We start from the raw sequence: 57,671 nt of genomic DNA on the forward strand, positions 1-57,671 counted from the left end.
TATTGCTGGCGCTGCCACTGCGTCGGCGCATAGGCGGCGTCGAGCGTGTCGAGAGCCAGAAGCTGCGCGGCGTTGCGCATGCGGACGCGATAGCGGTCGGCCGCTGGAACCGGATCGCTCATGCCGAAATCCAGGTCGGACCCCGCGCTGCGATAATAATACTCGCAGTAGCCGATCAACGCGGCATCGGGCAGCGCGTCGCGGGCGAACAGCAGCCCGCCCCACCCGATATGTCCGAGGACGATATCGGGTGGGTCGGTGCTCTTCAGCCGCTCCATGAGCTGGGCCACCGCCTCGCCCGTCCGCAGGTGATATTCGGTGGCGGCGAGCGCGGGGTGCCGCGTCGACGTCTCCTCCACCGAATACACCAGCTGACTGACGCCGGGTTGCTCCTGCTCAGGGCGCTCCGTGATCAGCGACACCTCGACGCCCTCGGCGACGAGGCTCGCGATCAGAGCAGCGAACTGACCAGATCCTGCGCGATGAACGAATAGGACATGCATGATGCGAGTAGCACCCCGCCGTAGCGGAGCGCGTCATTCCACCATTGTTCGAGATGGCGCAGGGTTTCGTGGGTGGTGCGCAGGTCGGTGTCGCGGTTGCTTTCGAGCCGCTGGCCGAACTGGCTGGCCTCGTCGAGAAGCCGCAGACGCTCGCACAGCATCTGCCCCTTCAACGAGAGCGAGATCCGTGCCTGCCGGCGATCGCGCGGCGAGGCCCCGCGGTCGAGATAGCCACTCTCCACCAGTTGCTTGAGATTGTAGGACGCGTTGGACCCTCCGTAATGTCCACGGTCCAGGAGATCGCGAACCGCGATCTCGCCCTGCCCGATCGTCATCAGCACCATCACCTGCGATGGCGAGATGTCGTCGATGCCCAGCTTGCTCAGCTCCTGGCGCAGGTAGTCCAGAAAGCGCCGGCTGACTCGTTCGATAACGCGAGCCAGATCGAACGGAGAAATTCCGCGATCGGGTTCGTCTTCGAGATCATCGGACCCATCCGCCCGATGATCGCCATTCAAGGATCTGCCCAGGAATTGCCCGCCGCTATGCAATTTATAGTGCATCCCTTACTCCGCCTGATCGAAAATTGAACAATCCACCCCGTTTGTCCCCTTTCTCTACTAACAGCCTATAGGCAAAGCACATGCCATATTCAGTGGCTAATAATTAAGATTGCATCAATCCGGATATGGCTGGAAACTAGTTCGAAATTCAAAGTTTTGCATGATTTTGCCTCATTTGCTTTCCGTCGAATCGATGGACTACATTTCTAATCTGTCATAATCTTGACACTCCCTCCGTATCACGTTTGCCTTGCTGATGGCGGGCACGTGTCTGGCGGTCTTGCCGCCACACCCCGCACCCCAATCACGATCCCGGAGTCATGCATGAAGGCTGCGATGCTGGCACCTGACGCCCTGATCCGAACTCTCCAACGATCCTTCGTCGGCGGCCTCGGCTATGCGGCGTTCCTCAGCCTTTGCGTGAATCTGCTGCTGCTGACCGTTCCGCTGTTCATGATGCAGGTGCAGGACCGCGTCATCGTCAGCCATAGCTACGACACGCTCACGATGCTCCTCGTCATCGCGATCGGAGCCCTGACGCTGTACGGCACGGTCGAGTTCATCCGCTCCCTGACATTCCAGACCATGGCCAGCATTTTTGCGCGCCGGCTCAATCTGCCGGCGCTGCAGGCGGCCGTGAGCTCCTCTCTGGAGCAGGGCTCGGGACAGGCGACCCAGGCGATTCGAGACCTGAACGACATCCGCTTCTTCATCGCCAGCTCGGCCATCGCCACCCCGCTGGAGGCGGCCTGGTCGCCGATCTTCCTCGCCGTCCTCTTCGCATTGCATCCGATCTACGGGCTGGTCGCCCTGGCCTCGCTGATCATCCTGCTGCTGCTCGGCGTGCTGTCAGACATGCTCACACGCCGGACCCTCAAGGAGGCGAACGAGGCGGGCGTCGCCAGCATCAACGAGGTCGGCGCAAGCCTGCGCCATGCCGAAACGATCGAGGCCATGGGCATGCTGCCCGCGCTTTCCAGGCGCTGGCGCGGCCAGCAGCTCGCAATGATCGAGCAGCTCGACATGGGCACCCGGCGCGCCAAGTTCATCGCTGCCGTGACGCGCTCCGCCCGCATGACCATGCAGCTTGCCGTCTATGCAACCGGCGCAACCCTCATCATCCGCAACGAGGTCACCGCCGGAACGCTGATGGCCGCGAGCATCCTGAGCGGCCGGCTGCTGGCGCCGTTTGATTCGATGATCACCGATTGGCGGCAATGGGTCTTGGCCGCCGCCGCCTGGAAACGCGTGCGCGACCTTGTACTGGCGCGCAGCTCGCAGCGGCAGACGGTGCCGACCCCGCCCTGCCAGGGCGACCTCGTGGTCGACCGCGTCGTCTTCGCGCCGCCGGGCTCGGAGCAGACCGTGATCAAGAGCGTCTCCTTCACGCTCGAACCGGGCGAGGTGCTCGGCGTGGTCGGCCCTTCCGGGGCCGGCAAGTCGACGCTGGCGCGGCTTCTGGTCGGCGTGCTCAAGCCCAATGTCGGCGGCGTCTATCTCGATGGACACAGCACATTCCTGTGGGAACGCGGCTCCTTCGGCGCGATGGTCGGCTATCTCCCGCAATCGGTTTCGCTGCTGAACGGCACGATCGCCGAAAACATCGCCCGCATGCGCGAGCCCGATCCCCACGCCATCCTGGAAGCCGCGCGCATCGCCGGGGTTCACGAGCTGATCGGCCGCCTGCCGCTCGGCTACGACACCAATGTCGCCGATACCGGCTTCACGCTCTCGGGCGGCCAGCGCCAGCGCATCGGCCTGGCGCGGGCGCTCTACGGCTCGCCGCGGCTGATCGTGCTCGACGAGCCCAACGCCAATCTCGACGCAGAAGGCGAGCAGAGCCTGATCCGCGCGATCGCCGCGGCGCGCGAAGGCGGCGCCATCGTCGTGCTCATCGCCCATCGCCCCTCGGTGATGCAGGTCGTCGACAAGCTCCTCGTGCTGCGCGAGGGCCGCGTGCAGCAATTCGGCCCGCGCGCCGCCATCGCCGGCATGATCACGCCAAGCGGCCGCATCGAAATGGAGCCAGCCGCCAACGCACCCGCCCCACCGACCCCGATCCGTGAGGTGAAGGCATGACAGGACGTTCCTTGATCAAGCGCCCTGAACAGTCCCTGGCCGTGCAGATCGATGCGGATCCGCAGGACGAGCGTGTCCCGAGTCTGCGCAGCCTGGTCCTCGCCGGCGTGGCCGCGATCGGCGTCGGCTTCGGCGGTTTCGGCGCCTGGGCCGTCACCGCCCGGCTCGACAATGCCGCCGTCGCGAGTGGCGTCGTCGCGGTCGACAGCAAGCGCAAGACCGTCAGCCATCTCGAGGGCGGCATCCTGAAGACCCTGCTGAAGGCGGAAGGTGAGCGGGTCGCCAAGGATGAACCCCTGCTGCGGCTCGAAGACGCCCGGGCCCGCGCCGAACTGCAGCAATTGCAGGCCAAGCGCATCGGACTGGAAGCAAAGCTCGCCCGCCTGCGCGCTGAACAGACGAACGCAACCGGCATCGCTTTCCCTGCCGATATCGCGCGCATGGAAACGCCGATCGCACGCGAGGTGCTGCGGGCCGAGCAGACCTTCTTCAAGTCACGCAGCCAGGTTCAGGATGGCAAGATCCAAATCCAGCAGCGCGTCATCGAACAGCATCAGGCCGAGGCCGATGCGCTGAAGGCCCAGATCGATGCCACCATTCAGCAGCGCTCGCTCATCGACGAAGAGGTCCGGATCATGGCCGACCTCTATGAAAAGCGCTACGCCAAGCGCAGTCAGCTCGTCGAACTGCAGACCAAGCAGAGCGAACTCGTCGGCCGGGCGGGCGAGTTCGCCGCGCGCAAGGCCAAGGCGGAGCAGGCGGTGGCCGGGGCCAATCTGGAAATCCTCTCGATCAGCCTCGAACGGCAGAACGACATCGCAAGGGAGATCCAGGAATCCCAGCTCATGCTCTCCGAGGTCACCGAACGCATCGTGCAGGCCGAGGATGTGCTGCGCCGCCTGATCGTGACCTCCCCGCAGGAAGGCATCGTCGCCAACATCCGCATGCGTACCGCCGGCAGCGTGATCGCCGCCGGCGAGGCGATCCTCGACATCGTGCCGGAGCGTGAACCGCTGATCGTGGAAGCGAAGGTCGATCCGCGCGACATCGATGCGGTCCGCGTCGGCGCCAATACCCGCGTGCGCCTGACCGCCTTCAATTCCCGTCTGCTGCCGCCGATACAAGCGAAGGTGACCTATGTCGCGCCGGATCAGCTCGTCGATGACAAGACCGGCGCGGCCTACTTCGTCGTGCGCGCCGAAATCGATCAGGAAAGCCTGCGCGACTATAAGGTTACGCTGCACGCCGGCATGAATGCGGAGGTCATGATCGTCAATGGTGCACGCCGGGCGATCGACTATCTGGTCTCGCCGTTCACCGACAGCTTCAACCGCGCCTTTCGCGAGGACTGACCGGCGTGGCCTGCCGCCGGCATGCAGCAGATCGGCGCGTATTTCGAATTTGGAAGTATATTTACGGTATCTTCGAAAGAATTATCTCCGTAAATTAAAGACTAAACTGTGACGCATCGCAAAATCGTCACAACAAAATCCTTGCTGCAACGCACTCATTGAGTAATTCTTAGGTCGTCGAGCGACAGCATAACCTATGCGGAGCTGTCGGAACCGTTCCTGGACTTTTAGTTCCGCGGCGTCCCCGCCGAACGACCGGGATCATCAGATCGCTATGGAGGTGCCGTATGGCGACGATCGAAGGAAGTGCATTCGACGATTTTTTGATTGGGAGTCGGTTCAACGACGTCATCCTCGCCGGAGCCGGCCATGACATCGTTCATGGCGGCGACGGCGTGGACTCGCTCTTCGGCGAGGAAGGCAACGACCTGCTTTATGGCGATGGCGGCAATGATGCCCTGTTCGGCGGCGAGGGTAACGACATCCTCTTCGGCGGGCTCGGCGACGACATTCTCTCCGGCGATGCGGGCAACGACGCCCTGTTCGGCGGCGAGGGTAACGATACGCTGCTTGGCGGCGCCGGCGACGACATCCTGCGCGGCAATGCCGGCGACGATGTGCTGATCGGCGGCGAGGGCAACGACCTGCTGCAAGGCGGGCCGGGCAACGACATCCTGCAGGGTGGCGACGGCAACGACGTCCTGCAGGGCGGCGATGGCGCCGACATCCTCTATGGTGGCGACGGCAACGACGTCCTGCAAGGCGGCGCTGGTGACGACATGCTCTTCGGCGGCGCCGGCAACGACGTCCTGCAGGGCGGCGCTGGTGACGACATGCTGTTCGGCGGCGCCGGCAACGACGTTCTGCACGGCGGCGCCGGCAGCGACGTGTTCGTCTTCGCCGGCGGTGGCGGCAACGATGTCGTCCTCGATTTCGAGGCCGGGTCGGACATGCTGCAGATCGCGCACGACATCAATGGCACCGGCGTGGCTTCGGCCGAGGACGTGGCGGCGCGCGCGACCACGGTCGGCGGCAACACCGTCATCGATCTCGGCAATGGCGACACCCTGACCCTCGTCGGCGTGCACGCCGAGGACGTGCAGGCCGATCCGCACTCCTACTTCTCGGTCGCCTGATCCTGACGCATCGACCCGCCCAGCCATGTGCGGGCGGGTCGACACAGCCCAACACCGTCCTGGAGCGCCCTTCACGGGGCACTCCAGGCTCCCCAGTGCCGCAGGAACGCCTTCATGCTTTCACTTGCGCCCGCCCCTGTTGCGGTGACACCCCCGGCCCAGCTCGAACTCCATCGCCTCGGCGGATCGGTATTCCTGCTCTGCTGGACACTCGAGGCTTCCCCCTTCGGCAAGCCGTCGATCGCCCTGACGGGAGGAGGCAGACGCCTCGCGGCCGCATCGATTTCGCTCGGCCTGCGTGACGGGCGCGAACGGCTTGCCATCGCCTTCCGCGCCTCCGGCCATGACAGCATCGTCGCGACGCTTTGCGATCAGGGTCCGCAGGGCGATGTGACTGCCTCTTTCGACCCTGCACTCGTCCACGGCCTCGCCGATCCCGCAGAGATTCTGAAGGATCTCACGCCGCAAGCCCGGGTGACGCTGGCCAATGCGCTGGTGCGTGCCTGGCCGCCGCTGTTCGGCCTGTCCGCGATTCCCAACTACCTGTCCTTTCTGCGCCAGCTTCTGCTGACCTTGTTCGCCAAGCCGGCCGCGATGCAGCCCACGGCGGCGCTGGTCGCGGGCCAATGGCTGTTCGAGACCTTCGTGCCCGCAGATTTCGGCGCGTTGCGCACGGCGTCTCGCCTCGACGGTGCCGGCCTCACCCGCCTGGATGTGAAGTCGCGCATCGGCGCCGCCGATCGCAGCGGTAAGCGCGAGCTGCACCTTGTGCTGGAAGAGCCGCCCGTTCGTGGCGGCGGATTGCTGATCCTGCAGAGCGAGCGCTCCCTGATCGTCCGCGCGCTGCCGGGCCGTCAGGCGGCGCCCTCGCTCGGCCGCTGGTGGGCGGGCAAGGCCGCGAGCCGCGACGGCCTGCGCAACTGGGTCGTCGAACAGCTGGCAGCCCTGTCCGAGCAGGGGCGGCTGCTGGCCGTCGAAATGCAGCGGCGCGTTCCGCTCGCGGTGCAGCATGTCCGCCGTAACGACGACCTGCCCGCGGCCGAGCTCGACCTCGCGGTCTGCAACCGTGCCGGCCTGCTGATCGGCGGCTGGCTGCGCGATCCCGACGATCTCCTGCAGGAGGTGCTGCTGCATCGCGGCGCCGGCGAGCCGATCGCCATGCTCTCCCGCCTCCAGCGCTTCCCCGTGAGACTACCGACGGGTGCGGAAGGCGAAACGCGCACGGCAACGGGCTTCGCCGCCTTCGCCTCCGACTACGCCGCGGGAGCGCCGGTGCTGCAGCCCCGCTGCGAGATCAAGCTGAAGTCCGGGACGACGCTGACGCTGCGCCCGGCGGTCCAGCCGGCCGACGCGGCCACGATCCGCGCCCGGGCCCTCGCGGCGATCCCGCCGCAATATCTGACGGCCACGATGCTGGAAGAGACGCTCGCGCCGATCCTCGCTGCCTGCCAGGACGAATTGAGCGAAAGCCGTCCGGAACCGACGATCAAGGAATTCGGACAGCCCTGGGGTCGGCCGAAGGCTTCCGTGGTGATCCCGCTTTATCGCGTCTACGATTTCCTGCGCGTGCAGGTCGCAGCCTTCGCCGGCGATCCCTGGTTCGTCGAGAATGCCGAGCTGATCTATGTGCTCGACTCGCCCGAGCACGAGGCCGAGGTCGCGCATCTGCTCGGCGGGCTCTACCTCGCCTATGGCCTGCCGATGCGGCTTGTCGCGATGCGGCGCAATGGCGGCTTCTCCGCCGCCTGCAACGCCGGCGCACGCCACGCGCGCGGCGAGGCTCTCGCGCTCGTCAATTCCGACGTGATCCCCAGCAGAAGCGGCTGGCTGGCGGCACTGATCGCCAAACTCGACCGCCGCCGCCGCGTCGGAGCAGTCGGGCCGAAGCTGCTCTACGATGACGGCTCGCTGCAGCACGCCGGGCTTTACTTCAAGCGCGACAGCAAAGGCACCTGGCTCAACCATCATTACTTCAAGGGTATGCCGAGCAGCTATGCGCCGGCCAATATCGAGCGCCCGGTTCCGGGCGTCACCGGCGCCTGCATCGTCATCGCGCGCGAACTCTTCGACGAGCTCGGCGGCTTCGACGAAAGCTATGTCATCGGCGATTACGAGGACAGCGACCTCTGCCTCAAGATTCGCCGCGCCGGCTTCGGCATCCTCTACGCGCCGGATACGGCGCTCTATCACCTCGAGCGCCAGTCGATCTCCAAAAGCGTCGACTACACGCGCGGCGCCGCCTCCCAGCACAATGCCTGGCTCCAGACCCGGCGCTGGGACGCGCAGATCGACGCGCTGATGCAAGCCTTCGAGACCTCTGCGGCGGAACCTGCACTGCGCGAGCCAGCGCCGAGCGAACCCAACCTTGTTCCCCGCTTCAGCTTCAGGAGAGCGACCGCGGCATGACGGCTATCACGGCCCTGAGACCGATCGCGCCCGAACCGGCGCCCGAGAACAACCCCATCGGACCACAGCTCGATTGGCTGATGGCTTCGCTGCAAACCAACCGGTTCATGCCCCACCCGCCGCCCGACTCGATCTTCGTCGGCGATGGCGACTATCGCGCGATCGGCGCCGAGTTCCTCGGGCACTTCATCCGGATCGGCGGCCTGAAGCCGCATGAGCGCGTCTTCGACATCGGCTGCGGCATCGGCCGCATGGCCATCCCGCTGACGCAGTATCTGGACGACGAACGCGGCAGCTATGACGGCGTCGACCCGGTGATGGAGGGCATCCTCTGGTGCGCCCAGACGATCACCCCGGCCTATCCGCGCTTCCGCTTCCAGCGGCTCGACATCGCCCACCCGCTTTACAATCCGCAGGGTTCGCTGCCCGGCGCCGAGGTCCGCTTCGGCTTCGCCAATGGCAGCTTCGATTTTGTGACGATGATCTCCGTCGCCACGCATCTGCCGCCGGACGAGCTCGTCGTCTATCTGCAGGAGGCCTCGCGGCTTCTGGCGCCGGGCGGCCGTCTCTTCCTGACGGCCTTTGCGATCGACGGCGCCGCCACGGGCCAGGAGCGCCTGTCGTTCAAGCGCTGGCAGGACGGTCCGGGCTGGTACGCCATCGACGAAGCGCCGCTCGCCGCCGCTGGCATCGATCAGGGCTTCCTCTTGGAGCAGGCCGCACAGGCTGGTCTTGCAGTCGAGCCACTGCGCCCGGGCCATTGGCGCGGCATCAGCGCAGCGCATTATCAGGACGTGCTGATCGCGACGAAGCCGGGTAACCGCCGATGACCCGTCGCATCCTCGTCGTCGCGCACAATCATCCCGCTCTGCATCCGGGCGGCACCGAGATCTTCGCGCATGATCTTGCTGGCGCCTATCGCGAGCAGGGTTGCGAGGTGCTGTTCCTCGGCGCGACCAACGCGATCCATCGCCAGCCGCATCCCGGCACGGCGCTGCAATCCGTCGGCGACGACGTGGTCCTCTGGAGCGCTCATTACGACCGCTTCCACATGAGCCAGATCGACCATTACGGCACGCTGCAGGATCTCGGGACCCTGCTCGGCGAGTTCCGGCCGGATGTGATCCATGTCCACCATCTCGTGCTGATCGGTGCGGAGTTCCTGACGCTGGCACGCCGGCTCCTGCCGGAAGCCGCGATCGTGATGACGCTGCATGACTACTACCCGATCTGCCACCATGATGGCCTGATGGTCCGGCCCAGCGACCGGCAACGCTGCTCGGGCGCCTCCCCCACCGCCTGCCATGGCTGCTTCCCGGAGATCGGCTCCGACCGCTTCCTGCTGCGCGAGCGCTTCATCAAGACGCATCTCGCCGCCGTCGACCGCTTCGTCGCGCCGAGCCGCTTCCTGCGCCAGCGCTATGTCGACTGGGGGCTGCCGGCCGAGAAGATCGAGGTCATCGCCAACGCCCGCCCAAGCCAGGAGCCGGCCCCGCACAGGCAAGGCGACGGGCGCCGCGCGAGCTTCGGCTATTTCGGCAATCTCAATCCCTGGAAAGGTGTTCTCCCATTGCTCCAGGCGGCGCAGCTGCTGCGCACGGCCGGAGAACGGGAGTTCTCGCTGCGCATCCATGGCGGCGCCCCGTTCCAGAGCGAGGCTTTCACCACCGCCCTCGATGCTGCCCTCGCCGGCACCGCGGGTGTCGTCACCCATTGCGGCGCCTACGCCCGCGAGGAGGTGCCGGCACTTATGGCCGAGGTCGACTGGGTCGTGATGCCCTCTATCTGGTGGGAGAATGCGCCCCTCGTCATCCAGGAGGCGTTCCAGCATCGCCGGCCGCTGATCGTCAGCAATATCGGCGGCATGGCCGAGATGGTCCGCGACGATGTCGATGGGCTCCATGTCCGGCCGGGCGACCCGGCCGCGCTCGCCCGCTCGATGCGCCGGGCGATGGACGAGTATGGGCTCTGGCAGCGCCTCGTCGACGGCATTGCCGAGCAGCCATCGCTCGCCGAATGCGCCGGCCGTCACCTCACCCTCTTCGATAGCCTCAAGCTTGCGGAGGCCGCATGACGACAGCTCCCCGACAGGACAACGAAGTCCGCCTGCCGAACGTCAATCCGGCGAAGCTGAACGGGCGGATCGACGCCCTCGACGGCAGCCGCCTGCATGGCTGGATCTGGGACGAGGCCCGTCCCGACGAGGCCATCACGGTAAAGCTCTATTGCGACGGCCAACTCGCCAGCGAGATCAAGGCCGATCAGAGCCGCATCGACCTGCGCCGCAACGGCATCGGCGACGGCAAGCATGCCTTCTCGATGGAGCTCGACGAGGCGCTGGTCGCGGCCCGCAACCGTCTCACCGTCGTTGGTGTTTCGCCGGCAACTGGCGCCGAGCTGGAGCTGCGCCTGCCGGCCGCGGACGAGCTCGCGGCGGAAGCCGCAATCGCCGTGCCGCTCGCCCGCTTCTTCGACAAGGTCGAATTGCTGATCGCGCTCAACCGGCGCGGCCAGCTTGCCCAGAAGGAGCTGAACGAAAAGCTCGACCGCATCGCCGCGCGCCTGGAAGAGAACCACGCGCTCGCCGAAGCCACCAAGGCCGAGACCGAAAGCCAGAGCGAGATCGTCCGCCGCCTTGGCGAGCTCGACGTCTTCCAGCTGCGCTTCGATGGCACCCTGCGCGGCTTCGACGAGCGGCTTGATGCGATCCGCAAGGAGGCGCGCGCCCCGCTGCGGCAGGTCACGGTCATCCTCGGCTTCCTCTCGTTGCTCGCTGCCGTGATGTCCTTCGTCACCCTCGCCGTGACGCTCTGGGGAGGCTGAGGCGATGAGCGAGGTCATCGTTCCCGAGAGGACGGCGGTCGCCCCGGCGCCGACCGTCGCCTGGACGCCGCTCGGCGAGAACGCCATCCTCGTCCGCAGCACCTGCGACGCCATTCCGGCCAAGGTCCCGGTCGCAGTCGACGGCAATCCGCGCAACCGCGCGCAGACCATGGTGCTGAGCTGGCGCCGGCCCGGGGCCGAGCCTTCGGTGGCCACCGGCTTTCTTTGCCTGGCGCCAGCGCCCAACGTCGACAACAGCGGCACCGGCGCGCTCTTGATCGGCCGCCCCGGCCGGCCGCTGCGTCTGATCCTGGCACCGAAGCCGCAGCCGCTTCAGGTTTTCCTGTCCGAACTCGCCGACGACGCCGGACAGGCCTTTCCGAGCGTTGTCGACGGGCTGCTCGAAGTCCTGTTGACCGGCGCCCCCAATCCGCGCCGCCTGCGCGCGGTCGCGATGCTCCTGCAGACCGTCGCTCGGCCCGGCGGCTTCGTTGAGGTGATGGGTTCGCTCGATGGCGACGGCATCTTCCTGCAGGGCTGGACCTCCCATTTCGCAGCCGGGCGGATCAAGCTGCTGATCGCCCATGGCGGCCTCTCCCCCGCCAATCTCGAAGCTGGAACCTTGGAGCGGGATGATCTCGGCGAAGGCGCCCGCGGCTTCTTCGGCCTGCTCGAGGATTGCCAGGCCCAGCAACCCGGCGAGATCGAGCGGCTCTATTTCCGCGGAAGCGACGGCTGGCGCGCGCTCGAAGTGTACGAGCGCTATGTCCTGCTCGAACCGATCACCGTTCCCGGCCATCTGCGCGACGGGCTCCAGCGCGGCACCGCTCCGCAGGCCACCACCGACAAGCTGCGGCGCGCCTCCCAACGTTTCGACGGCCGCGACACAGTCTGTCTGCTTGAAGAACCGGTGCGCGCTGGCATCGATGCCGTGACCATCGTCGAGGATACCGGCGTGCTGATCATCGGCTGGCTGTTCGATCCGGAGCGCCGGGTCGATGCGGTCACACTGCGCAGCGGCAGCCAGTCCTGCGCCGTCGACCGGATCTGGACGCGCGTGCAGCGCCCGGACGTCACCACCGCCTTCATGGAAGATCCGCGCTTCGGACCAGCTCTGGCTTCGCGGCGCAACAGCCACGGCTTCATCGTCTTCGCGCCGAAGCTCGTTCCGGAGCCGGGCCAGCCGCTGCATCTCGCCTTCGAGGTGCAGGGCACTGGCCCGGCCTTCCTGCCGCTCGAACCCAGCCGCGCCCAGGCGCGCCGCGCATTGGAGCGCATCCTCGGGCTGCTCGACCCGCGCTCCTCGACCGCGAACGCCGTCGTCGAGCGCCAGATCGCGCCGGCGCTGCAAGCAGCCGAAATCGCCCCGCCCCGCGCCGTCGAAACGCTCGATGTCGGCCCCTTCGACCCCGAGGCGCCGCTCGGCCTCGTCATCGGCTTCGACCACCGCCACCGCGAGATTTCGGCATTGTTTGCGCTGATGGCGATGGACCCCGAGGTCAGGCCGCTGCCGATCGTGCTTGCCGCTCCGTCCGAGAGCTTCGACCGCGTTGGCGCCGAGGCGCGGCGGCTCGGGCGCTTCTATGGTCTCTCGGTGCGCCTCGTCGCCGTCGAGGGCGTCGAAGATACCTGTGACGCACTGGAGGCGGGCGTTCGCGCCTGCCGCTTCCAGACGGTCGCGCTGCTCTCGGGCGCAGCGCAGATCCGCATGCCTGGCTGGCTCGGTCGTCTCGAACGGGCCTACCGCGCCCGCGGCGGCCAATGCGTCGCGAGCCCGACCCTGCTGTTCGAGGACGATTCGATCCGCTGGGCTGGCGCCTGGCTGGAGGGCGAAGGAACGAGCCGGCGCATCGCCAACCGCTTCGTCGGCTATCCGCTGGAGGCGGTCGGCAATCTCGGCCCGATGGAGGTCGCAGCCGGTGCGAGCGAATGCTGTGTGCTCTCGCGCGCTGCCTTCATCGAGGTCGGCGGCTTCGCGCGCAACTATTTCACGACGGCGGAGAAGGGTCTCGATCTCTGCCTCAAGCTCAGGATGGCGGGTTCGCCCTCGCTCTGGGTTCCCGACGTCGAGGTCTATGCGGTCGATGACGGCGAGATGGCGGCGCCGCATGCCGGCGCGCTCGCGCAACTCGCCGACCGGACCAGCTTCGACCGGCGCTGGGCGCTCGCCATCTCCAACATGAAAGGCTGAGGATGCGGGTTCTCGTCATATCGCACGGCCACCCTTCGCTGTCCCTGGGCGGGGCGGAGATGGCGTCCTACAACCTGCATAAGGGGTTGCAGACCGGCGAGGGTGTCGATTCCCATTACCTCGCCCGCGTCGGTGCACCGACCCCGCGCCATGCCGGCACGGCGCTGATGAGCCTGCGCCAGCGCGGCGGCGAGCTGCTCTACTATGCCGAGGATTACGACCACTTCCTCATCTCCAACCGTGCGACGGAAGAGATCGAGCGCGACTTCGTGCGCGTTCTTCATGACCTGAAGCCGGACGTGGTGCATTTCCACCACTTCATCGGGCTCGGGCTGGAATGCCTGTTCGCGGTGCGCGACGCTCTGCCGGATGCGCTGATCGTCGTGACCTTCCACGAATATCTCAGCATCTGCCACCATCACGGCCAGATGGTGAAGACCGGCGCCTTCAAGCTTTGTTACCGGGCCTCGCCAACGGATTGCAACGCCTGCTTCCCGGACATCTCGCCGGCGCGCTTCCTGGCGCGCGAGACCTTCATCAAGGGCATGCTGGGCCTGGCCGACCATTTCGTCTCGCCGAGCCGCTTCCTCGCCGACCGCTATGTCGACTGGGGGCTCAGCGAGGAGCGCTTCTCGGTGATTGAGAACGGTATCGACGTCGCCAGCGTGGCGCCGCCGCGCCCACTGCCCGAGGGCAAGACGCGGCGCTCCCGTTTCGCCTATTTCGGCCAGCTCACGCCCTATAAGGGCGCCGATGTGCTGATCGATGCGGTGACGCGCATCCCGGATTCCATCTGGGACGACGACGCGATCCTGCTTGTCTATGGCGGCAATCTCGAGCGCCAGCCGAAAGCCTATCAGGACAAGTTCGCCAAGCTGGTCGAAAGCGCGGGGCGCCGTGTGCGCTTCTGCGGCGCCTTCCAGAATCACGAGATGCCGAACCTGATGCGCTCGGTCGACTGGGTGGTGATGCCCTCGGTCTGGTGGGAGAACTCACCCATCGTCATCCAGGAGGCGTTCTTCCACGGTCGCCCGATCCTGGCGAGCCAACTCGGCGGCATGGCCGAGAAGATCACCGACGAGGTCGACGGCCTGCATTTTCGCGCCGGCAGCCCGGAAGACCTCGTCGACTGCATGACGCGCGCCCTGACCGAGCCCCAGCTCTGGGACCGGCTGCGCGGCGGCATCAAGCGGCCGATGAGCCATCGCGAATGCGCCCAGACGCATCTCGATCTCTATCGCCGCCTCCTGGCCGAACGCAGCCGGCCTGCGCCCGCGCGGCAAGACCCCGCCGCGATGATCGCCTGAAACCATAACGAGATAACAGGGGAGACCTGACATGGCCCGCATCCTCGTCATCAGCCCGTCGGGAGAGGTCTACGACCACGACAACGTGCGCTGGTATCGCTATGCCGACCTGCAGAACCACATCAATCACTACCATAATATCGGCGACGCCTTCGTCTTCGATTCCTCGCTGAAGCTGCTCAACTTCGACAAGCTCGATGAGCTGCCGATCGCGCATGTCGATCCGGCCAGGATCGACCGGCTCAATGCCGAGTACGATTACGTCTTCCTGCGCGGCTCGAATTACATCCATGCGCAGATGAACTGGTCCAAGGCGGCGGAGGTGCTGCGCCGACTCAAATTGCCGGTCATCGCCTTCGGCATCGGCGCACAGGCGCCGGTCAGCGGCAAGCTGGAACTGAGCGAGGACACCAAGACCGTCCTGAAGCTCATTTCCGATTCCACCACCTCGCTCGGTGTGCGCGGCGCTTACTCGGCCGAGGTGCTGAACGATCTCGGCATCCGCAATGTCCGCATCATCGGCTGCCCGACCGCGTTCCGGAACAATGATCCCGATCTCGCCATCCGCTTGCCGCCGCTGGAGCAGGTCAAGACTGTGGGCATCACGCTGCGCCGCGAGGTCTCCAAGACCTATGCGCAGGACATCAAGCGCTATCTCACCTTCCACCGCGATCTGGTGAAGGCGATGGCTGATCGTTTCGAGGTCACGCTGATGGCGCAGGGCGAGGTCGAGGAGAAGAAGCTCGCGCTCGGCACACCCGAGCAGAAGGAAGCGGCCATGGCCGCGTTGCGACAGAATGAATGGGCGCGCGAGTGGTATCTCGATGAGCAGGTCGAGGGGCTCTACCAGAGCCGCATGTTCTATTCCGACGTGGTCGCGGAATATGAGCGGCTAGTGCGCGGGCTCGATCTCGTGCTCGGCTACCGGCTGCACGGCAATCTGATGGCACTCGCCAACGGCACACCCTCGATCTACTTCACCTATGACAGCCGCACGGTCGAATTCGCCGACACCTTCAAGATCCCGAGCGTCGATGTCTTCGGCGGAAAGGATTTCAAGCTGGAGGAGTACTGGGATCAGGCGCGCTTCGACCGCTTCAACGCAGCCTATGCCCGGGTCTACAGGGAGATGCGCGACTTCCTCGTCGAGAACCGCGTCGACAACAAGATGGTGGACCGCGTGGCTGCGGAGCCGCAGCGGAAGGTGGCGTGAGGAGCGCCCGCAGCTTCCGGCACACCGCGCCGCTGCTTGCGGCGCTGTTGGCCGCCTCGTTCGCCGCAGCGGCGGAAAGCCCGCGCTACCGGCTGGAACTTGCGCCCGGGGCGCAGGAGGAGACCGTCTTCGACTGGTCGAAGGAGCGCTGCCAGGAGTGGCACATCCCGGACGCGCCCTTGCGGGCCTTCCGCGACGACAAGGGAGAGGTCGTCGCCTTTGCCAGCCACCATCGCAACCGTGCGCTGATCGGCGATCGCCTCGACCAGATCAAGACTACCTGTGCGATCTCGTTCGAGGCCAAGAACAGCGCCGATCCCAGCCAATACAGCGACATGAGCTGGATCGCCGCGACCTGGACCAGGAATGGCCGCGACGTCTACGCGCTGATGCATGACGAGTACCATGCCGACCAGCACCCCGGCGCCTGCCGGTTCAAGGCCGGCATGGCCTGCTGGTACAATGTCGTCACGGCCGCGCGCTCGCAGGACGGCGGCGCAAGCTTCAAGGTCGATGATCCGCCGACGGTCGTGGCCGCGCCGACCTTCAAGCAGGAGGTCGATCAAGGTCGTCATCGCGGCTTCTTCAACCCCTCCAACATCGTCGAGAAGGATGGCGCCTGGTATGCGCTGATCGCGACGACCGGCGGCGGTGGCCAGAAGGGCGGCACCTGCCTCTATCGCTCCACGGACATCACCGATCCCAAGGCGTGGCGCGCCTTCGACGGGCAGGATTTCACCGTGCGTGCCGTCGATCCCTATCGCGAGGACACGTCGCAGGCACACCCCTGCCAGCCGCTCAAGGTGCTGCCCACGGTCGTCGGCTCGGTCACCCGCCACGAGGCGAGCGGGCTTTGGCTCGCGATCTTCCATCTCGGCCCCGACCCCAAGCAGGGCATCGCCGGCGGCCGCGTCGCCTATAGTTGGTCGAAGGACCTGATGAAGTGGTCTCCGCTGCAGACGCTCCTCACCCATCCGACGATGTGGAGCAAGGATTGCGGCGACAGCGTCCGCTATTCCTACGGCGCCATCGCCGACCCCGCCTCGCCCTCGCGCAATTTCGAGACGACGGGCGATGAGCCCTACCTGTTCATGACCAAGATGCACGTCGCCAACTGCAAGATGGGGCCGCAGCGCGACCTCGTCCGCATCAAGGTCCGCATCGTGAAGGAAACCCCATGAACGCGAATGCGCCCGCGCAGCAATTTGCCGTGAGCCAGGCCGTGCCGACCATGAAGATCCTGCGCGCCACCACGCAGGAGGTCGTCGTCCTCGTCGTCCGCGAGCCCGGCGGCGGCTGGCCCTCGCTGCGCCTCATCCTCGACGGCCAGGACTACGCCACGATCAACCCCGACGCGCTCGTCACCGGCGATGCGACGGTGGCGGAGCTCGCCATTCCGCTGCCGGCTTTGCCCGAAACACGGCTGCGCGCGATCGCGGTGGCCGATGCGAGGACGGGCGCGCTCGCGCCCGGTTCGCAACTGCGCCCCATCGCCAGGACGAGGCCATTGCGGGCGCTGGTGATCTATCCGGCGGGCGAGGTCTACGGCCACGACAAGGTGCGCTGGTATCGCGCGCCGCTGGAAAAGCTGCTCTCTGACTACTTCAATATCGGCGACATGATCGTCTACGACTCGACGCTGAAGCTGCTCGACTACGTCCATCTCGAGCCGATGAAAATCATCAACCCGACCGATGCCGATATCGAGCGCTACGCCAGCGAATTCGACTTCGTCTTCGTGCGTGGCTCGAACTTCATCCATGAGAAGATGGAGTGGTTCCGCGCCGTCGAGGTGCTCGAGAAGGTCAAGCTGCCGGTCTATGCCATCGGCGTCGGCGCGCAGGCCAGCCAGAACCGCGCGATCGAGCTGCCGGAAAGTTCGAAGCGTTTCTGGCAGATCGTCGCGGACCGCTGCGCTGCCATYGGCGTGCGCGGCGCCTTCAGCGCCGAGACGCTGCGYCRYAACGGCATYSGCAATGTCGARRTSGTCGGCTGCCCCTCGATCTTCCGCACTTGCAACCGCGATCTCCAGATCCGCGTGCCCGATCAGCGCGCCATCCGCAAGGTCGCCTTCAGCCTGCGCCGCGAGGCCGACAAGAGCTACACGATCGATCCCGAAGCCTATCTGCGCAACCAGCGCGCCGCCCTGCTCAAGGTCGATGCCCAGAGCGAGATGGTGATGTCCTCCCACGGCGAGCAGGAGGAGAAGGCGTTTTTCCTGCGCGACGAAGCGGCCAAGGAGAAGGCCATCGCCGAATTCGCCAGGACCGGCTGGTGGGACGGCCCAAACGATACGCGAATGCGCGAGATCTACGAGCGCAAGCTCTTCAGCTTCTTCGACGTCGAGGACTATGATCGCTTTTCACATAGCGTCGACCTCGCCGTCGGCTATCGCGTGCATGGCGTCTTGCCGGCGGTCGCCCACGGCGTACCGGGCGTGCTCGTCGCTTACGACACGCGCAGCCAGGAACTGGCCGAGACGCTGAAGATCCCGGTCGTGCCCGAAGAGGCGCTGGCGGAAGGCGGCTGGCGCGCGGTCTATCGCGAGGCGGCGCTCAACGGGCTCGCTAAATCCTATGCCGCCTCCTACGACCGTATGCGCGCTTTTCTCGACCGCAACGGCGTCCCGCACCGGATGTGACCGGAGGATATGGGGGATGAACAAGGTCGCCGTGGTGACGATGCAGTACAACGAGGCGTTCTACGTCTCGCGCTGGATCGACTACTATTCCGGTCTTATCGGGCGCGAGAACCTCTATGTCATCGACCATGACAGCGACGCGGCAATACGCGAGACCCTGCAGGGCGTCAGCGTCGTCCGTTATCCGCGCTCGGCGCTCGACGATCAGGAGCGCGCGCGCTTCGTCTCGAAACTCGTCAGCGCGCTGCTCGAGCTCTACGAGACCGTGATCTACTGCGATTGCGACGAGTTCATCAGCCATGATCCGCGGCGCTTCGAGAGCTTCGGCGCTTGGCTCGACGCCACTGATTTCGAGCACGCGACCTGCATCGGCCTCAACGTGACGCCGATGTTGCAGGAGGAGAATGCGGCGCTGCTCGACGGGCCGATCCTGCGCCAGCGCGGCCATGTTCGCTTCGTTTCGCCGATGTGCAAGACGCTGATCGTGCGCAAGCCCGTCCGCTGGGGCGGCGGCTTCCACCACGCCAATCAGCCGCCGCATTTTCGCGGCGCCTATCTGTTCCACCTCAAATACGCCGATCTCGGCGAGCGCCTGCACCGGCAATCGCTGACGCGCGGGCTCGACTTTGCCCAGGTCGACCAGGGCCATCACCAGCGCCGCAGCGATCTCGACCTGCTCAACCTCTATCGCAGCTTCGACCGGCTCGAACGCCGGGACTGGGACGACGATGCGATCGAGCGCTGCTGCCAAAGCTTCATTGCAGGCATCAGGCCCTCGGAGCGCGGCGACGAGGTCGGCACGATGTATGTGGCGCCGCTCAATATCGCCGGCACGGAAGCCTGGCGTCTGCCCGACAGCTTCCGCGGACTGTTTTAAACAGTTCGGCGCAGCCGGACCTCCCCGGGGCCCCCTTTCAGGCTGGGAGAGCGATCGGGCGCTGCGTCTGAGGATGGAAGATGACGCTCATCTCGACGCCGTAGATACGGGCCAGCTGCTGCGTCGTCATGACGTCCTCAGGTGTTCCCCTGACGATCATCTTGCCGGAATGCAGCGCAATGATCTCGTCGCAGTACCGTGCCGCCATATTGACGTCGTGCAGCACGACCATGACACCGAGTCCCCGGTCGGAAGACAGCCGGTGCACCAGCGAGAGCACCTCGATCTGGTGGGCGATGTCGAGCGACGAGGTTGGCTCGTCGAGGAGCAGACACTCGGCATCCTGCGCGACGAGCATCGCAAGCCAGACGCGCTGGCGCTCGCCGCCCGAGAGCGTGTCGACCAGCCGATCGGCAAAACACGCGACATCGGTCAGCGCCATGGCCTCGGCCACCATCTCGCGATCCTTCGCGCCGAAGCGACCAAGCGCGCCATGCCAGGGATAGCGGCCAAGCGCGACCAGTTCCTTGACGAGCAGACCTGAAGAGGGCGGCGTCTGCTGCGGCAGATAGGCGACCTTGCGCGCGAAGGCCCGGCCATTCCAGGCATCGAGCGCCTTGCCTTCGAACCGGATCACCCCGGTCGACGGCACCTGCTGGCGAGCGAGCAGCTTCAGCAGTGTCGATTTGCCCGAGCCGTTATGGCCGATCAGCCCGATCACGCGCCGCTTCGGCAGCGACAATGTCAGCGGCTCCAGCAGCACCCGGCCGGGGACGCTGAAGGTGACACCGTCGAGTTCGAAAAGGTCACCCTGACCTTCAGCAAGCGGGCCGGGCCCGGTCATCGCAAGCGCCTTCGCCGCCAGAAATCCATCACCGGACGGGAATGCGGAAGCCTTGCTCGCCATGATCGAACTCGCCTTCGGGATCATCGGTCTCAGCCGCTGCTTCCTCGGCCTACACCGCCGCGGCCCATCGCGAAAGCAGAGTTGTTCCGTCTCCGAAAGCCACCGGACTCGTGCCTGCGCGAGCCGCGGCCGATCGATCGCCTCAATCCATCGACTCGCGGCCCTGCCCCGTCACCGCCGCGGCAAACGACCGCTGGCAAGAAGTTCCCTCGTCAGGGCTGTGCTAGACCCGCGCGCATGATCGGCATCCCGTCATCCCCGACACGACGCGGCGCATTGGCGCTTCTCGCCGCCACCGGCCTCCCGCTGCTGGCCGTGGCAGCGGGACTGCGCGTTGCGACCGTCGACTGGTCGGTGCTGGAGACCTTGCTTGCGCTGGGAGTGCCGCCGATCGCGGCACCGGAACTGCGCCAGTTCCGCGAAGTCGCGGTAGAGCCCGCCGTTCCTACGAGCGTTACCGATCTCGGCTTGCGCGGCACGATCAATTTCGAGCTGCTCTTGCTGTCACGGCCGGAGCTGATCTTCTCATCAAGCTTCTACGCCGCCTCCGAGCTGCTACTGCGCCGGATCGCTCCGGTCGAAAGCTTCTCGATCTACGCGCCGCACCGCCCGCCCTATGAGCCGGTGGTCGCGATGACCCGCAGCGTCGGCGGGCGCCTCGGCATCGCCACGAAGGCCGAGCGCTACATCGCCGAAACCGAGGCGGAATTCGCGGGCCTGCGCGAAAGGCTGAAGCCTCTGGGCGCGCGTCCGGTGATCCCGGTCAATCTCGGCGATGCCCGGCATTTCCGTGTTTTCGGCGATGACAGCATGTTCGGCGAGGTGCTGAAGCGGCTCGGCCTCGCCAATGCCTGGACCGAGCAGACGAATTATTCGGCCATGGCCCCGATCGGGCTTGAAGCGCTCGTTCGTGTTCCGGAAGCCTACATCGCTCTGATCCCGCCGGTGCCGCCCGGCGCCATGCAGACCCTCGCGGCCAGCGCCTTCTGGAATGCCTTGCCGAACCTGCGCGAAGGCCGCCTCCTGCAGCTAGGCTCGATCAATCCCTATGGCGGTCTGCCGGCGGCGCGGCGTTTCGCGCGATTGCTGACCAACGCCTTGCTCGCGGCGGAGACGGCCCGTGGCTGAAGCGGTCCGTCACATGCGCCTTCAACCCGATCGACACCTCGGCGCCTGGCTTCTGGCGGCGCTGACGGCCGCAGCCCTTTTCCTGGCGGTGGTCGTGACGCGCCCGTCGTTGCCGGCATCGCCTGAGCTCGCCCGGACCCTCGAATCGATCCTGCTTTGGCATAGCCTCGTGCCGCGCGCCGCAACCGCCCTGATCTGCGGCGCGGCGCTCGGGCTCTCCGGCATGCTGCTGCAGCGTGTGCTGCGCAATCCGATCGCCGACGCCTCGACACTCGGCATCGCCTCCGGCGCACAGCTCGCATTGACCGTCGCCACGGCCTATGCGCCCACCCTGATGGCCTTTTCGCGCGAAGGCGTCGCGCTTGCCGGCGCCATCGCCGCGGTTGCTCTCGTCCTCGGCCTGAGCTGGCGGCGGCGACTCGATCCGATGACGGTCGTCCTGTCCGGCATGGTCGTCTCGCTCGTCGCGGCGGCAGCGAGTGCGACCGTCATCCTCGCCAAGGGCGAATACGTGCTGTCGCTGTTCATCTGGGGCGCGGGCTCGCTCAACCAGCAGAGCTGGGACGCAGCCATCGCGCTCGGCCCACATCTGGTGCTGAGCGTCCTCGCCGCCGCACTGCTGCTGCGGCCTCTCGCCCTTTTGGGTCTCGACGAGGACATGGCCCGCAGCCTCGGCCTCGCCCTTCACGCGACACGCTTCGCGATTCTCGGCATCGCCGTCTGGCTGGCAGCAAGCGTCACCGCCGAGGTCGGTGTGATCGGCTTTGTCGGCCTCGCCGCGCCGGCTCTGGCGCGCGAACTCGGCGCCCGCACGCCGCGCCAGATGCTGCTGGCGGCACCAGCGCTCGGGGCCTTGCTGCTCTCGGTCACCGACAGCACGGTGCAATTGCTCGGCTCCGGCTTCAACGATCTCGCGCCGACCGGTGCCGCCACCGCCCTGTTCGGCGGGCCGTTGCTGTTGTGGCTGATGCGCAGGGTCCCACCCACCTTGCCGCCGCAGGCAACCGATCCCGTTTGGCGCCTGGACCGGACGGCACGCTCGCTCCGGGCGCTCGTTCCGCTCGCCGCGATCATGGCACTCGTCGCGGCGCTCGGTCTCATGCTTGGGCGCGGACCACAGGGATGGGAGTTGGCGACGGGTTCTCTGTTCTGGGATCTGCTGCCGTTCCGCGGTCCGCGCCTTGCCGCGGCCGGATCGGCTGGCGTTCTGCTCGGCGCTGCCGGCTGCCTGATGCAACGCCTCACCGCCAACCCTCTCGCCGGCCCCGAGGTGCTGGGTGTCAGCGCCGCCGGCGGCGTCGGATTGCTGCTCGCGCTCGCATTCCTGCCGGCAAGCCCTTTCGCGATGCTGGCAGGCATCGCGGGCGGCTCGCTCGCGGCGCTCCTCGTCATGCTACTGCTCGCCTCCCGCCCGGGCATCGGGCCGCAGCGCCTGCTGCTTGCCGGCATCGCCATGGGCGCGCTCTGCATGGCGGTGGTTTCGACCGCTCTCGCCCAGGGCGATCTGCGCGCCTACATGCTGCTGCTGTGGCTTTCAGGCTCGACCAACCGCGCTGGCGAGATCGAGGCCTGGATCGGTCTCATCGCATGCGTCCTGCTGATCGCCCCTGTGATGCTCGCGATGCGCTGGCTCGATCTGCTGCCGCTCGGGGATGCCACCAGCCGCAGCCTCGGCCTCGCCGTGGAGCGCAGCCGCCTCTGCCTCGCAGCGCTGGCAGCGCTGATGACGGCCGTGGCCTCGCTTTTGGTCGGTCCCTTGAGCCTGATCGGGCTGATCGCCCCGCATCTCGCCCGCCTCGCCGGCTTCGCACGCAGCCGCGACCAGCTTCTCGCCTCGGCCCTGATCGGCTGCGGCGTGATGATCGTCGCGGATTGGCTCGCGCGTCTCGTCGCTTTTCCCTATCAGGTGCCCGTCGGGCTGTTCGCCGCGCTGATCGGCGGCCCCTACCTGATCTGGCTGCTGAACCGCGGAGGAAGCCGAAATGGCTGACACCGCCAATCCGCAGGCGAATCGAATGTAAGAAGGCGGCCGTCAGGCCGCCTTCTTACCCGAGTCGAATGGGATTTCGATATCGACGGCCAGCGTCGAGACCTTGGCGCCCCGTTCCATGCGGACGCTGACCTTCTCGTCGTCGACCTGCATGTGCTTCGAGATCGCGCGGAGGATTTCGTCCCGGAGCTTCGTGACGAGATCGGAGTCGCCGACGGCGGCCCGCTCATGGGCGAGCAGGACCTGCAGCCGCTCGCGCGCCGCGGGAGCCGACTGGGAGCGGGAGAAAAGACGAAGCAGGTTCATGCCGCCTTCCTTCCGAAGATCTTGCCGAAGAAGCTGCGCTTCTCGCCGGGAATGGTGATCGGCAGGGTCTCGCCCTTGAGCCGGCGCGCGGCATCGAAATAGGCGACCGCCGGCGCGCTGCGCTCGTCCGCCAGCGTGACCGGCGAGCCGACATTGGAGGCGCGCAGCACGTCCATGCTCTCGGGGACGATGCCGAGGAGCGGGATCGACAGGATTTCGAGGACGTCGTCCACCTTGAGCATGTCGCCGCGCTCGGCCCGGGCCGGATCGTAGCGGGTGAGAAGGAGGTGCTTCTCCATGCGCTCGCCGCTCTCGGCCTTCAGCGTCTTGGAATCGAGCAGGCCGATGATGCGGTCGGAATCGCGGACCGAGGAGACTTCCGGGTTGGTCACGACGATCGCGATGTCGGCATGGCGCATCGCCAGCGTCGCGCCGCGCTCAATCCCGGCCGGGCTGTCGCAGATTACCCAGTCGAACGACGTTTTCAGTGCGCCGATGACCGCCTCGACCCCCTGAGCCGTCAGGTTGTCCTTGTCGCGCGTCTGCGAGGCCGGCAGCAGATAGAGCGACTCGAGCCGCTTGTCGCGGATCAGCGCCTGCGTGAGCTTGGCTTCGCCCTGAATGACGTTGACGATGTCGTAGACGACCCGCCTTTCGGCTCCCATGACGAGATCGAGATTGCGCAGGCCGACGTCGAAATCGACCACCACGACCTTCTCGCCGTTGCGTGCGAGGGCCGCACCCAGTGCGGCCGAGGAGGTCGTCTTGCCGACGCCGCCCTTGCCCGATGTGACCACGATGACCTTGCCCATAGACCTCTCCTGTTTGTGTGGACGCGCCCTCAGCTCAGGCGAGTGATCCGACCTTGAAACTGTCGCCTTCCAGCCAGAACTGGACGGCCTTCCCGCGCAGCTCCGGCTCCAGGTCCTCGGCCGTCTTGTAGTAGCCGTCGATGGCGACGAGCTCGGCCTCGAGCTTCCGGCAGAAGATGCGCGCCGCCGCATTGCCGATCGTCCCGGCCATGGCCCGGCCGCGCAGCGTGCCATAGACATGGATCGAGCCGCCGGCGATGACCTCCGCCCCGGAGGCGACCGAGCCGACGATCGTCACGTCGCCTTCGGCGAAGATCACCGACTGCCCCGAACGGACGGGTTGGGTGACGACCAGGGACGGCGACGCCTGCGGCACGGCCACGGCCGGCGGGGCCACGTTCTCGGGCACCTGCGGTTTGCCGCCCTCTTCGACCACCGGCGCTTCGATATCCGAGGTCGGGCGGCCATCCGTCATCGCCGGTGGCAGATCCGTTCCGAGCAGCGAGGGACGCGCGCCCTCGATGCCCATGATCCGCACATTGCGGGCGCCGAGCCTGTCGATCAGATCGCGCAGCTGGGGCCGGTCGATGTCGAGCCCGCTGATATCGAGAACCACGGGCCGGCGCATGAAGAAACCGGTCGAGCGCGAGGCCAGATCATCGAGCCGGACAAGCCAATCCTCGAAGGGAAGCTCGGGTGTCAGGGCCAGCGCGAGGAAGCTGCGGCCCTTGAGACGAATGGGTCGGGATTGGGTTAACACGCCGGTCATCTTGGTAAATTTTCGGTTGCTTCGGTGTATCGAGCGCATGGTTAACAAGCGGTAAACCGGCGCCGCTTATCCACGTCAAGAAGCCGGCCTCGCTCGCCGGACGGACCGATCTGGCAGGGTGTGCCGAGCGCCTGCGCCGGGTTTCGCGGCATGCGAAAAACCCGGCCAAATCGGCAATGGCAAGCGCGCGGGAGAACGCGGGCTATTCAGCCGGAGCGGCCTTTTCCGACGCGGGGCCTTGAGCGAGGAAATAAAACGCCAGCGAAGCGAGCCAGACGATCAGGCCGAACACCGCTGCTCCGCCCAGGACCAGCCCGAAGCCGCCCCCCGCATACAGAACCGCCAGCATGGGCACCACGAAGCCGCTCACGGTGAAGCCGAGAAAATAGCGCACGCTGAATGCCTTGGCGCGGTGCTGCGCCGGCACGTAGCGGGCGACCATCGCATCGTTCACGACGACCTGCCCGTAGATCGCGGCCATCGTCAGGACGAGGCCGAGCAGCAGCGGCACGCCCTGGGCCGTTGCCGCCAGCGCGAGGCCGAGCGGCTGCAGAAGGGCGAGGCCGACGAACAGGGCCGGCAGCGTATAGCGGTCGACGAGCCGGCCCATCAGCCACTGCGCCCCTGCCCCGAACACGAAGACCAGCGTCGCCAGCGAGCCTGTCAGTGCCAGCGGCAGGTCCAGCCCGAGCCGCTCGTCCAGAACCTTCGGCAAGGAGATGGTCGTGATGTTGAAGGTCATGCCGCCGGCGATGATCGCGATGGCGAAGACAGTGAGAAGCGCCATGGGACGGCCGACCGGAATGAGCTCCGCCTTGCCGGAGCGACTCGCATGCGGCGCCCCGTCGCCGGGAACGAGCGCGAGGAACGCCGCTCCGAGCACGAGACAGACGAGGCCGGGCAGCACGAAAGCCGTGCGCCAGCCGAGCGTTGCGGCCAGCAGCGCGGTGACGCCGGCCGCCGACGCCGCGCCGAGATTGCCCCAGACGGCGTTGACCCCGAGGTCGCGCCCGAGCTGGCGGGCATGATTGACCAGCATGGTCGAGCCGACCGGGTGATAGATCGCTGAGGCCACGCCGAGAACGAGGAGCCAGGCAGCAAAAGCCGTCGGCCCGTTCGCGCTGGCAACGCCGAGGCAGGACAGCCCATAGCCCAGGAAGAAGACGGCGAGCATATTGCGCCGGCCGAAGCGGTCCGAGAGCCACCCCATCGGCAGCGAGCACAGGCCGAAGGCGACGAAGGCGCCCGTCGCCAGACCGATGAGTTCGGCATAGCTCAGGCCGGTCTGCGCCGCGATGGCGATCACCGCCGTGGGATAGATCAGCAACACGAAGTGATCGAGCGCATGAGCTGCGTTGACGAAGAAAAGCGTGCGCTTGGACAGGGTTTCGGGGCTCATGGCGATGCTCACGACAAGGACGGCGTTCGTTGTAGCTTGACCCGCGGCGCCATGCGGGCCGTAATTCTGCATAATCGGGCCAACTGGAGAGCACGATGCGCGGCGACAGCGACGCCTATCAGACCGTTCCCCGCGCCATCGGCGTCATGCCGAAGACCTATGAGGCAGGTGCGACCACCGGCTGGCACAGCCATCCGCGCGCCCAGCTTCTCTACGCTACCGCCGGGCTGACCCTGGTGACGGCAGAGGACGGCACCTGGATTCTGCCCGCACAGCATGCGCTCTGGATTCCGCCGCAGCTTTTCCATGAAGTGAGAATGCATGGAAAGGTCTCGATGTGCTCGGCCTATGTCGCGCCTGAGGCCGTGGGCGTCCTGCCGAAGGGTTGCCGCGTTCTGCAGGTGACGCCGTTGCTGGCTTCGTCGCTGGCGGCGCTGGCGGCCGAGCCTCTCCTCTACGACGAGAGCGGGCGCGGCGGGCATCTCGCCGCGCTGATCCTGGATGAAATCGCGCGCGCCCCCGAAACGCCTTTGACCCTGCCCCTGCCGCGCGATCCACGGTTGCGGCGCGTCTGCGAGGCGTTGCTGCAGGACCCCGCCTCGCCCCTCGACCTCGACGGCTGGGCGCAGCGCGCCGGGGCAAGCCGGCGCACGCTGACGCGCGGGTTCCGGACCGAGACAGGCATGAGCTTTGGCGATTGGAGAGCACGCTTGCGGGTGGTCCGGGCATTGGCCATGGCGACGGATGGCTGCCCCCCGCATCAGATCGTCCGTGCCGTCGGCTACGCCGATCTGCGGGCGCTCAAGGCAGCGGCCGAACGCATCCTTGGCGGCGCAGCCTTGTCATGGCGGTGAGTGACGAAGACGACCCCGACGCGTCCAAGCTCAGCGGCGTCAGCCTTGTCCCGATGCACAAGCATCGATGCGCCATGATGCAAGGATCCGACGACGACACGTCAAGCGCCGGGTCCGAGCGATTCGCCGGCAAATGCCCTCGAAGCGGTGCGGTCAAACGGACCTAAATCGACAAAAAGGGGCGCCCTTGTCGGGCGCCCCTTCCTCCATGCTTGCGATGCTCGCTTAGACGAAGCGGAAATCGTCGTGAGCGAGGCTTGCGAGTTGCACGCCCTTGAGGGTCAGGGTGGTGTCGCCATCGATCGAGATGACGGTGTCGGCGCCGATCTGCGCGGCGGCGTCCATGGCGGTATCGAAATCGGCGAAGACCCCGATCGAGAATTCCAGCACGTCGGCGCTGGAGCCGGACGTCCGGAAGTCGGTGATCGTGTCCTTGCCGAAGCCGGCCGCGAAGACGAAGGCGTCGTGCCCGGAGCCGCCGGTCAGGATGTCGTCACCCGCGCCGCCCACGACACGGTCGTCGCCGGAGCCCGCGTCGATCACATCGTTGCCGGCGCCGCCGAGAACGAGGTCGTTGCCGGAGCCTGCATCGATCAGATCGTTGCCTTCCCCGCCATCGACATTGTCGTTGCCGGAGCCCGCCGTGATCGTATCGTTGCCGATGCCGCCGAAGACCTGATCGTCGCCCGAGCCGCCGTCGAGAAGGTCGTCGCCCGCGCCGCCCCAGAGCTTGTCGTTGCCGGCACCGCCCTTGAGGTTGTCATTGCCGGCACCGCCGTCGAAGGCGTCGTCGCCATTGCCGCCGGTGACATTGTCGTTGCCCGCGCCGAAGAGCAGCTTCTCGATGTTGCTGAAGCTGTCATTGCCGATGCCGGCGCCCGAGATCTTGCCCGCAGCGAAATTGACCGTGACCGGGCCCGTCGCCGCCGAGAGATCGAGCGTATCGAAGCCTTCGCCACCGTCGATGACGTCGTCGCCGAGACCGGCGAGGATGATGTCGTCGCCCGCGCCGCCCTGGAGCACGTCATGGCCGGCGCCGCCGTCGAGCAGGTCGTTGCCGGCGCCGCCCTTCAGTACGTCGTCGCCGAAGCCGCCGAGCAGGTGGTTGTCCGCAGCGTCGCCGATCAGGATGTCGTTGCCGGAACCGCCGATGACGGTCTCGATCGAGACGAGCTCGTCCTCGCCGGTCGCATCGCCCGAGGCCATGCCACTTGCGAGATCGACCACGACGCCAGCAGCGTCGCCGGAGAAGTCGGCCGTGTCGATACCAGCGCCGCCGTCGAGAAGGTCGTCGCCCGCCCCGCCGCTCAGCACGTCGTTGCCGACACCGCCGAACAATGCGTCGTCGCCGGCGCCGCCCTTGAGGAGGTCGTCGCCCTCGTCGCCGGACAGCGTATCGTCGCCTTCGCCGCCATCGATGGCGTCATTGCCGCCGCGGCCCGACACCTCGTCGTCCCCGAGGCCGGCAAGGATGACCTCGCCCCACGACATGCCGACGAGCAAGTCGTCGCCGTCGGTGCCGACCGGCAGCTCCGCGGCATCGACCAGCACCGTGTCCTGGCGGACATTCAGGTTCTGGATGCGCTGGTCGAGCTCCATCGGCGTGTCGGCGACGTCGTAGGCCGTCTCCTTGGTGGCGTGGAATTCCTGCATGTATTCGGCGAAGGCCTGCTGCTCGCCGAGCAGGGTCGAGCCGGCGGGCGTGTTGGCCGCCACGACGGCAGCGGCGGTGAAGTCGAGCGCCTCGTCGACCGGGCCGGAGAGGCCGCCATCCGCCAGCAGATAGCGGAAGTTCTCGCCATTGGCCTTCATCGGGTAGCTGTCGCCGCCATTGGCGAGGAAGCTCAGCGTCACCATCGTGATCTTGGCGGGCGCGCCCGGCTGCAGCACGCCGTCATCGTAAAGGGCGATCGTGGTGCCGTCCTCCGCGATCAACGCGATATCGGAGACGCGGCTGCCGGCCGGCAGGTCCGGGTCGTAGGAGAAGGCGATGCCGCCGATCTGCGGGAAGCGCCCCTGGTTGCCGAGGAGCCCGACGCCGTGCTCGAGAATGACCTTGAGGCCCTGGGCAGTGGTGTCGAAGGCCATCAGCTTGTTGTCGAAGCGCAGCGAGTTCTCGATGTCGAGCTGCGAGACGCCGCCCTCGGCCTTGCCGGTCGCGGCATTGGCCGGCGGCGCCAGCTTGTCGACCTGGCCGGTGACCGGATCCGGGGCCGAGAAGGTGCCGATCTGCGAGCGCACGCCGCCGCCGTTCTTGACCGACACGACGAAGGCCGGGCTCTCCGCACCGAGCGCATCGCGCAGCGCGTCGGCATTGGCATCGGCCGAGAGGCTGCCGAGGTTGGTCTCCTGGTTGCGGATGAGCGCGCGCTCGCCCTCCAGATAGACGTCGGTGTAGCCGTGGACGGTGCCGTCCTTGACGTTGATGACGGACTGGACCGCATCGGTCACATCCCGCACCTTGTCGCCCTTGGTGCCTTCCGCGAAGGCGGTGTTCTCGAGATTGCCGACGGTGGTGCCCCAGGCTTCGGCGACATTCGCATCGGTCGACGCATAGGCGCCGTTGATCGCGGTCTTCCCCGCGAGATTGTCGACGATGATGTTGCCCTGGGCGTCGAAATCGACCACAAGCCGGCCGAGATAGGAGTATTCGCCGTCGGTGTTGACGATCAGCGTCGGCTTGCCGTCGGCACCGGCGGTGACGATCGGATACGGCCCGTCGAATTCGGCGCTGTGGCCCGGGAAGTTCTCGGCCACGTCGTCGGCATCGCCCAGCCGGGTATGGGAGCCAGCCGCCAGGATGATGTCGACGCCGCGCAGCTTGGTCGCGAGCAGCTGCTCGTACTCAAGCTGCTGCAGATGCGACTGCACGATGATCTTGTTGATGCCTTCAGCGATCATCTCGTCGATGATCGGCTGCAGCTGGCTCGCCAGCAGGTCCATGTCGTCGACCTCGGCGCCATCGCCGGGGAAGCCCTTGACCTCGGTGCCGGTCGGCGAGGAGATGCGCTCGAGGATCTGGGTGGTCGCGCCGATCAGGCCGATCTTCTCGCCGCCCTTGGTGATGATGGCGGCCGGCGCGATGCGCCCGTTCAGCGTGTCGACGTCCGGCGTCGGCGTCGCGCCGTTGCCGACCGTGTTGGTGTAGCGCGGGTTGAGGTCGGCATCGGCCGAGAAGTCGAGGTTCGACGACAGATAGGCGAAGTCAGCGCCCTTCCAGCCGGCGACCGAGCCTGCGGTGATCGCGTCGCGCAGCACCTTCGAGCCGAGGTCGAAGTCATGGTTGCCGATCGTCGAGGCGTCGATGCCGATCGCGTTCATGATGGCGATGTCGGCCGCGGCGATCGGCTGGTTGACGCCGGCGGCGATGGTCGATCCGGTAGCCGCGTTGATCGCCGCGCGCACGGACGGATCGGTCCCGGCGGCGATGAACGGACCCGGCAGGAAGTTGTCGCCGCCCGAGAGCGTCAGCGTATTGGCGAAATCGTCGTCGAAAGCATCGACCAGAGCGGCGAGGTTCTTGGCGGTCTGGCCGGCGAGAAGGCCGGCTTCACCGTCGGAGAAATGCAGGAGCTGGAGCGTGAAGGCGGTCGTAGACACGGGGTTCTCCGTCAGATCAAGCCCGACGATGATCGGGTCGTGATCGGATACGCGGGCGATCACCTCGGAATTGAAGATCGAGGGATCGCGCTCATTGGTGATGAGATCGGCATTGAAATTGAGCTGGTAGTCGACCGCATCGGCCTCGTCGGCGTTGATGTGCCAGTCGGCGACGCCGGTGACCTGGGCCGAGAGGCTGCCATTGGTCAGGACATGGTCGAGCGAGCCGGTCTGGCCGTCGAAGACGTAGCTGTAGCCGTCGGCGCCGTGATCGGTGAAGCCGGCGTTCAGCAGCACGTCGATCGGGTCTTCCTTCGCGTAGGCGTTGAGGTCGCCGAGGACGAGTACGTCCTGGTCGTGCGAGCCGGTCGGATCGGTGCCGAGCCATTCGACCAGCGCCTTGGCGGCAAGCTCGCGCTGGCTGTTCCAGCCACCGTTGCCGTCCTTGATGTCAGCATCCTCACCGGTGCCGGAGCCGCCCTTCGACTTGAAGTGGTTGACCACCGCGGTGAATTCACCGCCGCTGGCGAGTTCCTCGAAGGTCACGGCCACCGCCGCGCGGCTGGTGTTCTCGCCGTTGAAGATGCGGCCGAGCGTGCTCTGGCCCAGAAGCTCGGACGAAACGTCGCTGTCGTCGAGGATCGCGACGTGGGTGTCGATGGAGACGCGCACCGAAGTGACGTCGTAGATGAAGCCGACCGCAATGGCGTCGCCGCCGACGAAGTTCTGGCCCGGACGCACCCAGTCGAACTTGAAGGAGCCGGAGACGCTGTTGAGCTGGTCGACGAGATGGTCGATGGCGTTGCCGCTCGCCCCCTCGATAAAGTTGTTCTCCAACTCCATCAGGCCGAGCACGTCGGCATCGAGCGACAGGATCGTGTTGACCAGCTTGGCGGTCTGCCGGTCGAACTCTGCTTGCGTCTCGGCGCCGCGCGGCTCGAAGCCGTTCGTTGTGAGCTGGCCGTTGTCGAGCGTGGTGAAGTAGTTGAGCACGTTGAAGCTCGCGACCTTCAGCGTGCCGCCGACATCCGGATAGCTCGTCGGCCGCGGATTGGCCGAGACCACGTCGTTGATGCCCGGCCCGTTCTGGACCGCGTGCACGCGGAACTGGTTGAAGTCGTAGTCGAGCACGCCGGTGAGACCGGTGATGGTGTCGCCCATGCGCGGCGCGGTGGTGGCGTTGTAGTCGCCATCGACCACGGTGTTGTCGAGATTGGGGTTCGAGACGCTGCGGCCGTCGTCGAAGATGACCGAGCGCGAGGCGATGTCGCGCAGATGCGCGTCGTAGCCGGAAACGCTGGCATCGTGATCGACGGTGTAGGAGTTCGGGCGCTCACCCTGGGTCAGGCGGATTTCGCCGAACTGGTCGAGATTGAACTGCTCGGTGATGGCGAGCGTCTCGGTGAAGCGGACAAGCATGCCCTCGTAGCGCTCGAGATCGGCGACATAAGTGCCGTTCGAGGCGGTCTGCACGCCGACGCTCGGCAGGTCGATCTCGACCGCCATGCTGTTCACGTCGGCCACCGCGCCGGCCTGGACGATCGCGACGGTGGAGGCGTTGAGCTCGGTATTGCCGAAATTCTCGGCGACCACGCCGGTGACGCTGACCTTGTCACCGATCTTCACATCGACGCCGAGGCTGGCATAGGACACGAAGATGCCTTCGGAGGTCAGGGCGTTGCCGTCGGAGTCGCCAGCCTCCTCCTGCAGCCAGAAGCCGCCGAGATTGCGGGCGCCGTCGGCGTCGCTGTTCTGGAAGTCGCCGACGACGATGGCCTCGACCGTGACGGTCTTGCCCACCATCGTGCTGCCGAGGCCGGTGCCTTGCACGGCACTGATCAGGGTGATCGGGGTGCCGTCGTTGTTGACGATCGTCGCGCTCGCCGATTGGGAGGAGGTACCCAGCGTCGCGGTGATCGAGAAGCTCTCGTCGGGCTCCGCCACGGCGTCGTCGATCGTCGCTACGCTGAAGCTTGCAGTGGTCTGGCCGGCAAGGACCGTGACCGCGGCAGGAACGCTGCCGATGTCGCCGGTCGCGCCCGACACGGCGAGGTTGACGACGGTATCGGTGGCCGCGGCCTGGCTCAGCGTGACCGTGAAGAGGAAGCTCTGGCCCTCAGGCTTGGAGGCCGCGTCGACCGTGACCGAGGAGACCGAGACCGCGCCGCCGCCCGCCACGGTGAAGGACTGCGCCGAGAACGGCACGTCCGGGGCGGTGCCATCGTTGCTCTGGTCGCCGGTAGCGTCCTGGCTGACCCAGTTCGAGGCCGTGTTGATCGCCGCGCGATAGGAATCGAAGGAGGCGCCACCGCTGCGCGCGCCGTTGAAGGCGGCGATGTCGGTGTCGTCATCGAGCGTGCTCAGGTCGAGCGCATCCGCGCCCGCGGTCAGGCCGGTATTGGTCAGCACGCCGTTGGCGCTGTTGAAGCCGCCATTGGCGATAGCCGTGATGAAGTTCGGCGCCGAGGCCGAGCCCTGATAGGCGTAGATCGTCTCGTCCGCCGCGCCGATGCCACGGTTGGTGCCGCGTCCGGCCACGGATGCGGCCGCGGTGCCGGTGCTCGCCGAGATCGTCCCGGCGCCGATATTGTCGATGCGCACGATCGTGCCGGCTGCGACGCCCGCGGAGGTCCAGCTGAACGCTCCCTCATTGGTGTCCGCGAAGGCCGAGCCGTTCCACTCGTTATCCTCGAAGATGATGGTCTCGCCGGCCGGAATTTCCGTGAGCGCCACGAATGCGATGTTGTCATTGCCGTCGGCATTGAAACCGACGAACGCAATCGAACCTTTACTGAGCGCCATGGCTGAAATCCCTGTTCCCGATCCGGGGTTTGACGTGGAGGCGAAGGGCGGCGTCGGGCACAATCCGCCCCGCCGCGCTCGGCATTGATCGTTACGGATTGCCCGTGCTCCCGCAGGAGCCCGGGCGATTGCGGGCGATGTTCAGACGAAGTCGATCGAACCGGAGCACGTCACGGGCAGATCCTTTTTAGCCAGCACATCGAAACCCCGGCCGCCGCCAACCGGGTGGCCGGCCCGCATAAGGCGAGCCGGATGCGGGCTTTTGACCCGCCCAAGATGACGGTTGTTTAACGCTTCATTAACGAAACAAATTAATTCGAGAATTGAATCGAAATTCAATGCGCCATGTCGACGTCATTTCAAGAAATGAACGATTGAATGGACATTTGTTCCCGGAAAATTGCATCGAGAAAGGACGTGAAATTTATTCAAAGCCACAGATATAGCGAGATACGCGCGGCAACAGCGAAATATTACTTATCTAAACTTAAATTCAACGCGGAAGACACCAAGGTCAAACGCCATAGTCCCGGCAACGCCGCAATGCCGGTCATCCGGTATCGACGCCAAGCTATGACAGGCTCGCGGCACACACGAATCCATTCTGGCAACGGGGGGCATGGGCATTTTCGATGGGTCAGGCTCCGATGGCTTCACCGGCCTCCAACGCGAAGCTGCGGCAACGGAGCTGCCAAAAACCGGCTTCGAATGATCCCGCAAGCGGGCGCTTAGGTCATCTCGGTCGGCACCCAATGGCAAGCATAGGCAATATCTATTTGCCCGCACGGCCGTATCGCTGAATCCTTGTGCCGTTGCCGGCGGCCGTCAGATCCGGATGCCACGGCGCTTCATCCCGTTGTTCGCCTCCGCCGTCGCGGCGGGCGAGGAGATCGCCATGCCCGGCACCGACAAGCTTCGCATCGATATCGAGCGCTTCTGGAGCACGATCGAACGCTCCGCCGAGATCGGCCCCGGCCGCCCCGGCGGCCTGTCGCGCCTCGCCCTCGGCGATGCGGACAAGCAGATGCGCGACCAGTTCGTCGCCTGGTGCCGCGAGGCGGGTCTCGCGATTCGCGTCGATGGCATGGGCAATATTTTCGCGCGCCGCGCCGGAACCGACGACACCCTCCCGCCCGTCGTAATGGGCAGCCATCTCGACACGCAGATCAATGGTGGCCGCTTCGACGGCATCGCCGGTGTTCTCGGCGGGCTGGAGGTCTGCCGGACGCTGGATGCGCTCGGCCACCGCACGCGCAGGCCGATGGAGATCGTCAACTGGACGAATGAGGAAGGCGCCCGCTTCTCGCCGCCGATGGTCGGCTCCGGCTGCTTCGTGGGCGCTTACGCATTGGACTGGGCGCAGGGGCGCCGCGACGATGACGGCAAGTCGATCGGCGAAGAGTTGGAGCGGATCGGCTATCGCGGCGAGATGGAGGCCCAGCCGCAGGCCTTCGATGCCTATTTCGAGTTCCATATCGAGCAAGGCTACTATCTCGACCGCGACGGCATGCAGGTCGGCGTCGTGACCGGCGGCTTCCCGAGCACCGGCATGCTGGTGGAATTCAAGGGCGAGACCGCCCATACCGGCCCCTGGCCGATGGAGCGGCGGCGCAATGCGCTTCTCGCCGGCGCACGCCTTCTGGTCGAGACGGACGAGATCGGCTGGGCCTATGCCGGCGGCGGCGGCAAGGCCACTGCGGCAAGGCTCGTCGCCTGGCCGAACAAGCCGGGCATCCTCTCCGACTGGGCGCAGGCCGTCTGCGACGTCCGCCATCCCGATCCGGAAACCTCCGAGGTCATGGCCGAGCGCGTCCGCCGCGCCGTCGGCGAGTCCGCCGCCCGCGCCGGCTGCACGGCCGAAATCCTCGATATCTGGAAATGGGGCGGCAGGATCTTCGCACAGGAGCTGATCGACAGCGTCCGCGAGACCTCTCTGGCGCTGGGCTACCGCACGCAGGACATCCTCAGCCAGGCTGGGCACGACGCCTATTTCGTCGCGCGCCATGCTCCGACGACGATGATCTTCGCGCCCTGCAAGGGTGGCATCACCCACAACAATGCCGAGCTCTGCACGCGCGAGGACCTCGAACCCGGCCTCAACGTGCTGCTCAATGCTGTGGTAGCGCGGGCGGATCGCTGAACGCGACCTCGGCCGTCTCCGCCGCCAGCTCCTCGTCCATCGCGGCGAGCTGCTGCTCGAACAGGCGCAGGAACGCTGCTTCCGCGGCACTGAGCTGCATGGCGGGGTTGGAAACGAAATAGAGATCGGCGCCCAGAAGATCCTCGGCTCTCGCGAGATTCCACAAAACGCGGTTCGCCAGAGCCTCCTCCACCGAGGCCAGCGGCAGAATGCCGATGCCCATGCCGGCGGCGATCATACGGGTGACCTCCTCGAGATTGGGGCTTGAGCCGACGACGCGGCTCCCGAGGCCGGCCCCCTCCCGCACGGAGACCATAGGCTCCAGCGCTCCGTCCTGCCCGCAGGCGAGCGCGACGAAGGGCTCATCGCGCAATTCCGCCAGCGTTACGTCGGAAAGCCCGAACAGCGGGTGGCCCCGGCCGCAGAGGATGCCGAATTCCTCGCGCAGCAGCGGGCGGCAATCGAGCCCGGCCAGCGGCTTGGCAAGCAGGCAGAAGCCGAAGGGGCTGAGCTTTTGCGACACGGCGCGAATGATGTCCTGGCTGTTGGCCACGTCGATGCGCAGGCTGACGCCCGGGTGCTTGCGGTTGAGCTGCGTCAGCGTCCGGTCGAGCGGCGACAGCACGACATGGGTCACGACCAGCAGCCGCACCAGCCCGGTCAGGTCGTCATGGTCTTCGGACAGCCGGTCGCCGATGCGCGCGACGCTGCGATAGATGTCGACACATTCCTTGTAGAGCAGTTCGCCACGCTTGGTCAGCACGAAGCGCCGGCTGTCGCGCTGGATCAGCTGTCCGCCGAGCGTCTCCTCCAGCCTCTGCAGGGCGGCGGAGACCGTCGGCTGGCGCACGAGCAGCCGGTCGGCGGCGCGCGTGAGGCTCCGTTCCTCGACGATCACGAGGAAGCTGTGCAGCAGATTCCAGTTCAGATGATGCAGTTTTGGCTTCTTGCCGCTCAAGCGCCTGTCTCCCTGGTCGCTCTCGGCATAGTGCAACTCTCTCGCCGCGGCGAGCTATTGGACCGCGTTTCGCCAACTCCGCAGAAGGGCGCGAGAACATCCTGTTCGATCCCTGGTTGATCGCGCTTCCCGGTACCGGGCTGTGCCTGCTCATCCTCGCCGTCAATCTGCTCGGGGACGGCGCCCGCGATGCGCTCGGCAGCAAATGATCGCCCGCGCCCGGAGCGAGGCCGCTCCTTCGGTCAGTGCCTGCCGGATGTCCGCGTCTCCGCATGGCGAGTTGCGCGTCCGGCGCGACCGACACCGGAGGCCTTCGGTCCAGCTTTGACCGCAGGTTTCTCCGTCGGCTTGCCGGAGCCTTTGGCGGCAACGAGCGCCGCATGGTCCCGCGCGGTCTGCGTGGCATAGGCCATGGCGAAGGAGGTCACTGCCTCGTCGAATATCTCGGACCCGCCCATGTAACCTGCGATGGCTGCCGCATCGCCGGAGCGGACATGCGCGCGCGCCAGCGTCCGGCCGCACAATTCGGCATAGGCCGTCAGCGCCTGACCCTCGACCATTTCGGCGATCGATCCCAGCCGGCGGTTCTTGAGCTGCCGGACATAGAACTGGCGCCCGCTGGCAGTGTCGTCCGCCCACCCCAGGAACACGTCGCTCGCCGCCTGCAGCATGCGCTGGCCCTCCACCACGCGCTGCCCCTGATGGGGCTGCGCCGGGCTCCGTCCCTTCGTCAGCCGGGTAAGCACGGATGCCTGAGCCTCCTTGACCTGCAGGAACAWCGGCTCGTCATCSGCYGTCATGAACAATCCGACCACGCAGAACGTGCCGACGCTGCCGACGCCGACGACCTTGAAGGCGAGATCCCGCAGACCGTAGCGCGCAACCAGCACGCGGCGCTCCCGCGGCAAGGTTTCGCGGTAATGATGGAAGACCTTGTGGGCCTGCAGCGTTCGCATGCCGTCGCGGTCCTCGGGGAGATGGTAGATCAGGGGCGGCCGATCCTCGATGCGCCAGGAGCCGTCCGCCGGTGCTGCCAGATGGGGGAAGTTGTCGTCCTGCTGCGGGTTGCTCCGGGCTTTGGTGAGGAGGCTTTGCACGCGCCGGCGTAGCGCCGGATCGTCGATCCGCTCCAATTCCTGTCCGATTTCCGTGCGCGCCTGCCAGGCCTCGATCGGAGCGAGCTTGGCGAGCCTGCGCACCCGGCGGCGGTAGGCCCCGGCCGTCGCGGCAACGGCGAGACGGGCGGCCTTCTTCGAAAATCCGGCGTCCAGCGCCGCTACGGCGACACTGGCGGCTAGGCGCTTGAGGTCAACGGAGAAATCGACGCCCGGCAGCGTTTCGTCGAAGTCGTTGATGTCGAAAAGGATATTCTCCTCCGGCGTGGCGAAGACGCCGAAATTCATGAGATGGCAGTCGCCACAGGCCTGCACGTCCAGACCGACCGATGGGAGATCCGCAAGATCCGCCGCCATCACGGCCGCGGCGCCGCGCAGAAAGGCGAACGGATTCTGCATCATCCGCTCATAGCGAATGGGCAGCAGATCCGGAATGCGGCTGCCATCGGTCTCCGCGAGAATCGAGACCGCCTCGCCACCGTCGCGAAGCGACCATTGCGCATGGCTCTCGCGCGGAACCTTACCGCGCAGGGCCTTGCCGGCGGCGTAGCGCTCGGCACGGGATAGGAGGAGCGTCTTCGTCGATTGATGTCGTGCCATCGGAGACCTCGATCGTAGCGGTCCGGCCCGCATGGCGTCCGCGTCAGCGGGCTCAGCCTTGCCGGCGATACCCCCGCGCCCCGGCATCCCGCGCATTCTGATATCCAGCGGAGATAGGTGCGGCGCCTCGCTCCGCTTCGTCAAATGACGCAACCGTGATTGCAAAATACTCGTCGCTCGCAAAATGTCCGATTCCGATTCTCACAAGTATCGAACCGGTGAGCAGTGCGTATTCGGAAATCCATTGCCAGAGACCGCTCAGGAGGCGCATAATTCGGGTTCTGACCCGAAGGCATGATGTCGGGAGGGCTCGGAATGAACGGCACCGAGGAAAGACGGACCGGGTGGAGCTGGTGGTACCTGCTCTTCATCGTGCAGTTCATCGCGGTCCTCTGGCCGCCCTTCTACAACCGGATCGAACCAACCTGGGCCGGCGTTCCGTTTTTCTATTGGTACCAGATGCTCTGGGTGCTGATCGGGGCCGTCCTCACAGCCATCGTCTACTTCGCGACCAAGGATTGACTCGCCTGACCAGACGTTGCGCCTGACCACGACGAGTTCCGACAGGAGCGTGTCATGCAGGACGTGAACTGGACCGCCACTGCGGTGTTCGTGGCATTGTTCGGCTTCATCACGTGGCTGGGCTTCGCCGCTGCCAACTGGCGCAAGGGAGATCTAGACCAACTCCACGAATGGGGCCTCGGCGGTCGCAGATTCGGAACCTGGATCACCTGGTTCCTGGTCGGCGGCGACCTCTACACCGCCTACACCTTCATCGCCGTACCGGCGCTGGCTTTCGGCGCCGGAGCGGTGGCCTTCTTCGCCGTGCCCTATACGATCGTGATCTACCCGATCCTGTTCCTCGTTTTTCCCAGGCTCTGGCGCGTCTGCCACAAGCACGGCTACATCACCGCCGCCGACTTCGTCCGCGGCCGCTTCGGCAATCGCTGGCTGGCACTGGCCGTGACCATTACGGGCATCGTCGCGACCATGCCCTATATCGCGCTGCAACTCGTCGGCATCCAGGTGGTGATCGGCGCGCTCGGCATTTCCGGCACCGGCTTTGCGGCGGACCTGCCGCTGATCATCGCCTTCCTGGTCCTGGCGGCCTTCACCTATTCGAGCGGCCTGCGCGCTCCGGCCTCGATCGCGATCGTCAAGGACATCCTGATCTATGTCACCGCCTTCACCGCGATCATCGTCATCCCGACGCAGCTCGGCGGCTTCGCCAAGATCTTTTCCGCCATGCCGGAGGCGAAGATCCTGCTCGAAACGCCTGGCCCCGGCACCACCGGCGCTTACGGCAATTACGCGACGCTCGCATTAGGATCGGCTCTTGCGCTGTTCCTCTACCCGCATTCCATGACCGCCATTCTCAGCGCCAGCAGTGGCAAGGCGGTGCGGCGCAACGCGGCCATGCTGCCGGCCTATTCCTTCCTGCTSGGYMTCCTGGCGCTGTTCGGCTTCTTCGCGATCGCCGCCGGCGTCCGCGCCATGCCCGAATACGCGGCGGGGTTCGCCGAGTTCGGCAATAATTTCGCAGTGCCGGCCCTGTTCCTGCACAGCTTCCCGCCCTGGTTCGTCGGCGTCGCCTTCGCAGCCATCGGCATCGGGGCCCTGGTTCCGGCAGCGATCATGTCGATCGCGGCCGCCAACCTCTATACCCGCAACATCCATCGGGAATTCATCAACCGGAACCCGACCGACCGGCAGGAAGCGCAAATGGCGAAATGGGTCTCGCTCATCGTCAAGCTGGGCGCGCTGATCTTCATTCTGTTCGTGCCGACCCAATACGCCATCCAGTTGCAGCTGCTCGGCGGCATCTGGATCATCCAGACGCTGCCGGCGGTGATGCTCGGCGTCTACACACGCTGGTTCGACGACTGGGCCCTCCTGATCGGCTGGATCGCCGGGATCGCCACGGGAACGCTCATGGCCTTCGCGGCCAATCTGACGCCGACTTTTCCGCTCAGCTTCGGCGGCTATGTCTTCCCGGGCTATACCGCCGTCTACACGCTGGCGCTCAACCTCATCACCGCAGTCGTGCTGACCCTGGTCATCCGGGCGTTGAAGGCTCATTCGGCGCCGCCCGACGAGACAATCGCGGCCGACTACTTCGCCTGACGATCGTGAAGCCGGACCGGAGCCCTTCGCGGGGTGACGACGCCAGCATCAGCCCGCCGCGGCCGCGATCCGGAAACGGCTGACGAAATCCTCGAGCGTGGCGCGGTCAGTGTCCGAGATCGCCCAATAGGAAAAAGCGCCGTCGGTCCAGCGGAGCAACGAAAAGCCGCCGGCGGAACGCTCGACCGCGACCGGCGCGGATACGGTTCCGCTTTCCTGCGGCGCGGCCACAAGTGTAATCAGATGCTCCCGGTGCCTGTAGACGAGAGCGGGCACCGTTCTGTTCCCGATCACTTCGACGCGGCCCCCGAGGAGCGAAAACCCTTCCTTCGCAAGATCCGGCGCAGCCGGCGACAAACCGATCCGGCCATCGAGCCATGGCTTGACCGTGTGCCGGTCCGACGAGGCGACGTCCACCGGGCTTGCGGCGAGCAGGCTGCGGCGATGGCTGCTGGCGACCGCCTCCGCAAACCTGTCAGGCGCGCGGCGTGTGATCGTCCATTGGGTCAGCCCGCTTGCCAGAACCGCTGTGACGAGCACCGACGCCGCCATCGCGCGCCAGCCGAACGAGCCGGAGCGGGGAGGTGCCGGCCGTGCCGCCAGCGCGGCGCCAGCGCCAAGCGCGGCGATGCGGGCCCGGAATTCCTCGCGGACCTCGGGCCGAGCCAGGCTGCGAATGGCGGCCTGCGCCGCGGCGATGCGGGCGTGCTCCGCCGCGAGAGCCGGATCTTCTGCCAGGCGCCGCTCCACGGCCAGGGCCGTGGCTGCATCGAGTTCGCCATCAACCAGAGCGTGAAGCAGCAGCCGAAGATCCGCAGGTTCCAGCGGCAATTCCATGGCTCCCTTCATCGGTTGCTCCCCAGTTCCGAGATCAGCAGCCGACGCGCGCGCGACAGGCGGGACATCACCGTGCCCAGAGGCACATGGAGCATCGCCGCAATCTCTCGATAGCTGAGGTCGTTGATGTCCCGCAGCACGACAACCTCGCGAAAGGGATGCGGCAGCAGCGTGACCGCCGCCTCCAGCGCCGCAGCGTCCGCCTTGGCGATCAAGGTCGCTTCCGGCGTATCGGCCCCTGTATCGGCGCAGGCCCCAAGGGCATCGAGATCGGCCAGATCGCCGACGGCGACGATGCGGCGCGGGTGGTTTCGCGCAAGCCAGGCATAGGACTCGTTGCGCACGATCGTCAGCAGCCAGGCTCGCGCATTGCCGCCCGCATAGCCTGTGAGCCCCTTATGCGCCTTCAGGCAGGCCTCCTGCACCACATCCTCGGCGTCATCGACATTGCCGGTCAGCCAGCGGGCGAGCGCCAGGGCGTCGGCGAGATGGGGCAGGACCACCTCGCCAAAGCGTTCCGCCGAGGCTTTGTCACTCAACACCGCGGCATCGTCCGGTTCTCCGGGTACGGCTCGCCCGAGCACTCCTAGGGTGTGACGGTGATGCTACCCTGCATATGCGGGTGAAGCGCACAGAAATAGGGATATTCGCCCGATTTCGTGAAAGTGAAGGCGTAGGAATCGCCTGTGTCGAGCGCCTTGGAACGAAACGAACCATCGTTCGCGACGACGAGATGGGGAATGTCGTCGTCGTTCTCGAAGGTCACGACCGTTCCGACCTTCACCGAGAGGGCCTTGGGCGCAAAGGTGAAGTTCTCGATCTTGACCTGTGAGGCTTCCGCGCCCCGGAGCGGGGTCTGCGCCATGGCGATGACGCCGAGGCCGACAAGCGCGAAGCAGGCGAGCTGTCGAGGAGCAAGGCCTGTGCGGATCATGGCAGTCGTCCTTTTGTGATGCGCCACGGGGCTCAGCTTCCGGCGAGCGTGCTGTCGATGATCGCGAGTTCCTCCTTGCCCCGCTTCACCGCGACATTGGTGATGCCGAGGAGATTGCGCAGTTGGCCCGGAGGCACAGTCATCGGCCCGGGCGATGGCGCGGTTCCGGGCGCCGGCTGCGGGAAGGCGGTCGAGAGGGCGGTGTGGAATGTAACGTTGCCCTCCACCTTCTGCATGATCTGGTGGATRTGGCCGTTGAGCACGGTCACCGAGCCGAAGCGCTTGAGCAGGGCGAGGGCCTGCGCCGCATCGTCGGTGCCCCAGCCCCATTCCGGATAAACCGCCCAGAGCGGAATATGCGCGAAGACGACGACGGGCGTGGAGGCGCTGACGGCCTTCAGGTCGTCTGCCAGCCAGGCCAGTTGCTCAGCGCCGAGATTGCCGAGTCCTCCGGCCTTGAGGTTCACGACATTGACCAGGCCGACGAAATGCACGCCATTCTGGTCGAAGGAATACCAGCCGGCGCCCCTGGTGCCCTTGCCATAGCGGTCGAGATAGGCGCGGCCGGTCCCCTCGTCGATGACGTCATGCTCGCCGGGCACATAGTGCATGTCGAACCCCGAGCCGCCGATGATCTGCGCGGCGGTGTCGAACTGCGAAGCCGTGGACAGATGAGTGATGTCCCCGGTGTGGATCATGAAGGACGGCTTCTCGGGCAGTGCCCGCACCTTGCCGATCGCTTCCTTCAATGTGTCGACGGCATGCGGGTTGGCGGCCTTGTCGAAGCCGATATGGCTGTCCGAGATTTGCAGGAACGTGAAACCTGCGGACGCGCCTTCGGCCGCCTCGGCTTCGCCGAGCAGGCCGAGCGACACGGGCACACCGCCCGAAACCGTCCAAAGGATCCCAGTGCCCGCCCAGATCATGCATTCGAGGGCATGACGGCGGTCAGTCGGTTCGCCATTGCTGTCGTGGTCATGGGTCATGTCGGCCTCCTGCGATGCCGCCGATGGCGGATGCTGAGAAGACCGGACGAGAAGCCCGTTTATTCCCGCGCCCGCCGCGCCGGACGTTCACAGGGGCGTGATGGCATGCAGCCCGAGCGAACCGGCCGCCATCGCGCCACCACCCAAAAACCAATCATGCAGGAAACCGAAGGCCGCCCGCTCCATCGGACAGGTCAGGCGCAATCGCACCGATCGCTCTGCCTCAACCCTCTCGTTTTGAGAGGCAGGTTTTCAATCTGAATCGCTGCCGCACGACATCCGCCAACCCTAATCTCTTCCATCAGCGGATGGCGCGAGAGCATGACGCCTCGTGGATCAACGCGGGAGATATGAGAATGTCAGATACCATGGGAACAGCGGTGGTGACCGGCGCATCGAGCGGCATCGGGGCGGTCTATGCCGATCGGCTCGCCGAGCGCGGGTACGATCTCGTTCTGGTCGCGCGCAGCGCCGACAGGCTCGCCGACGTCGCCAAGCGGATCGGCGCCAGGACCGGCCGCAAGGTGGATGTCCTGCCCGCCGATCTGGCGGACGCTTCGGACCTCGCCCGCGTCGAGGCCTTCCTTCGCGAAACCCCCGACGTCACTCTCCTCGTCAACAATGCGGGTCTCGGCGGGGCGTTGACGCTGCTTGAATCCGACATCGACCAGATGACGTCGCTGATCGCGCTTAACGTCACCGCCCTCACCCGCCTGACCTATGCCGTGGTCCCGCAATTCGTCGCGCGCGGCGCGGGGGCGATCATCAACATCGCCTCGATCGTCGCCATCAACCCGGAGGTCCTGAACGGCGTCTATGGTGGCAGCAAGGCCTTCGTCCTCGCCTTCAGCCAGAACCTGCGGCACGAACTCGCGGGGACCGGCGTCACCATCCAGGTCGTGCTGCCGGGCGCCACCGCCACCGATTTCTGGGCGATCGCCGGGCGGCCGGTCGAGCATTTGCCGAGCGCGATCGTGATGCGCAGCGAAGACCTCGTCGATGCGGCGCTCGTCGGGCTCGATCGCGGCGAATTCGCCAGCATCCCCTCCCTTCAGGACGGCCGTCTCTTCGATGCCTACGAAGCCGCCCGGCAGGCGATGCTCGGCAAGCTGTCGACAGCCGAACCTGCGCCTCGTTACCGGGCTGCGGCCTGACGCTTCTGCCCGCGACGAAGGGCCTCGATGTCATCGAGGCCCTTGCCTGCTGGCGAGGTGAGAGCAATGGCGAGGCTGCCTCATTCCGTTGCGTAGAAGTCGTCCTCCCTCGCGTTCAGCATCGCCGCGAGCGTCCGCAGACCGCTATCGAGCTGATCCATCGCCGGTGCCGCCAGCGCCAGCCTGACGGCATTCGGCGCGTGGCCGGGCGTGACCGCGAAAGTGGTCGAGGGGGTCAGCGCGATGTCGCGCCGGGCTGCGGCGACGACGAAACTCTGCGAGCGCCAATGTGGCGGCAGTGTCAGCCACAGATGATAGCATTTCTCGTTGGCTTGGATCGCGAAGTCCGAGAGACGCTCGGCCGCCAGTTTTTGACGCGCCCGCGCATCGCTGCGCTTCAGCCTGACAAGCTCGGCGGCCGTGCCATCGGACATCATCCGTTGCGTGGCCGCAAATGCGAAGCCCGATGCCGTCCAGCCGCCCGAGCGCACGGCGGCGATCACGCTCTCCCGTAGACGTGGCGGCGGCACGACGAAGCCCAGCGTCAGGCCCGGCGCGACCTTCTTCGACAGGCTGTCGAGGACGATGCAGGATTCCGGCGCGAGCGCCGCGAGCGGCGGCTCGTCGTCGAGGAAGCCGTAGACATGGTCCTCGATGACCGTGAGGCCGAGCTTTTCGACGACACGCAGGAGATCGGCGCGACGCAATGCGCTCATCGTCATGCCCAGCGGGTTCTGGACCGCCGGCTGGATGTAGATGGCCGAGAGATGGGCCTCGCGATGTGCCTTCTCCACGGCATCGGGCCGGACGCCGCCATCGTCCATGGCCAGCGGCACCAGCGAAATGCCGAGTCGGGCGGCGGCTCCCTTGATGAACGGGTAGGTCAGCGCCTCCACGCCGCAGCGTCCGCCTGTCGGCACGGTCGCGGCGAGCGCGGCGGCAATGGCCTGGCGCCCATTGCCGGTGAAGACGAATTCTTCGGCGGATGGGGCCCAGCCGGCCTGCGAGAGATAGCTCGCTGCGATTCTCCGAGCCGCCGGGCTTCCGATGCTGGTGCCCTGCTTCAGGGCGGCATCGAGAGCTGCCGGCTGGTCGAGGCCGGTCAGGCTTTTCGCGATGAGCGCGGTCTGGTCGGAAAGCAGCGGATAGTTGAATTCGAGATCGATCCGGATGCCGCGCGGCTCGCCCGGCGCAGTCACGCCGCGCCTGGCCTCGCCCGAGATGAACGTCCCTCTGCCGACTTCGCCGACCACGAGCCCGCGGCGCAGCAGCTCGCCATAGACCCGACTCGCTGTCGAGACCGCGATGTTGCGGTCATAGGCGAAGCTGCGCTGCGGCGGCAGGCGATCGCCCGGCCTGAGCCGCCCTTCCGCGATTTCCGCGGCGATCGTGTCGGCAAGCTTCACATAATCCAGTCTCGACATTATTGCACCGAGAGCAATGTTTCGATTGCTCCGACTATATCATCGGATCATTCTCTCCGCATCAACAGATTGCACCGGGAAGCGGCGTTGATCTCGCCGATCGATGTGCGGGCGGCCCGATCCGGGCGCCTGGGCGCGCGGGGCCGCTTTGCCCGGAGCAATGAGCAGGAGATTGGACATGGCTATGCTCATTTCCGCGATCGCCCGGCCTGACGTGACCGACGGCCCAGGCCGCGCTTTCCGGCTGTTCGAGGTCTGCCGCCGCGGCATCGCAGGCTATTTCGCCCGTCGCGAGGCCCTCGCGCGGCTTCGTGAGTTCAGCGACTCCGAGCTGCTCGACATCGGCCTCACCCGCGGCCAGATCGAGCCTGCGATCCACGGACTCGACATCTCCATTCCCGATTGGCCGCGGAGGTGACGATGCCCTTCCTCATGTCCCGGAATGTGTGCGTCGGCGCTCGCCGACGCGCGACCGATGCGGAGGCTGCGACATGGAACTGACGCTCGCCACCATCCTGGTCGCCTTTGCCGGCGTTTTCCTGATCAGCTTCATGAGAGGCGCCTTCGGTGGCGGCTTCGCCATCGTCGGCATTCCGCTCCTGTCGACGGTGATGGATCCGGTCACCGCAGGCGGCCTGCTTGCGCCCCTGTTCATCGCGATGGACCTTTACGCGTTGCGGTACTGGAAGCCCTCGACCTGGTCGAGGCCGGATCTCAGGCTGCTCCTGCCGGGACTCGTGACCGGCGTCGGATTCGGCTATCTGCTGTTCCGCGCCCTCGATCATCGGGCCATCGCGATCATGATGGCCGTGATCACGCTGGTCTTCGTCGGGCTTTGGCTCCTGCGGGGCGCAGAAGTCACGCACCAGCCTCGCTCCACGCCCAAGGCGATCGCCGCCGGCCTCACCTCCGGCGTCACCACGATGGTGGCGCATTCGGGCGGTCCGCCTTTGGCGATGTATCTGCTGCCTCTCGGCCTGACCAAGGAGATCTATGCTGGCACGACGAGTTTGTTCTTCACTGTCGGGAACGCCACCAAGCTGGTGCCGTGGCTGCTGCTGGTGCAGCCGGCGGCCGGCACCTGGATGCTGATGGCGATCTGTCTGTTCGCCATCCCCGCGGGCGTGTGGTCGGGCTGGCGGCTGCATGACGCATTGGATCAGCGCCAGGTCTACCGCGCCTGTTATGCTCTGCTGGCCGTGACGGCCTTGAAGCTCTTGTGGGACGGCGTCTCCGGCTACCTCGCCTGAGCGGGCGCCTCATCCATTTTCCGGCGCGGCGGCCCGCAAGGTGCGTCGCGCTGGTGATTGCCCGTATGCTGACGCAAGCTGCCTGCCGGGTGCGGGGCCGGCAGCGCTGCGGCCTTTGGACGGGCGACATGGCAAGGGAGGGCGCGACGTGAAGCAGTTCTATCTCGACGATCTCGAACCCGGACAGACCTTCGTCAGCGCTTCCCATGCGCTCGACGAGGAGCAGATCAAGGCCTTCGCTAGGGCGTTCGATCCCCAGCCCTTCCATCTCGACGGGCAGGCCGCCGAGAAGACGCTGTTCGGCGGCCTCGCGGCCAGCGGCTGGCACACCGCCGCGATCACCATGCGGCTGAATGTCGAGTCGGGCCTGCCGCTCGCCAATGGCATCATCGGCGCCGGCGGGGAGATCCAATGGCCGGCTCCGACGCGGCCGGGCGACATCCTCCATGTCGAAAGCGAGGTGAAAAACGTCGTCCCCTCCCGTTCGCGCCCCGATCGCGGCATCGCCACCATCGTCAGCAGGACGCTCAACCAGCGCGGCGAGGTTCTGCAGATCCTCACCGCCCGACTGGTTGTGTATCGCAGGCCGGCGGGCTGAACAGCCGCTTTCGCCGGCCCGCCGCAGGGCGGTCAATGCGCGCCCCCGCCTCCGCCGCCGAGATCGACCTTCCGCGTGAAAAGCAGCGCGACGGCCGCCAGCGCGAGCACCACGCCGATCACCGCGAAGGTGTCGCTGAAGCCGAGAATGAGCGCCTGGCGGTGCACGCTCGCGCCGATCGCGGCAATCGCCTTCTGCTTAGCGAGCGCGATATCGCTCACGCCATGCGCCACGAAATACTGCGTCAGATGGTCGATCCTGTCGCGCACCTCCTCGCGATAGAGCGTGACGGACTGGCCGATGATGTTGGAGTGAAACTGCTCGCGCTTGCTGAGCACGGTTCCCAGCGTCGCCGTGCCGACCGCGCCGCCGAGATTGCGCAGCATGTTCGAGAGGCCTGACGCCGCGGCCGCCTCGCCGGGCGCGATGCCCGCGGTGGTGATGAGCGTGATCGGCGTCAGCACCAGCGCCTGACCGACGGCGCGCACGATATTGGGCACGAAAAACTGATCGCCGGCACTGTCGAGCGACAGGGTGACGTTCATGAAGCAGCTTGCAGCAAAGATGCTGATACCGACGAAGCCGACCTGGCGCGCGCCGAACCGCTTCATCAGGAGCGGGACGAGCGGGATGATGAGCAGTTGCGGCAGGCCGGTCCAAGCCAGCACGAGGCCGATCTGCTGGGCATTGTAGCGCTGCACCTGGCCGAGATACTGCGGCAGGATGTAGACGGTGCCGAAGAGCGCGACGCCGACCAGCACATTGACCAAAACGCCGATGCCGAAATTGCGCTGCTTCAGGAGGCGAAGCTGCACCAGGGGCTTCGCGACGGTCAGTTCGATGACGATGAAGGCGGCCAGGAAGATCGCCGCGATGACCGCTAGCTTGACGATGAAGGGGGACTGGAACCAATCGTCCTTATTGCCTTCCTCGAGCACGGTCTGCAGCGCCGAGAGACCGATCGCCATGGTAACGATGCCCACCCAATCGCCCTCGCGGAGCAAAGCGAGCTGCATCGGCTTCTTCTCCAGCGTGAAGAAGAGCGCGACGGCCATGGCGATGCTCGGCGGCGCATTGACGAAGAATATCGACTGCCAGCCATAGTTCTCGGTCAGGTAGCCGCCGATGGTCGGGCCGATCGCGGGCGCGAAGGTGACCGACAGCGCGAAGAGCGCGAGCCCGAAAGGCTGCTGCGGCTTGGGCAGCTTGGTCAGCACCATGGTGAAGGCCATCGGGATCAGCACGCCGCCCGCAAAACCCTGCAGGCCGCGCAGCACGATCATCGTGCCGAGATCATGGGCGAAGGCGCAGGCTGCCGAAAAGATCGGGAACAGGATGGCGTTGGCCAGGATGTAGCGGCGGAACGAAAAGACGCGGCTCAGATAGTCGGTGAGCGGGATCACCACGATCTCGCCGATGAGATAGGAGGTCGAGATCCAGGCGCCGTTATCGACGCCGGTACCGATGCCCCCTTCGATGTCGAGAAGCGAGGCATTGGTGATCTGGATGTTGAGGATCGCCATGAAGGCGCCGATCATGCCGGCGCCCACCGCGATCCAGGCGGCGGAGCTGGCCTTCTCGGGCGGGGCTGCTGCCGTAGCGGTATCGTGAGTGGCGGGTGAAATCGTCGGTGTCAGGGTAGACATCATTCCCTCCTGCCGTGTCCCGGCTGGGAAGACGGGCGTCTGGACGCACTCACTCGATGCTCATTGAAGCCGTTGCCGCCTTGGTTGCCGCGGACCTCGTGTCGATCGTCGGATAGACAGACATGCCCGTTCGCAGCACGACCGGCAGCGCTCCTGCGTGGTCGAGCACGATCTTCACGGGGATGCGCTGCACCACCTTCGTGAAATTGCCGGTGGCGTTGTCGGGCGGCAGCAGCGCAAATTCCTGGCCGCTGGCGGGCGAGAGGCTGTCGACATGGCCCTGGAAGACCCGGCCGGGGAAAGTGTCGATTGCGATCGTCACCTTCTGTCCGGCCTGGACCCCGGCGAGTTGCGTCTCCTTGTAATTGGCCACGATATAGGCGGCCTCCGTCGGCACGACGGCCATGAGCTGCGTCCCTGCCTGGACATATTGGCCGACGCGCAAGGTGCGGTTGCCGACGACGCCGTCGACCGGCGCGACGAGCGCCGTGTAGGACAGGTTCAGCTCCGCCTGATCCTGCGCGGCCCTGGCGCTGGCGAGTGCCGCCTGTGCCTGGGCGAGCTCGGCCTTGATCACGTCGAGCTGGGTGGTCGCGCTGGCGAGGGCTGCCATGTCGCGCGTCACCGCCGCACGGGCCACGCCGATGCGCGAAGTCGCGAGCTGCGTGTTCTGGATGCTGCCGTAGCCGGTCTTCGCCAATTGGGCGTAGCGCTGGTCGTCCTGCTCGGCGAAGGTCTGGGTGGCCTTGTCGGCTTCCAGCGTCGCCTTCGCGGCGTCGATTGCGGAGAACTGGGCGGTGAGCGCGGCGTGCTTGTTGGCGATGTTGGCTTGTGCGGCCTCGACCTGCGCGCTGGCCTGAGCCAGGCTGACCTTGAAGTCGCGGTCGTCGATGCGGGCGAGGAGTTGCCCGGCCCGCACCGCCTCGTTGTCGCGTACCAGCACGGCCGCGACATAGCCGGAGATCTTCGGTGCGATCGTCGTGCTGTCGGCCTTCACATAGGCATCGTCAGTGGAGACCTCGAAGCGTCCCGTCGTCCAGTAGCGCCAGCCGAAATCGACCGCGCCCGCCAGGGCGGCGAGCGCGACGCCCGCGAACAGCAGCGGCCGCAGCCGGCGCTTGCGGGCCGGCTGCGGTGTCTCGTCCGGTGCGGTGTGCGCCGGGGGAACCGGCTCCTGCGGCATCTTCATGCCGGGCGCGGCTTCGCCCGCGGGAAGCGGCCTCTCGATTGCGAAAACCGTCTGGTGCTGGCTCATGGCCCGGCCCTTTCAGATTGGCGAATGCGGAAAATCGGGTCGTGGCCCTCTTCCGCCCCTGACGCGTCGGAGGCGGAATTCGTCGGGGGCCGCGAACCCTGGCTTGGCCTACGCAGCGACCGCGAGCGCGACGCTCGCGTCGATTCCGTTGCGGGTCATCTTCGAATACGGGCAGGTCGCATGGGCGCGGTCGACGAGCTGCTGTGCCACGTCCTCGGCAAGGCCGGGGATGGTGACGTTCAACCGGGCAGCCAGGAAGTAGCCCTCTGCGTCGTCGAGCGAGAGCTTCACCTCGGCATCGACCGCGGTCTCGGGCGGAAGCCTGACGCCCAGCTCCCTGGCTGCATGCCCGAGCGCGCCTTCAAAGCAGGCGGACCAGCCGGCCGCGAAGAGCTGCTCGGGATTGGTGCCGGGCCGGTTGGAGCCGGGCACCGACAGCTTGACGTCGAGCTGGCCGTCCGAGCTCTTGGCCCAGCCCTCGCGGCCTCCGACGGTGTGGACATGGGCGGCGAAGAGAGTCTTGGCAGACATGTTGAAGTCTCCTGTTCCGGTATTCGGGGGTGCCCGATACCTAGTGGAGACCTCGGTTCGCCTGCAGACGGTCAAATCGATAGGCAGGCTCTCAGGGGCCGATATGCGCCGGCCGATGCCGATGGAAAGCTACTATTCCCGCGCCTGGTCCTCCGCGGTGCCGCATGCCGCGAGATCCTTCAAGGCACGTCTCAGCCGTGGCGCCATCCAGTCGATGAACACGCGCACTTTCAGCGGCAACAGCCCCTGGCGGGCATAGATGAGGTGTACCGGGAAAGACTGGCTCTCATAAGTCTCGAACAGGGCGACCAGGGCGCCCGACTGCACTTGCCTGGCGACCTGATATTGCGGGGCGCGGATGATGCCGACCCCATGCAGGGCGGCCGTGACGGTCGCCGCCGCCGTGTTCGCGCGCATCCGGATGTTCGGCTTGCCTTCAAGCCTCTGGCCGTCTTGCTGGTAGATCCAGCCCGGCTCGACAATCTGCCCGAAAACGACGCCGTCATGACCATCGAGTTCCTCCGGGCTTGACGGGTGGCCCTTGCGCGCCAGATAGGCCGGGCTGGCGCAGGTCACGAAGCCGAACGCGCCGACCTTCACCGCATGAAGCGAACTATCGGCGAGCTCGCCGAGCCGGATGCCGATGTCGACATGCTCGTCGACGAGGCTCACGACACGATCGACGGACAGCACGTTCAGCGCGATCTCCGGGTGCTCGCACAGGAAGTCATAGGCGAGCGGCAGCACATGATCGTGCCCGAATGCGATCGGCACCGTGATCGTCAGGACGCCTCGGGGCTTGTCATATTCACCTGAGGCGCGGAGTTCCGCATCCTCGATCTGCGCCATGATCTGCCGCGCCGCATCGACATAGTCCCGGCCTGCGTCGGTGAGCTGGATGTTGCGGCTTGTCCGGACGAGAAGGCGCGTGCCGAGATGGCGCTCGAGCTCTGCGACTTTGCGGCTGACGCTCGGCAACGGCGCGTTCAGCTTGCGGCTGCCCGCCGACAAGCTGCCGGCGTCGACCACCGCGAGCAGGATCTGCATGGCATCGAAGCGGTCCACGAGATACGACCCTGTTCTCTGACGCCGCTGCGACGGCGCATTCGCATCAATTAGGCCTCGTCCGATTGCATGGCCGACCTCAGTCTAACGTCTGGTCGCCGCGGCGGCCATGGCGGCCGCCGGCTGAGAGGAGTGCCTGAGGGAGGTTAAGTCCAGCCGCTTTTCGCCGACGAGCGTCGTGGCGCAGCCCTCCGCAGCGAACATCCAAGGCAGATGCGCGCGAAACGCGGAAACGCCGCATCATCGGCGTTGGACCGAAATCCTGAACGGCCAGCCTGGCCTCGCTGAAGGCAAGCAGGCTATGACGCAGTCCCTGGCCAGTGGCTGCGGGCTGCGGCTGCCGGCGAAGGGGCGATCCCCGGTAGGCTCCGGGGCTCATCGCGATCTTTTGGCACGCCCAGGGCATCGCCAGGAGCAAGACGAAGCCGTGGCCTCAACTAAGCCGTTGAATCTGCCAAGTTGTTTTTAAGGGTGGCCTTGGTGGAGCTGAGGGGATTCGAACCCCTGACCTCTGCAGTGCGATTGCAGCGCTCTCCCATCTGAGCTACAGCCCCAAGGCGCTGGCCTTCTAGGCCGTGCGCCGCGTGGATGTCAATCACTTCCGCCATCTGATTTGGCGCGAGCAGGGGATATTCCGCGAACCCTCTCCAGTCAGGCTAAAAGGGAAGATCGATGCGCGCCGTTCTAGACGTGGTTCTGCTCGCTCTGCAGATCTATGTGTGGCTTCTGATCGCCTCGGCGGTGCTGAGCTGGCTGATCGCCTTCAATGTCATCAACACGCGCAACCAGTTCGTCTCCACCGTCTGGGATTCGCTCTATCGCGTCACCGAACCGGCCCTGCGCCCGATCCGCAACATGCTGCCCAATCTCGGCGGCATCGATATCTCGCCGATCATTCTGCTGCTGATCATCTACTTCATTCAGAGCGTAATCGTCCGCTACATCTACCCCAACGTGTTCTGACGGCATCCGTCCTGCGCGCGGCGCGGCTCTCCGGCCGCGACGACGCATTCGACGTTGCCGTGAGCCCTATGCAGTATGGCGGCCTCTGCAATCGCCCGAGGTCGCCAGCATGGCCGCAGCCGCCCGCCCCTATCGCAGCCAGAACTGGCTTCTGACCAAGCCTGCCGCCCGCGGCAAGCACGGTATCGTCGTCTCGCAGAGCCGCGAGGCCGCCGAAGCGGGAACCGCGATCCTGGAGCAAGGCGGCAACGCCGCCGACGCCGCAGTCGCCGCCTGCTTCGCGTTGGCCGCGGTCGAGCCCTGGAACAGCGGGCTCGGCGGCATCGGCTTCGCTGTCGTGTTGAAGGCAGGCGATAGCCGGGCGCAGGTCGTCGATTTCGGGCCGGTCGCGCCGCGCCGCGCCGATCCTGCCGATTACCCGCTTACGGGCGAGATGAAGAAGGACCTCTTCACCTGGCCCGAGGTCGTCGGCGACCGCAACATCCACGGCCCCCTCTCCTTCGTCACGCCCTCCTCCGTCGCGGGCTATGCGAAGCTCAAGGAAGCCTTCGGCTCAAAGCTGCCGCTCGCGGACATCCTCGCACCGGCCATCGCGCTCGCCAAGCGCGGCCTGCCGGCCGATTGGTACACCACGCTCAAGATCGCCTCCTCGGCTTCGGTCCTGCGGCTCTATGAGGAGAGCGCGCGAATCTATCTGCCCGGCGGTCTGCCGCCCGTGCCGCCCTACCAGGGCACGCCCGGTTTCATGACCCTGGGCCGGCTGCCCGGCACGCTCGAGCGGCTGGCCGAGGCCGGCCTCGACGACTTCTACCGTGGCGACGTCGCCCGCCGTCTTGCGGCCGATATCGCAGCGGCTGGCGGCGTCGTGGACGAACAGGATCTCGCCGGCTGCGTCGCACAGCTGCGTCCCGCGCCGACGATCGACTGGCGCGGCAGCCACCTCGTCCACACCGCCGGCGGCCTCACTGCCGCTCCGACGCTGGAGCGCGTCATCGCCGGCATGACCGATGCGCCGATCGACGGCGAAGGTCCCACGGCCAGTTGGTTCGCCCAGCTTTCGCGCGTTATGCGGCAGGCCTATCGCGAACGCCTCGACGGCCTCGGCGCCGCGACCGCTGCGAAGGAGCCCGGCGACACCTGTACCACCCACCTCACCGTGGTCGATGGCGAAGGCAATCTCGTCACCGTCACCACCACCCTGCTTTCCTCGATGGGCAGCCGCGTCGTGCTGCCCTCGACCGGCGTGCTGATGAACAACGGCATGATGTGGTTCGATCCGCGGCCGGGCAGCGCCAACGCGATCGCTCCCGGCGCTCGCCCGCTCTGCAACATGTGCCCGGTCGTGGTGACGCCGCGGGATGGCGGCTGGCCGCGCCTGGCGGCCGGCTCCTCGGGCGGGCGGCGCATCCTCGCCAGCGTCTACCAGACCCTGGCTTGGCAGCTCGATTTCGGCATGGGGACCGAGGAAACGGCGCATCAGCCGCGCATCGACGTCTCCGGCCCGGATTCCGCCACTGCCGATCTGCGGCTGCCGGCCGAGGCGCTGGCCGCTCTGGAACAGGTTGGCCCGACGACGCTGGCCGAACACGCTGTCATGCCGATCAACTTCGCCTGCCCGAACTTCATCCGTGTCGACCGCGACGGCGCGGAGGGGTCGAGCGACGCCGCCTCGCCGTGGTCTGCCGCTGTCGCTGCCCGGCACTCATCGGAAGATTAGGGGGCGGGATTACTCCCGCTCCCTGCAATCAACCCCGTGGAGATTGTTTGGCGACGCGCTGCGGGGAGTCGAATGGCGGTGTTTTCGAGAACCGGAGCGGAGCGTACATCAGTACGCGAGCACCGGAAGCGCAGAAAACGCCGTCAGTCGACCGCCGCAGCAGCGTTGACGGGCAGTCTCAGACCCGCTTCAGCCCCCAGGGATAGGGCGCCGAGCCCGGCAGCATGCCGGTCAGGTTCTTGCGATAGGCCGTGCGGATCACGAACTGGCCGAGCGGGATGGTCGCGCATTCCTCCAGCGCCAGCCGGCCGAGTTCGGCAGCCACCTTCTTCTGGGCGGCCTCGTCGGGCGCGTAGAGCCATTGCTCGGCCAGGCCCTCGGCCTTGTCGCTCGTCCACCAGCCGAACCAGCCCTTCTCACCCTGGCCGCGCACCAGGTTGGACAGCGCCGGATTGCCCCAACCGACGGCCGAGCCGGTGGTGTGGAAGATGCTCCACCCGCCCTTCTCGACAGGCTCGCGGCTGTTGCGGCGCTGGATCACCGTGCCCCAGTCGCTCGCCGCCATCTCGACATTCATCCCGAGCTGCTTGAGCAGCTCGTAGGTCACTTCTCCGAGAGGGCCGATATCGGGGAAGTCGGTCGGGTTGATGATGACGACCTTCTCGCCCTTGTAGCCGGATTCCTTGAGGGCGGCCTTGGCCTTCTCGATGCTGCCCGGCATCAGGTCTTCCTGCTCGCCGGTATAGTACGGCGTGCCACGCCACCAGAGATTGCGGCAGACCTGCCACATCGAGGTGTCGTCGCCCTGGGCGGCGCGCATGTAATCCTCCTGCTTCACCGCCATGCGGACGGCGGCACGCACCTTCGGATTGTTGAAGGGGGGCTGGAGATGGTTGAGCCGGATGATGGCGCCGCGGCCGGCCTTGTCGATGACCTCGCGCTTGATGTCGGGGCTCTGGGCCAGCATCGGCTGCAGGTCGGCGAGCGGGCGCTCCCACCAGTCGACTTCGCCGGTGGTCAGCGCCGCCGCTGCCGTCGCCGGGTCGGGCAGGATGTGCCATTCGATCCGCTTGAAGTTCGCGACCTTGCCGCCGGCATTGCGGCTCGGCGGTTCGCTGCGCGGCTTGTAGCCGTCGAACTTCTCATAGACCGCGCGGCTGCCGGTGACGAATTCGCCGGCGACGAACTTGTAGGGGCCGGAGCCGGTCATCTCCGCCACCTGCTTGGTCGCGTCGGTCTGCGCCAGACGTTCCGGCATGATGAAGGGCGGATTGTCCGCTTTCGAGAGCAGGTCGAGCATCATCGGGAAGGGCCGGGTCAGCTTGATCTCGATGGTGCGCTCGTCCGGTGCGTTCCAGGCTTCGACCACCTTGGCGAGCAACTGCCCGTAGGGATCGCGCTGGCACCAGCGCTTCATGCTCTGGATGCAGTCGGCCGGCTTCACCGGCGCGCCGTCATGGAACGCGAGGCCCTCGCGCAGGCGGATGCGCCAGGTCTTGCCGTCGGCCGAGACCTCATGCCCCTCGGCCATCTGCGGCTGCGGCTTCAGGTCCTCATCGCCGCCATAGAGCGTGTCGAAGACGTAATAACCGTGGTTGTTGGTCACGGTCGCCGTCGTCCAGATCGGGTCGAGCGCTGTCAGGTTCGCCTGAGGCACGAACTTGAGAACCGCGGCGCTCTGCGCGGCAGCAGTGCGTATCAGGCTCGGGCCGGCAATGGCGAGAGCCGCCGTTCCGGTGAGAAAATCGCGACGTTTCATTGTGTTCTCCCCTTTTTTGATTGGTGATGTCTGCGCGGTCCTGCTCAGGCAAACCCCATGAAATTCGGGCTCTCGCTGATCGGCCGCGCCTTGGCGAGCCTGGCGAGATCCGGGACCGGCCGCGCCGTCAGCGCGTCGCCGGCAAGGGCCGCTTCCAGGGCGGCCGCCACCGCCAGAACCTTGGCATCGCCGCCGCGCGGCCCGACGATCTGGAGGCCGAAGGGCATGCCGTTGCGATCGAGCCCGACCGGCAGCGAGATCGCCGGATGGCCCACATTGGTGACGGCATAGGCGAGCGCGAGCCAATGAAAATAGGTCCGCGTCGGCTTGCCGTCGATCTCAGCCGGGAAGAGCTCCGTCCAGGGCCGCGGGCTCAGCGTCACCGCGGGCGAGAGGATGACGTCGTAGCGCTCGAAGAAGCGCTGCCAATGATGATAGATCACCGTCTGCTGCTTCATCGCCCTGGTCACGTCGAGGGCGGAATAGGCCAGCCCCTCCTCGACATTGGCGCGGACATTCGGCCCGACCATCTCGGGCGTGTCGCGCACCTTGTCGAGATGGCTGGCGAGGAAGTTGACCGCCCGCAGGATCTCGAAGACCTCGTCGGAGCCGTCGCAGTCCGGCGTCGCCTCCTCGGCCGCATGGAAGAGATGGCTGAAGGCGCCGGTCTTCTCCGCGAAGCTCTCGCGGATCAGGCGCTCGGTCGGCGCGAAGCCGAAATCTGGCGTCAGCGCGACCTTGAGCGAGGCGAGATCGATGGCGTCGGGCCGGGCAAAATCCTCGGGGCGCCGCACCGTCTTGCCACGGATCGTCGTCGCCAGCGGGTCGGCGCCGTTGTCGGAGACCATGGTCGAGAGCAGCAGGCACAGATCCGGCACGTTGCGTGCCATCGGCCCAAGCACGGGCAGCGGGTTCCAACCGAGGGGCCGCTTCTCGCTCGGCACCAGCCCCGGCGTC

Annotated in this window: 47 protein-coding genes and 1 tRNA gene (2 of these 48 running past the window's edge); 25 read left to right on the forward strand and 23 right to left on the reverse strand. The window is 66.4% G+C overall.

The window, feature by feature from the left end:
• Together AC1DEZ_RS08770 and AC1DEZ_RS08775 are read right to left on the reverse strand one after the other, a co-directional pair.
• A protein-coding gene (locus AC1DEZ_RS08770; RefSeq protein WP_476779455.1) for a glycosyltransferase crosses the window boundary here: on the reverse strand, positions 1-503 show its start. The gene continues 691 nt to the left of window position 1, outside the view; only the first 503 of its 1,194 coding nucleotides appear in the window; the start codon lies at positions 501-503; its stop codon lies off the left edge, out of view.
• Positions 452-1,054, reverse strand: a complete 603-nt coding sequence (locus AC1DEZ_RS08775) for a MarR family winged helix-turn-helix transcriptional regulator (protein ID WP_476779456.1) — start codon at positions 1,052-1,054, stop codon at positions 452-454. Before AC1DEZ_RS08775 ends, AC1DEZ_RS08770 begins: the two co-directional genes overlap by 52 nt.
• A 336-nt stretch (positions 1,055-1,390) precedes the next feature.
• Between AC1DEZ_RS08775 and AC1DEZ_RS08780 the strand changes: the two genes are divergently transcribed.
• The 13 genes from AC1DEZ_RS08780 to AC1DEZ_RS08840 all read left to right on the forward strand — a co-directional run bounded on the left by AC1DEZ_RS08780 (position 1,391) and on the right by AC1DEZ_RS08840 (position 19,091).
• Positions 1,391-3,145, forward strand: a complete 1,755-nt coding sequence (locus AC1DEZ_RS08780; RefSeq protein WP_441511778.1) for a type I secretion system permease/ATPase — start codon at positions 1,391-1,393, stop codon at positions 3,143-3,145.
• Entirely contained in the window at positions 3,142-4,497 is a 1,356-nt protein-coding gene (locus AC1DEZ_RS08785; protein WP_476779457.1) for an HlyD family type I secretion periplasmic adaptor subunit, read from the forward strand. Before AC1DEZ_RS08780 ends, AC1DEZ_RS08785 begins: the two co-directional genes overlap by 4 nt.
• Before the next feature lie 287 nt (positions 4,498-4,784).
• Positions 4,785-5,633 carry a calcium-binding protein gene (locus AC1DEZ_RS08790; RefSeq protein ID WP_476779458.1) on the forward strand — a complete coding sequence of 283 codons (849 nt, stop codon included), beginning with the start codon at positions 4,785-4,787 and terminating at the stop codon, positions 5,631-5,633.
• A 114-nt stretch (positions 5,634-5,747) separates the two neighbouring features.
• Positions 5,748-8,039, forward strand: a complete 2,292-nt coding sequence (locus AC1DEZ_RS08795) for a glycosyltransferase (RefSeq protein WP_476779459.1) — start codon at positions 5,748-5,750, stop codon at positions 8,037-8,039.
• Positions 8,036-8,869, forward strand: a complete 834-nt coding sequence (locus tag AC1DEZ_RS08800) for a class I SAM-dependent methyltransferase (RefSeq protein WP_476779460.1) — start codon at positions 8,036-8,038, stop codon at positions 8,867-8,869. Before AC1DEZ_RS08795 ends, AC1DEZ_RS08800 begins: the two co-directional genes overlap by 4 nt.
• A complete protein-coding gene (locus AC1DEZ_RS08805) occupies positions 8,866-10,113 on the forward strand; it encodes a glycosyltransferase family 4 protein (RefSeq protein ID WP_476779461.1) in 1,248 nt (415 codons plus the stop codon). Before AC1DEZ_RS08800 ends, AC1DEZ_RS08805 begins: the two co-directional genes overlap by 4 nt.
• Positions 10,110-10,862 carry a hypothetical protein gene (locus tag AC1DEZ_RS08810; RefSeq protein WP_441511772.1) on the forward strand — a complete coding sequence of 251 codons (753 nt, stop codon included), beginning with the start codon at positions 10,110-10,112 and terminating at the stop codon, positions 10,860-10,862. The genes AC1DEZ_RS08805 and AC1DEZ_RS08810 overlap by 4 nt, the downstream gene beginning before the upstream one ends.
• 4 nt (positions 10,863-10,866) lie before the next feature.
• A complete protein-coding gene (locus AC1DEZ_RS08815) occupies positions 10,867-13,053 on the forward strand; it encodes a glycosyltransferase family 2 protein (RefSeq protein ID WP_476779462.1) in 2,187 nt (728 codons plus the stop codon).
• A gap of 2 nt (positions 13,054-13,055) precedes the next feature.
• The gene (locus AC1DEZ_RS08820; protein ID WP_476779463.1) at positions 13,056-14,360 is read left to right on the forward strand and encodes a glycosyltransferase family 4 protein; all 1,305 of its coding nucleotides are present in this window, start codon (positions 13,056-13,058) and stop codon (positions 14,358-14,360) included.
• Positions 14,361-14,391: 31 nt separating this feature from the next.
• Entirely contained in the window at positions 14,392-15,573 is a 1,182-nt protein-coding gene (locus tag AC1DEZ_RS08825) for a polysaccharide pyruvyl transferase family protein (RefSeq protein ID WP_476779464.1), read from the forward strand.
• Positions 15,570-16,754: a hypothetical protein gene (locus AC1DEZ_RS08830; protein WP_476779465.1), complete on the forward strand. Its 1,185-nt coding sequence runs from the start codon at positions 15,570-15,572 to the stop codon at positions 16,752-16,754. The genes AC1DEZ_RS08825 and AC1DEZ_RS08830 overlap by 4 nt, the downstream gene beginning before the upstream one ends.
• Complete coding sequence (locus AC1DEZ_RS08835; protein ID WP_476779466.1) at positions 16,751-18,214, forward strand: polysaccharide pyruvyl transferase family protein; 1,464 nt, start codon at positions 16,751-16,753, stop codon at positions 18,212-18,214. The genes AC1DEZ_RS08830 and AC1DEZ_RS08835 overlap by 4 nt, the downstream gene beginning before the upstream one ends.
• A gap of 16 nt (positions 18,215-18,230) precedes the next feature.
• A complete protein-coding gene (locus AC1DEZ_RS08840; protein WP_476779467.1) occupies positions 18,231-19,091 on the forward strand; it encodes a glycosyltransferase family 2 protein in 861 nt (286 codons plus the stop codon).
• Between the two features lie 37 nt (positions 19,092-19,128).
• On the opposite strand, the gene AC1DEZ_RS08845 is transcribed toward AC1DEZ_RS08840, so the two are convergent.
• Positions 19,129-19,935 carry an ATP-binding cassette domain-containing protein gene (locus tag AC1DEZ_RS08845; RefSeq protein WP_476779665.1) on the reverse strand — a complete coding sequence of 269 codons (807 nt, stop codon included), beginning with the start codon at positions 19,933-19,935 and terminating at the stop codon, positions 19,129-19,131.
• Between the two features lie 300 nt (positions 19,936-20,235).
• On the opposite strand from AC1DEZ_RS08845, the gene AC1DEZ_RS08850 reads away from it, so the two are divergent.
• Entirely contained in the window at positions 20,236-21,126 is an 891-nt protein-coding gene (locus AC1DEZ_RS08850; protein ID WP_476779468.1) for an ABC transporter substrate-binding protein, read from the forward strand.
• On the forward strand, positions 21,119-23,116 hold the full coding sequence (gene fhuB / locus AC1DEZ_RS08855) for a Fe(3+)-hydroxamate ABC transporter permease FhuB (protein WP_476779469.1): 1,998 nt from the start codon (positions 21,119-21,121) through the stop codon (positions 23,114-23,116). The genes AC1DEZ_RS08850 and fhuB overlap by 8 nt, the downstream gene beginning before the upstream one ends.
• Positions 23,117-23,158: 42 nt before the next feature.
• Here fhuB and minE read toward each other — a convergent pair whose 3' ends face one another.
• The 4 genes from minE to AC1DEZ_RS08875 all read right to left on the reverse strand — a co-directional run bounded on the left by minE (position 23,159) and on the right by AC1DEZ_RS08875 (position 26,402).
• A complete protein-coding gene (gene minE, locus AC1DEZ_RS08860) occupies positions 23,159-23,422 on the reverse strand; it encodes a cell division topological specificity factor MinE (RefSeq protein ID WP_441511763.1) in 264 nt (87 codons plus the stop codon).
• Positions 23,419-24,234 carry a septum site-determining protein MinD gene (minD, locus tag AC1DEZ_RS08865; protein ID WP_441511762.1) on the reverse strand — a complete coding sequence of 272 codons (816 nt, stop codon included), beginning with the start codon at positions 24,232-24,234 and terminating at the stop codon, positions 23,419-23,421. The genes minE and minD overlap by 4 nt, the downstream gene beginning before the upstream one ends.
• A 34-nt stretch (positions 24,235-24,268) precedes the next feature.
• Complete coding sequence (gene minC / locus AC1DEZ_RS08870; protein ID WP_476779470.1) at positions 24,269-25,003, reverse strand: septum site-determining protein MinC; 735 nt, start codon at positions 25,001-25,003, stop codon at positions 24,269-24,271.
• Between the two features lie 202 nt (positions 25,004-25,205).
• Complete coding sequence (locus tag AC1DEZ_RS08875; RefSeq protein WP_476779471.1) at positions 25,206-26,402, reverse strand: MFS transporter; 1,197 nt, start codon at positions 26,400-26,402, stop codon at positions 25,206-25,208.
• Positions 26,403-26,497: 95 nt separating this feature from the next.
• Between AC1DEZ_RS08875 and AC1DEZ_RS08880 the strand changes: the two genes are divergently transcribed.
• Positions 26,498-27,256: an AraC family ligand binding domain-containing protein gene (locus tag AC1DEZ_RS08880; protein ID WP_476779472.1), complete on the forward strand. Its 759-nt coding sequence runs from the start codon at positions 26,498-26,500 to the stop codon at positions 27,254-27,256.
• Between the two features lie 225 nt (positions 27,257-27,481).
• On the opposite strand, the gene AC1DEZ_RS08885 is transcribed toward AC1DEZ_RS08880, so the two are convergent.
• Positions 27,482-33,658, reverse strand: coding sequence for an ExeM/NucH family extracellular endonuclease (locus tag AC1DEZ_RS08885; protein ID WP_476779473.1), 6,177 nt, complete (start codon positions 33,656-33,658; stop codon positions 27,482-27,484).
• Positions 33,659-34,553: 895 nt separating this feature from the next.
• On the opposite strand from AC1DEZ_RS08885, the gene AC1DEZ_RS08890 reads away from it, so the two are divergent.
• Positions 34,554-35,798, forward strand: a complete 1,245-nt coding sequence (locus AC1DEZ_RS08890) for a Zn-dependent hydrolase (protein ID WP_476779666.1) — start codon at positions 34,554-34,556, stop codon at positions 35,796-35,798.
• Here AC1DEZ_RS08890 and AC1DEZ_RS08895 read toward each other — a convergent pair.
• Positions 35,767-36,756: a LysR family transcriptional regulator gene (locus AC1DEZ_RS08895; RefSeq protein WP_476779474.1), complete on the reverse strand. Its 990-nt coding sequence runs from the start codon at positions 36,754-36,756 to the stop codon at positions 35,767-35,769. The genes AC1DEZ_RS08890 and AC1DEZ_RS08895 overlap by 32 nt on opposite strands.
• Before the next feature lie 242 nt (positions 36,757-36,998).
• A complete protein-coding gene (locus AC1DEZ_RS08900) occupies positions 36,999-38,471 on the reverse strand; it encodes a DUF2252 domain-containing protein (RefSeq protein WP_476779475.1) in 1,473 nt (490 codons plus the stop codon).
• Between the two features lie 315 nt (positions 38,472-38,786).
• Between AC1DEZ_RS08900 and AC1DEZ_RS08905 the strand changes: the two genes are divergently transcribed.
• Positions 38,787-38,993 carry a DUF3311 domain-containing protein gene (locus AC1DEZ_RS08905; protein ID WP_441511755.1) on the forward strand — a complete coding sequence of 69 codons (207 nt, stop codon included), beginning with the start codon at positions 38,787-38,789 and terminating at the stop codon, positions 38,991-38,993.
• Positions 38,994-39,047: 54 nt separating this feature from the next.
• Positions 39,048-40,595 (forward strand): monocarboxylate uptake permease MctP, encoded by a 1,548-nt coding sequence (gene mctP, locus AC1DEZ_RS08910; RefSeq protein ID WP_476779476.1) that lies wholly within the window; start codon positions 39,048-39,050, stop codon positions 40,593-40,595.
• Positions 40,596-40,643: 48 nt separating this feature from the next.
• On the opposite strand, the gene AC1DEZ_RS08915 is transcribed toward mctP, so the two are convergent.
• The 5 genes from AC1DEZ_RS08915 to AC1DEZ_RS08935 all read right to left on the reverse strand — a co-directional run bounded on the left by AC1DEZ_RS08915 (position 40,644) and on the right by AC1DEZ_RS08935 (position 43,562).
• On the reverse strand, positions 40,644-41,444 hold the full coding sequence (locus tag AC1DEZ_RS08915; RefSeq protein ID WP_476779477.1) for an anti-sigma factor family protein: 801 nt from the start codon (positions 41,442-41,444) through the stop codon (positions 40,644-40,646).
• On the reverse strand, positions 41,441-41,971 hold the full coding sequence (locus AC1DEZ_RS08920) for a sigma-70 family RNA polymerase sigma factor (RefSeq protein WP_476779667.1): 531 nt from the start codon (positions 41,969-41,971) through the stop codon (positions 41,441-41,443). The genes AC1DEZ_RS08915 and AC1DEZ_RS08920 overlap by 4 nt, the downstream gene beginning before the upstream one ends.
• A gap of 47 nt (positions 41,972-42,018) precedes the next feature.
• Positions 42,019-42,366 carry a cupredoxin domain-containing protein gene (locus AC1DEZ_RS08925; RefSeq protein ID WP_441511752.1) on the reverse strand — a complete coding sequence of 116 codons (348 nt, stop codon included), beginning with the start codon at positions 42,364-42,366 and terminating at the stop codon, positions 42,019-42,021.
• A 32-nt stretch (positions 42,367-42,398) separates the two neighbouring features.
• Complete coding sequence (locus tag AC1DEZ_RS08930; protein WP_476779478.1) at positions 42,399-43,352, reverse strand: metallophosphoesterase family protein; 954 nt, start codon at positions 43,350-43,352, stop codon at positions 42,399-42,401.
• Between the two features lie 87 nt (positions 43,353-43,439).
• Positions 43,440-43,562: a hypothetical protein gene (locus AC1DEZ_RS08935; protein ID WP_476779479.1), complete on the reverse strand. Its 123-nt coding sequence runs from the start codon at positions 43,560-43,562 to the stop codon at positions 43,440-43,442.
• Positions 43,563-43,708: 146 nt separating this feature from the next.
• Between AC1DEZ_RS08935 and AC1DEZ_RS08940 the strand changes: the two genes are divergently transcribed.
• Complete coding sequence (locus AC1DEZ_RS08940; RefSeq protein ID WP_476779480.1) at positions 43,709-44,506, forward strand: SDR family NAD(P)-dependent oxidoreductase; 798 nt, start codon at positions 43,709-43,711, stop codon at positions 44,504-44,506.
• Between the two features lie 80 nt (positions 44,507-44,586).
• Here the strand turns inward: AC1DEZ_RS08940 and AC1DEZ_RS08945 are convergent, their stop codons facing one another.
• Positions 44,587-45,930, reverse strand: coding sequence for an aminotransferase-like domain-containing protein (locus tag AC1DEZ_RS08945; protein ID WP_476779481.1), 1,344 nt, complete (start codon positions 45,928-45,930; stop codon positions 44,587-44,589).
• Between the two features lie 178 nt (positions 45,931-46,108).
• On the opposite strand from AC1DEZ_RS08945, the gene AC1DEZ_RS08950 reads away from it, so the two are divergent.
• The 3 genes from AC1DEZ_RS08950 to AC1DEZ_RS08960 all read left to right on the forward strand — a co-directional run bounded on the left by AC1DEZ_RS08950 (position 46,109) and on the right by AC1DEZ_RS08960 (position 47,778).
• On the forward strand, positions 46,109-46,348 hold the full coding sequence (locus AC1DEZ_RS08950; protein WP_476779482.1) for a YjiS-like domain-containing protein: 240 nt from the start codon (positions 46,109-46,111) through the stop codon (positions 46,346-46,348).
• 73 nt (positions 46,349-46,421) lie between these two features.
• Positions 46,422-47,180 (forward strand): sulfite exporter TauE/SafE family protein, encoded by a 759-nt coding sequence (locus tag AC1DEZ_RS08955; RefSeq protein ID WP_476779483.1) that lies wholly within the window; start codon positions 46,422-46,424, stop codon positions 47,178-47,180.
• Between the two features lie 148 nt (positions 47,181-47,328).
• On the forward strand, positions 47,329-47,778 hold the full coding sequence (locus AC1DEZ_RS08960) for a MaoC family dehydratase (protein WP_476779484.1): 450 nt from the start codon (positions 47,329-47,331) through the stop codon (positions 47,776-47,778).
• A 32-nt stretch (positions 47,779-47,810) separates the two neighbouring features.
• Here AC1DEZ_RS08960 and AC1DEZ_RS08965 read toward each other — a convergent pair whose 3' ends face one another.
• The 5 genes from AC1DEZ_RS08965 to AC1DEZ_RS08985 all read right to left on the reverse strand — a co-directional run bounded on the left by AC1DEZ_RS08965 (position 47,811) and on the right by AC1DEZ_RS08985 (position 52,829).
• Positions 47,811-49,424 (reverse strand): DHA2 family efflux MFS transporter permease subunit, encoded by a 1,614-nt coding sequence (locus tag AC1DEZ_RS08965; RefSeq protein WP_476779485.1) that lies wholly within the window; start codon positions 49,422-49,424, stop codon positions 47,811-47,813.
• A gap of 49 nt (positions 49,425-49,473) precedes the next feature.
• Positions 49,474-50,679, reverse strand: coding sequence for an HlyD family secretion protein (locus AC1DEZ_RS08970; RefSeq protein WP_476779486.1), 1,206 nt, complete (start codon positions 50,677-50,679; stop codon positions 49,474-49,476).
• A 108-nt stretch (positions 50,680-50,787) separates the two neighbouring features.
• A complete protein-coding gene (locus AC1DEZ_RS08975; protein ID WP_441511743.1) occupies positions 50,788-51,210 on the reverse strand; it encodes an organic hydroperoxide resistance protein in 423 nt (140 codons plus the stop codon).
• Between the two features lie 132 nt (positions 51,211-51,342).
• Positions 51,343-52,275, reverse strand: a complete 933-nt coding sequence (locus tag AC1DEZ_RS08980) for a LysR family transcriptional regulator (protein WP_476779487.1) — start codon at positions 52,273-52,275, stop codon at positions 51,343-51,345.
• A 478-nt stretch (positions 52,276-52,753) separates the two neighbouring features.
• Positions 52,754-52,829: transfer RNA gene (locus AC1DEZ_RS08985), tRNA-Ala, on the reverse strand.
• A gap of 118 nt (positions 52,830-52,947) precedes the next feature.
• Between AC1DEZ_RS08985 and AC1DEZ_RS08990 the strand changes: the two genes are divergently transcribed.
• Both AC1DEZ_RS08990 and AC1DEZ_RS08995 read left to right on the forward strand, forming a co-directional pair.
• Positions 52,948-53,238: a YggT family protein gene (locus AC1DEZ_RS08990; protein ID WP_441511741.1), complete on the forward strand. Its 291-nt coding sequence runs from the start codon at positions 52,948-52,950 to the stop codon at positions 53,236-53,238.
• 109 nt (positions 53,239-53,347) lie between these two features.
• Entirely contained in the window at positions 53,348-54,955 is a 1,608-nt protein-coding gene (locus AC1DEZ_RS08995; RefSeq protein WP_476779488.1) for a gamma-glutamyltransferase, read from the forward strand.
• 178 nt (positions 54,956-55,133) lie between these two features.
• Here the strand turns inward: AC1DEZ_RS08995 and AC1DEZ_RS09000 are convergent, their stop codons facing one another.
• Entirely contained in the window at positions 55,134-56,714 is a 1,581-nt protein-coding gene (locus AC1DEZ_RS09000) for an ABC transporter substrate-binding protein (protein ID WP_476779489.1), read from the reverse strand.
• Positions 56,715-56,758: 44 nt separating this feature from the next.
• On the reverse strand, positions 56,759-57,671 hold the 3' portion of the coding sequence (locus tag AC1DEZ_RS09005; protein ID WP_476779490.1) for an amidase. 581 nt of this gene lie beyond the right edge of the window; 913 of the gene's 1,494 nt are visible here — the last part of the coding sequence; the start codon falls outside the window, past its right edge — the gene reads right to left on this strand; its stop codon occupies positions 56,759-56,761.

The organism is Allobosea sp. 10L422, from assembly GCF_056395345.1.

Coding starts and splice junctions, on each gene's coding strand:
- AC1DEZ_RS08965 (WP_476779485.1), bottom strand. CDS start 49,424: ATGTCTACCCTGACACCGACGATTTCACCCGCCACTCACGATACCGCT.
- minD (WP_441511762.1), bottom strand. CDS start 24,234: ATGGGCAAGGTCATCGTGGTCACATCGGGCAAGGGCGGCGTCGGCAAG.
- AC1DEZ_RS08970 (WP_476779486.1), bottom strand. CDS start 50,679: ATGAGCCAGCACCAGACGGTTTTCGCAATCGAGAGGCCGCTTCCCGCG.
- AC1DEZ_RS09000 (WP_476779489.1), bottom strand. CDS start 56,714: ATGAAACGTCGCGATTTTCTCACCGGAACGGCGGCTCTCGCCATTGCC.
- minE (WP_441511763.1), bottom strand. CDS start 23,422: ATGAACCTGCTTCGTCTTTTCTCCCGCTCCCAGTCGGCTCCCGCGGCG.
- minC (WP_476779470.1), bottom strand. CDS start 25,003: ATGACCGGCGTGTTAACCCAATCCCGACCCATTCGTCTCAAGGGCCGC.
- AC1DEZ_RS08825 (WP_476779464.1), top strand. CDS start 14,392: ATGGCCCGCATCCTCGTCATCAGCCCGTCGGGAGAGGTCTACGACCAC.
- AC1DEZ_RS08890 (WP_476779666.1), top strand. CDS start 34,554: ATGCCCGGCACCGACAAGCTTCGCATCGATATCGAGCGCTTCTGGAGC.
- AC1DEZ_RS08785 (WP_476779457.1), top strand. CDS start 3,142: ATGACAGGACGTTCCTTGATCAAGCGCCCTGAACAGTCCCTGGCCGTG.
- AC1DEZ_RS08840 (WP_476779467.1), top strand. CDS start 18,231: ATGAACAAGGTCGCCGTGGTGACGATGCAGTACAACGAGGCGTTCTAC.
- AC1DEZ_RS08990 (WP_441511741.1), top strand. CDS start 52,948: ATGCGCGCCGTTCTAGACGTGGTTCTGCTCGCTCTGCAGATCTATGTG.
- AC1DEZ_RS08850 (WP_476779468.1), top strand. CDS start 20,236: ATGATCGGCATCCCGTCATCCCCGACACGACGCGGCGCATTGGCGCTT.
- AC1DEZ_RS08800 (WP_476779460.1), top strand. CDS start 8,036: ATGACGGCTATCACGGCCCTGAGACCGATCGCGCCCGAACCGGCGCCC.
- AC1DEZ_RS08790 (WP_476779458.1), top strand. CDS start 4,785: ATGGCGACGATCGAAGGAAGTGCATTCGACGATTTTTTGATTGGGAGT.
- AC1DEZ_RS08875 (WP_476779471.1), bottom strand. CDS start 26,402: ATGAGCCCCGAAACCCTGTCCAAGCGCACGCTTTTCTTCGTCAACGCA.
- AC1DEZ_RS08820 (WP_476779463.1), top strand. CDS start 13,056: ATGCGGGTTCTCGTCATATCGCACGGCCACCCTTCGCTGTCCCTGGGC.
- AC1DEZ_RS08805 (WP_476779461.1), top strand. CDS start 8,866: ATGACCCGTCGCATCCTCGTCGTCGCGCACAATCATCCCGCTCTGCAT.
- AC1DEZ_RS08880 (WP_476779472.1), top strand. CDS start 26,498: ATGCGCGGCGACAGCGACGCCTATCAGACCGTTCCCCGCGCCATCGGC.
- AC1DEZ_RS08940 (WP_476779480.1), top strand. CDS start 43,709: ATGTCAGATACCATGGGAACAGCGGTGGTGACCGGCGCATCGAGCGGC.
- AC1DEZ_RS08945 (WP_476779481.1), bottom strand. CDS start 45,930: ATGTCGAGACTGGATTATGTGAAGCTTGCCGACACGATCGCCGCGGAA.
- AC1DEZ_RS08795 (WP_476779459.1), top strand. CDS start 5,748: ATGCTTTCACTTGCGCCCGCCCCTGTTGCGGTGACACCCCCGGCCCAG.
- AC1DEZ_RS08810 (WP_441511772.1), top strand. CDS start 10,110: ATGACGACAGCTCCCCGACAGGACAACGAAGTCCGCCTGCCGAACGTC.
- AC1DEZ_RS08815 (WP_476779462.1), top strand. CDS start 10,867: ATGAGCGAGGTCATCGTTCCCGAGAGGACGGCGGTCGCCCCGGCGCCG.
- AC1DEZ_RS08905 (WP_441511755.1), top strand. CDS start 38,787: ATGAACGGCACCGAGGAAAGACGGACCGGGTGGAGCTGGTGGTACCTG.
- AC1DEZ_RS08925 (WP_441511752.1), bottom strand. CDS start 42,366: ATGATCCGCACAGGCCTTGCTCCTCGACAGCTCGCCTGCTTCGCGCTT.
- AC1DEZ_RS08995 (WP_476779488.1), top strand. CDS start 53,348: ATGGCCGCAGCCGCCCGCCCCTATCGCAGCCAGAACTGGCTTCTGACC.
- AC1DEZ_RS08780 (WP_441511778.1), top strand. CDS start 1,391: ATGAAGGCTGCGATGCTGGCACCTGACGCCCTGATCCGAACTCTCCAA.
- AC1DEZ_RS08915 (WP_476779477.1), bottom strand. CDS start 41,444: ATGAAGGGAGCCATGGAATTGCCGCTGGAACCTGCGGATCTTCGGCTG.
- AC1DEZ_RS08955 (WP_476779483.1), top strand. CDS start 46,422: ATGGAACTGACGCTCGCCACCATCCTGGTCGCCTTTGCCGGCGTTTTC.
- AC1DEZ_RS08975 (WP_441511743.1), bottom strand. CDS start 51,210: ATGTCTGCCAAGACTCTCTTCGCCGCCCATGTCCACACCGTCGGAGGC.
- AC1DEZ_RS08885 (WP_476779473.1), bottom strand. CDS start 33,658: ATGGCGCTCAGTAAAGGTTCGATTGCGTTCGTCGGTTTCAATGCCGAC.
- AC1DEZ_RS08950 (WP_476779482.1), top strand. CDS start 46,109: ATGGCTATGCTCATTTCCGCGATCGCCCGGCCTGACGTGACCGACGGC.
- AC1DEZ_RS08845 (WP_476779665.1), bottom strand. CDS start 19,935: ATGACCGGGCCCGGCCCGCTTGCTGAAGGTCAGGGTGACCTTTTCGAA.